This is a genomic window from Flavobacterium sp. (genome assembly GCF_046296355.1).
In the GTDB taxonomy this organism is placed as follows: domain Bacteria; phylum Bacteroidota; class Bacteroidia; order Flavobacteriales; family Flavobacteriaceae; genus Flavobacterium.
On the sequence record NZ_JBKBLM010000004.1, the window covers coordinates 57,672 to 114,607 of the forward strand.

The window sequence follows — 56,936 nt, forward strand, 5'->3', positions numbered from 1 at the left end:
TGTATTCATATCGATCCAAATGATCGGGACTGATGTTTGTTAGAATTGCGATGTCCGGTTTATAATTTATTATGCCGTCCAATTGAAAACTGCTTAATTCTAACACATAGCAATCGTAGTTTTCTTCCGCCACTTGCCAAGCAAAACTCTTTCCGATATTACCGCCTAATCCAACATTCAATCCGCCTTCTTTGAGCAAATGGTAAGTCAACATGGTTGTCGTTGTTTTACCGTTGCTTCCTGTGATTCCTATGGTTTTGGCGTCGGTAAACGGATAAGCAAATTCTATTTCGGAAATAACTGAAATTCCTTTTTCCAATAGTTTTTTAACCAATGGCGCTTTCTCAGGAATTCCGGGACTTTTCATGACTACATCGGCATTGAGGATTAATTCCTCTGTATGCTTTTCGTCTTCCCATTGAATTTCATATTTGTTAAGAACGTCTCTGTATTTTTCTTTTATTTTTCCCATATCGGATACGAAAACCTCGTATCCTTCTTTCTTTCCTAAAATGGCGGTTCCAACCCCACTTTCTCCTCCGCCAAGTACAACCAATCGCTTCATTATCTCAGTTTTAATGTCACAATGGAAACGATGGCTAACAATATCGCAACGATCCAAAAACGGGTTACGATTTTACTTTCGTGATAGCCTTTCTTTTGGTAATGATGGTGCAATGGCGACATGAGGAAAATTCGCTTTCCTTCGCCAAAGCGTTTTTTGGTGTATTTGAAGTAGGAAACCTGCATAATCACGGATAAGTTTTCGGCAAAGAAAATGGCGCACAATACCGGTAACAACATTTCTTTGCGAACCGAAATTGCCAAAACCGCTATAATTCCGCCAATAGTTAAACTTCCTGTATCACCCATAAATACCGATGCCGGGAAAGAATTGTACCAAAGAAATCCGATTAAAGCTCCGACGAATGCCGAAATGAAAACCGTCATTTCACCAGAATTCGGGATGTACATAATATTTAAATAGCCTGAAAGAATCACGTTACCCGAAACGAAAGTGAAAATTCCCAATGCGAGTACGGAAATAGCAGAAGTTCCTGCGGCTAATCCATCGATGCCATCGGTTAAATTGGCTCCATTGGAAACTGCAGTGATGATAAAAATTACGATTGGAATAAAGATTAACCAAGCCCAGTTTTCATAACCTTCTCCGGTCCACTCAATGAATTTGGCATAATCCAACTCATTATTTTTAGTGAATGGAATGGTTGTCGTTGTTGATTTGTGCTCAATAGGTGTTTGAGAAATTACGTTTTCTGTTTGGTTAACAGTAGTTACGGCTTTTTCTCTAACGGTTACGCCCGGATGAAAATACAAAACCGAACCTACGATTAATCCTAAACCTACTTGCCCGATTACTTTGAAAATCCCTTTTAACCCTTGTTTGTCTTTTTTGAAGATTTTGATGTAATCATCAATGAATCCGATAGTTCCCATCCATAGTGTGGTTACTATTAAAAGGATGATGTAGATATTATTCAACTTCGTCAAAAGAATCACCGGAATCAACGTCGCAATAATGATGATTAATCCACCCATTGTTGGTGTTCCCGCTTTTTCATTTTGTCCTTGCAAGCCAAGTTCTCTAACCGTTTCTCCTACTTGTTGATTCCTCAAAAAGTTGATGATTTTTTTACCGTAAATGGTCGAAATCATCAAGGAAAGGATCAATGCTAAAGCCGAACGAAAAGTAATGTATTGGAAAACTCCGGTTCCCGGAACATCCATGGTTTTGTCGAGGTATTCAAATAAATAATATAACATAGGTTTATTTGTTTAGCTGTTCTAATATTTCTTTTACAATTTTCATATCGTCAAAATCATGGCGAACGCCTTGAATTTCCTGATAGGTTTCGTGTCCTTTTCCGGCAATTAGGATGATATCATTTGGGCTTGCCAATTGACAAGCGGTTTTAATAGCTTGTTTTCTATCTACAATCGACAAGGTTTTTTTGTGATTTTGTGGCTCTACTCCTTTTTCCATATCGGCTATTATGTCAATAGGATCTTCGGTTCTTGGATTGTCAGACGTGATTATAACCTGGTTGCTCATTGTGGTTGCAATGTTGGCCATGATTGGTCTTTTGGCTTTATCTCTGTCACCGCCACAACCTACTACTGTGATTAATTTTTCGTTATTGGTGCGAATATCATTTATCGTACTCAACACATTTTCCAAAGCGTCCGGTGTGTGTGCATAATCAACGATAGCTGTGATTTTTTGGTTGGAAACAATAAATTGGAAACGACCCGAAACACTTTCTAATTCAGAAAGCAATCGCAACACTTCTAATTTATCCAAGCCTAATTCAACCGCCGTTCCGAAAATCGCCAATAAATTATAGGCATTGAAAGTTCCGATTAGTCTAACCCAAACTTCATTTTCATTGATTTTCAATAACAATCCTGACAATTGATTTTCTAAGATTTGTGCTTTGTAATCGGCATACGATTTTAGCGCATAAGTTAGTTTTCGGGCAACCGTATTTTGAAGCATTACCAAACCGTTTTTATCATCGATATTGGTCAAAGCAAAAGCGGTTTTTGGCAAATGGTCAAAAAACGATTTTTTTACATCTCTGTATTCGGCAAACGTTGGATGGTAATCTAAATGGTCGTGTGACAAATTGGTGAAAACGCCACCGGCAAAGTGTAAACCTTCGGTACGTTTTTGATGAATCCCGTGTGAGCTCACTTCCATGAAGCAATATTCCACACCAACCTCGTTCATTTGGGCCAAATAATGATTTATCGTTAAAGAATCCGGAGTTGTGTGAGTGGCTTTGTATTCGGTATCATCTACCATAATTTTTACGGTAGACAACAAACCAACTTTGTAACCAGCTTTTTTGAACAATTGGAACAAAAGTGAAGCGATGGTTGTTTTGCCATTCGTTCCTGTGATTCCGACTAACTTTAAATTTTGGGATGGATTGCCGTAATAATTCGAAGCCAAAAATGCTAACGCTGAATTGGTGTCTTTTACTTGAATATAAGTCACACCGGTTACAATAACTTCCGGCAAAGTATCGCAAACGATGACTGTTGCGCCGAGATTAATCGCTTTTTCGATAAAGTCATGTCCATTAGAAACACTTCCTCGAATGGCTACAAAAACATCATTCTCTTGTACTTTTCTGGAGTCGAATTCGATTTTGCCAATAGTCATTTCGGTCGAACCTTTTACGACTTCGATAGCGACTTTATACAATATGTCTTTTAAAATAATCACGATAATTCGAGTATGATGATTTGATTTTTACTTAAAGCTGAACCGGGTTGAATGGATTGTCTTTTTACCTTTCCAAACCCAATTACTTTTACTTTCACTTTCATATTTTCCAAAAGCGCTACAGCGTCCATACCGCTCATGCCTTTTACATTGGGAATTGTTTTTCCGTCAGCATTTGACCTGTCTAGGAATGCGTTATATGCTTTTTCTTGCTTGGCAATTTTTCGGTTCAAATTTTTGACTTCATTGGTTGACGGCGCATCGGTAAAAATCTTCTGAGCTACGCGTTTGAAAACCGGTCCGGCCACATCAGCACCGTAATAATTATTGCCTGAAGTATTGGGTTTATGTACCACAACGATACAAGAATATTTAGGGTTTTCTGCTGGGAAAAAACCAACGAAAGAAGAAATATAATGTTTGTCGTTTCCGCCGTTTTTGCCGTAATTGGCTTGTGCTGTTCCAGTTTTTCCTGCCATCGAGAAATCTTTGGAGTACAATTTAGAACCTGTACCACTTTTGACTACATTTTCTAAAACCGCTTTTAGTTTCTTAACGGTTTCATCGGAACAGATTTTCGGATTGATGACTTCCTTGTTGTATTTTTTGATGGTTTTGTTCCATTCTTTGATTTCGGAAACGAATTGTGGTTTTACCATTTCACCGTTATTCGCTACTGCATTATATAAGGTCAAAGTCTGTAGCGGCGTAACGGAAACTCCGTATCCAAAAGCCATCCATGGCAAAGAAATAGCACTCCAATGTTTGTCACCAGGTTGCGGAATATAAGGTTTGCCTTCACCTTGGAATGGCAATCCTAATGGTTTATTCAAACCCATTCTGTCGATTCTGTCTACGAATTCCTTTGGGTTGTTTTTATAATTTTCATAAACGGCTTGTACCAAAACAGTATTGGAAGACACTTCAAAACCTCTTCCTAAAGAAATTTTACCATAACCGCCTTCGTGAGAATCGCGTACTTTTTTACCACGATACTCTACTATTCCGCCACGACTGTCGTATACTTTACTCGTATCCACTTTTCCATCATCTAACAACGCAATCATATCAACTAGTTTGAACGTTGAACCCGGTTCGTGAGATTCAGCAATAGCATAATTCGTGGTTTCGAAATAAGTCGAATCCGATTCTTTTAGTTTTCCTAAATTGGAAATTGCTCTGATTTTACCGGTTTTGGTTTCCATTACAATTACACAACCGTGTTCGGCTTTGAACTCTTGTAATTGTTTCAATAAAGCATGATGGGCAATGTCTTGGATATAAACATCGATAGTAGAAATAACGTCATAACCATCTTGCGGATCAACTTCGTTTACATCACGGATTGGTTTCCATTGGCCTTTGGCGATTTTTTGTTTTAAAACTTTGCCGTCTTTTCCGTTTAAATATTTTCTGAATGACCATTCAATTCCTTTGCCGTCAGGTTTTCCTTCAGGTGTAATTCTTTCGTAACCAATGGTTCTTTCGGCAATTTTCCCGATGGGATGTTCGCGAACGGTTTCTTGTTCGGTAATCATTCCGCCTTTATTGGCGCCTAAATTGAACAATGGAAAACTCTTGATTTTAATATATTGCGTGTAGCTCAAATCGCGAGCGACTAATAAATACCTGTTTTTGTTGGCTCTCGCCATTCTCAATTGGGAATGATAAAACGAACTTGGTTTGCCCAACATCAAGGCCAATGAATCTGCCAATGGTCTGACATTTTTTTCAAAAGCTTCGCCTTTTGGCGCAACAGCATCGAATCGGATGTTGTAGTTGGGAATAGACGTCGCGAGTAAACTTCCGTCAGCCGAATAAATATTTCCTTTATTAGCAGGAATCACGAAGTTCTTTACGGTTCTTTCTTTGGCCAATTTTCGGTAATAATCACCTTCAACCCACTGAATTCTTGTGAGTTTGAAAGTAATAGCCAAAGCCATTAAAAAGAGACAGAAAGCTACTAGGTAGATTCGGTAAGAGATATGTTTATCTTCTACTGCCATAATTTTTGGAAAAAAGTTTTTTCGACTGGTTTTTTAATTTTTATTTTTTGTGGTGGAACCGACGAAGGAAAAATATTTCTCTCTTTCATTGTTTCGGAAACGGTCGATTCCATTTTTAATTTCATTAGTTCGGAGCGTTTGTCTACAAATTCAGAACGCAATTCTTTTACTTCATTGGTCAACTCGGCTATTTTGAAAATCTTTTGGTCGTAACGGTGTTCGTTGGCAATCATCAAAATGGCAAGCAAAATCAGAAACACGATGAACCGCCAGTTTTTAGTTGCGTCTTCGTTGACTAGAAATCGAGCTTTTAATATGCTGTAAACTCCTTTTTTCATCGTTTTTCTGCTATTCTTAATTTGGCACTTCGCGCTCTGTTGTTGATTTTAATTTCAGCATCATCAGGAACGATTAGTTTTCCAACCAACTTGAACGGCACTGAAAAGTTTCCGAAGAAATCGCGTTCCGGTTCGCCTTCAAATAATCCGTTTTTCATGAAACGTTTTACCAGTCTATCTTCTAAAGAGTGGTACGAAATCACGCTTAATCTGCCTTCCGGTTTCAATATTTCAAGTGATTGTTCCAAAAACTCTTTAAGCACTTCCATTTCTTGGTTTACCTCAATTCGAATCGCTTGATAGATTTGTGCCAAGATTTTATTTTTGAACTGATCGGGTAAAAATTTGGCCAAAACCATTTTCAATTCGTCAGTCGTATTGATTGTTTTGTATTCTCTGGCTTCGATGATGGTTCTTGCGATGGCCGGCGCGGCTTTTAATTCGCCATAATCCAAAAACACTCTTTTCAAATTGGCGTCATCGTACTCATTAATCACTTTGTGTGCGTCGAGTTCGTTTCTTTTGCTCATTCTCATATCCAAATCGGCATCAAAACGAGTAGAAAATCCTCTTTCCGGAACGTCAAATTGGTGAGATGAAACCCCTAAATCGGCTAAAATGCCATCGACACTTTTCACACCGTGAAATCTCAAAAAACGTTTGATATACCTGAAATTCTCATGAATTAAAGTGAATCTTTCATCGGGTAACGCATTGGCTAAAGCATCTTCATCTTGGTCAAATCCGAATAATTTTCCATTTGGCCCTAGCCGACTCAAAATCTCTTTCGAATGTCCGCCACCACCAAAAGTCACATCTACATAAATTCCATCAGGTTTGATATTCAAGCCATCGACAGTTTCCTTCAACAAAACCGGATTATGATATCCCATCTCCATCGTCATTAATATTTCCCATTACATCTTCCGCTAAATCGGCAAAGTTGATATCGTCGCCTGCAATTGATTTTTCGTATAAATCTTTGTCCCAAATTTCCACGATGTTCACCGCTGAGGAAAGCACGATATCTTTTGAAATGTGACCAAAAGCCACTAAATCTTTCGGTATTAACAAACGGCCCAAATCATCGACTTCAACCACTTTCACTCCGGCCGTAAAACGTCGGATGAAGTCATTGTTTTTCTTTACAAATCGGTTGAGTTTGTTGATTTTTTGCATCATCAAATTCCATTCGGTCATTGGATATAATTCCAAACACGGCTGAAACACAGAACGCTTCAAGACGAAGCCATCTTGAAGAGAATTAGCCAGTTGCTTCTTTAAAGCCGAAGGAATCATCAGTCTTCCTTTGGCGTCAACTTTGCATTCATATGTTCCTATTATGGAGTTCAATTGCAGTTTATTTTGGTTATCAGCAAAAATATAAAAAAAAGTACCACAATTTACCACAAAATACCACTTTGTTGATAAGTTTTACCACTTCATTCCATTTTTGAATAAAAACACAAGGAATTAGACTTTACTGAATTCTTGACAAATGTTTAATGAATTTAGATTTGAGAAGAAAAAAAGTTATAAAAAACTCATTTTAAGGCATTTTGTTGCATAAAATTGATTTTATTGACATGAAAATAATTGATTGTAATTTTGAAATTGACCAGTAGATTTTTTGAAAATTTGTTGATGAAAAACTACATTTTAGTAGTAAATATTCCTCCTATAACCGAATTTTTAGCTATAAAATCATATATTTGTTGCCGAGGTAAAAAGTTAAAAATTACATGGAAGGAAATTTTAAAAAAGAAGGCAGGTATTCCTATTTCGAAGCAGGAGAAGGCACACCAATCGTTGTTTTACACGGATTAATGGGAGGATTGAGTAATTTTAATGGTGTTGCCGATTATTTTTCCTCACAAGGTTATAAAGTTGTGATTCCCGAGTTGCCAATTTACACCCAAAATATCTTAAAAACCAATGTGAAAGCTTTTGCTAAGTATGTGAAAGACTTCATCACTTTTAAAGGTTTTGATCGCGTTATTCTTCTTGGAAATTCCCTTGGCGGACACATCGCTTTGTATCATTCTAAAATGTATCCTGAAAAAGTAGCCGGATTAGTAATTACCGGAAGTTCCGGGCTTTACGAAAGCGCTATGGGTGATAGTTACCCAAAACGAGGAGATTATGAGTATATCAAAAAGAAAGCGGAAGCCGTTTTTTACGACCCTAATGTAGCCTCTAAAGAAATTGTTGACGAAGTTTTTGCTGTTGTTAATGACAGAATAAAAGTGATTAAAACCTTGACGATTGCCAAAAGTGCTATTCGCCATAACATGGCCAAAGATTTGCCTAAAATGCACGTGAAAACCTGTATTATTTGGGGCAAAAATGACCAAGTTACCCCACCGGAAGTAGCAGAAGAATTCCATAAATTAATGCCTAATTCTGAATTGTATTGGATTGACAAATGTGGCCACGCCGCGATGATGGAACATCCTGACGAGTTCAACCGATTATTGCATGAATGGTTAAAAGAAGTTCATTTATAAACAAAAGTCCTTTTCGGACTTTTTTATTTTAACAATACCATGAAAATTACCAGTGCCGAATTTATCATCAGCAATTCCGATGTGAGCAAATGCCCGAAAGATCCTTTACCGGAGTATGCTTTTATTGGTCGTTCCAATGTGGGGAAATCATCTTTGATTAACATGTTGACCAACCATAAAAATTTGGCCAAAACCTCGGGAAAACCGGGGAAAACGCAGTTAATCAATCACTTTAAAATCAATTTGAATTGGTTTTTGGTCGATTTACCGGGTTATGGTTATGCTCGTGTTTCTAAGAAAACCAAAGAAGTTTTTCAGGAGTTTATCACCGATTATTTTGAAAAAAGGGAACAATTGGTTTGTGCGTTTGTTCTAATTGATATCCGACTAGAAGCTCAAAAAATTGATTTGGAATTTATTACTTATTTGGGCGAAATTGAAGTGCCGTTTTGTATCATTTTTACCAAAGCCGACAAAATTAGTAGAGGCAAAATTGATTCTCACATTGCAGCCTATCGAAAAGCCCTTTTGGCGAACAACTGGGAAGAAATGCCACAACATTTTGTAACCTCAGCCACTGAAACCACCGGCAGAGATGATGTTTTAGGTTTTATTGATGGTGTGAATGAGGAAATGTTTAAAAGCGGAAATCTGTAATTTCTTTATTTCTTCAATTCTAATTTCTCTGCAAAATAATCACAGAAATCTTTCATCGTATCCGCCATTTTCTCATCGGCTGTAGCGCGTTGGAAAGTATCCGACATAGCCACTAAAGTTTGGTGAAAAAATAATTTCATTTCATCTACCGGCATGTCTTTGGTCCACAAATCAATACGAAGTGTTTCTTGCGCTTTACTGTCCCAAATAGAAACCATCATGGCTTTGGCTTCTTCTTGTTCTACTCCGCCATCTTGAGCTGTCCAAGTTAATTTTTCCGGGATACGGTTTTCATCTAATTCAACATTGAATTTTATTTCGGATTTGATGGTATTACTCATTCTTTTTAGGTTTGTATTTTGATTTTTCAAATAATTCTTTGGCGTCCATTTTTAGCATATCTTGCAAACTTACTTCGTTATTTTCCATAAACGAACGCACAATTTGCCAACCAACCCATCGCCCTACACTTCCTGGAGATTCATTATCAACTTCGAGAAAAAATTTAGAAAACGGCGCCGGATTTATAAAGCGATTAGACAATCTTGAATCAGAACTAAAAAGCAAATCTTCTTCTATAAAATAGCGCCAAATGTAGCTTTCATTTTCCTGACACCAAGTTAATTTCTCGGGTAAGTACCCAATTTTTTCAGCATCGGTATGATTGGGAAGTACCAAATCTTTCAAATATAATTCTTTACCGTAATAAATCATTTCACCTAATAATGTTTTATCGGTTGGCGGAGGATTTTTCAACATCGCATAGCTGGTCACAATATCCGGCATCATTTGTCGTTCTTCAAAATTTTGCCTTAAATATTTTGGAAAAGTATAGAACTTGGCCTCTTTTCCGAGATACAATTCCAACGCAATAACTAATTTGTCATTGGCATAAATGGCTTTTTTATTATAGTCCATCTCACCAATAACGGTGTAAACTCTTGGCAAAATAGTTTCCGGGAAATAGTATTTTAGGTGTTTGAATAAATCTTGGATTTCGTTGGTTTGCTTGCCAAAATCAGGATACTTTTTTTGGACTTCGGCATACAAATCTCGCCAATCTTTGTTTTCCATTTTTTCAATCCAAACCTTGTCATCGAACCTTTCCGGAAAGAAAAAAGGATATTCTGCTTTCAAATTAGTCAACTCACTCGGCTTGGCTTCAAAAAAAGCTTGGTCAAATCGATCGACTTTTAAAGCTACCGGAATTTCTTCGACAGCTTTTTCTACCTTGGATTTCTTATTACAAGAAACCAGCAGGAAAACCAACATTATTATTACAAAATACTTTTTCATTATAGAGAATTTATATGACAAAAATGGGACTGAAAAGTTTGTGATTTTTTACATTTGCAAATATACATTTACGTTTCTAAAAACTTTCATAAAAAAATGGCTAAAAAAAGTAAAATCAAAGTAGGGGAAACCAATGCCCATATTGTTACATGGTTAAAGGAATACGCTACAAAAGCTAAAGTAAATGGTTTTGTGATTGGCATTTCAGGCGGTATTGATTCGGCTGTAACCTCAACCTTGTGTGCCCAAACAGGCTTAACGACTTTGTGCATTGAAATGCCGATTCATCAAGATCCAAGTCAAGTAAGTCGAGGAAGAGAACACATCGAGCAATTGAAAAAGCGTTTTCCAAACGTAAAAAATGCGGAAGCTGATTTGACTGCTGTTTTTGAAACATTTAAGAGTACTGTTCCGAGTTCTGACAATGAAACCAAATTTAATTTATCACTGGCCAATACAAGAGCGCGATTGCGCATGACCACATTATATTATTTTGCAGGAATTCATGGTTTGTTAGTTGCCGGAACCGGAAATAAAGTAGAGGACTTTGGGGTTGGTTTTTATACCAAATATGGAGATGGCGGTGTTGATTTGAGTCCGATTGCCGATTTGATGAAAAGCGATGTTTATGCTTTAGGCCAATATCTAGAAATTCCAAAGTCGATCCAAAATGCAGCACCAACCGATGGTTTATTTGGTGATTCAAGAACCGATGAAGATCAATTAGGTGCGAGTTATGACGAACTCGAATGGGCAATGTCTGAAGCAGAAAACAACAGAAAAAGTGATGATTTTACCGGCAGAGAGCGAGAAGTTTTTGAGATATACAAGAAGCTAAACACAATAAATCAGCATAAAATGACTCCAATTCCTGTATGTATAATCCCAAGTTTCTTTAAAATAATATGAATTTTATTAACATTTTTACAATATAATTTTTTAACTTTACAGTAAATTTCTATTAATTTTTTATCAAATACCACAATTATGATAAATGTATGTATTGCTGATAACTTTCCAGTTGTACACTTTGGAATGAAAGCATATTTTAAGGATCATCCTGAAATAAGCATCGTATCCAACGTAGGAAATTTTTTTATGGTTCCCGATGCCTTGAGAAACAAAGAAATTGACGTCTTAATCATCGATTTAGAGCTTGAAGGACTTAAAAGTATTTATGAGGTCAAGTCAATCATAAGAAATTTTCCAAAAACTAAAGTTATCGTCTTCAGTAGTTTGTCTGAACACATTTACGCGCCAAATGCGATTAAAGCAGGTTGTGCCGGTTATGTTCACAAAACATCAAAGCTTGAAAATTTAGGTATAACTATTGTCAAAGTAAATCAAGGGCAAATTATCCTAAATGAAGAAATCAAGAGAAACTTGGCATTAATTGCGAAACAAAACAAATCAGAGCGTTTGTATCGAAAACTTTCGAACAGAGAAATTGAGGTGTTGCGTTTCCTTAGTGACGGTAAGAAAAACAACGAAATTGCTAAAATTTTAGCACTTAACGAAAAAACCATCAGTACGTACAAACTTCGTTTACTGACGAAGCTTAACGTAACAAATTTGGTCGACCTTGTTAACAAAGCCAAAACTTTAGAAATCGTTTAAAACTAAAAACCCGCTAAACGCGGGTTTTTTTATAGGTATGTGGAACGTATTCTTCCAATTTTGTTGGTTAAACTGACTTTTAACTTATTGTAATCGTTGATAGTCGCCATAATTTCTACTGAATCATTTTCTTCCTCAGCTTTGAAATTATTCATCAAATCCAGAATCAATTTGTTGATCAAATATTCGCGAAGTGAAATAATTGTTTCGGAAACATATTGACTTACATTTTGGATTTTGGTTTTCACGTAAATATGTTTGGTTTCCCAATTGTGCAGCAACTCTTTTTCTTCAGACATTAAAATATCAGTAACCATTTGGGAATGTTCTGGCGACAGTTGCATTAAATAATGCTCAATATTGAACTCCTCGTTTTGGTTAAAATAATTGATTAAATCAGTATAAATTTCCTGAAATATCGGATTGGCCAATTCTACTTCGTCTTCTTGCAGACTGAGATAGATTCTCTGAAACACTTTAAAGGTATTGGTTTCCTTTTCTTCTGTCATTTCACCTTCTTCATTGGCTTTTAGAATATAATCGTCGAAATCGGCTTCTTGTGAGCCGTATAGCAATAACATTTCTAAAATCTTTCGCTCTAAGTCATAAACGATATTGACTTTCTCTTGAGCAACTTGCAGTTCATTCTTAACCACTTCAAAAGCCTTTTGCTCGGTTTTGAGTTTTTTGCCGGCTTCCGAAATGTCTTTTTGCACTAATTGCGCTAGGGTATTTAGCAAAACCTGTTCAGAAATGTCCATAATTCGGGCCGTTTCCTGAATGTAGATTTCTCTTTTGATTCGGTCCGGAATTTTGGAAATACTCACCACCATATCGCGAATTAAATCGGCTTTCTTGATAGGATCATTATTGGCTTCATTCATCAAAAGTGACGCTTTGAACTGAATAAAATCCTTGGCATTGTTTTCTAAATAGGAAACTAAATCTTCATACGAGTTCTTTCGCGCAAAACTATCCGGATCATCGCCATCAGGAAAAGTACAGACTTTTACGTTCATGCCTTCTTCCAAAATCAAATCGATTCCGCGAACAGAAGCACGCAATCCGGCGGCATCGCCATCAAAAAGTACGGTAATATTTTTGGTCAAACGATTGATTAATCGAATTTGGTCAGGAGTCAAAGCCGTTCCCGAAGATGCAACCACATTTTCAATGCCGGCTTGATGCAACTGAATCACATCGGTATAACCTTCGACTAAATAACAGTTGTTTTGCTTGGCAATGGCTTGTTTGGCATGGAAAATTCCATACAAAACTTTACTTTTATGGTAAATATCGCTTTCGGGCGAATTGAGGTATTTGGCCGCTTTTTTATCATTGGTCAAAATCCTACCACCAAAACCTAAGTTTCTTCCGGACAAACTTTGAATCGGAAACATGACTCTGCCTTTGAATCGGTCAAAATGTTTTCCGTCTTCTCTGGTGATGGTCAGTCCGACTTTTTCTAAGAATTCTAATTGGTAACCTTTGGCCAAAGCTTCTTTGGTAAAGGCATCCCAAGATTCGGGCGAATAACCTAAACCAAATTTGGCAATGGTTTCATTGGTAAAACCTCTTTCTTTGAAATAAGACAACCCAATGGCTTTACCTTCTTCGGTATTTAAAAGCGTATCGTGGAAATAACTTTTGGCAAATTCCGATACCAAATACATGCTTTCCTTCTCATTGGCTTCAATTTTATCTTCTTGAGAAACTTCGGTTTCTTCAATCTCGATATTGTATTTATTGGCCAAAAAACGAATCGCTTCCGGATATGTAAAGTGCTCGTGTTCCATCAAGAAAGTCACGACACTTCCGCCTTTTCCTGAACTAAAATCTTTCCAAATTTGCTTTACGGGTGACACCATAAACGAAGGTGAGCGCTCATCCGAAAACGGACTCAAGCCTTTGTAATTGCTTCCGGCGCGTTTAAGTTGGACGAAATCACCGATGACTTCTTCCACGCGTGCGGTTTCAAATACTTTATCTATGGTTTCGCGGGTAATCAAAATAGATTGTTAGATTGTTAGATTATTAGATTGTTAGAAATCTTGAAAAGAAATCAAAGAGGGTAAATTTACACATTCAGAATTTAAAATTTAAAATTTAAAATAAAAAAAAGATGCTCCATTGCTGAAACATCTTTTCGAAGTATAAACTAACCTAACAAATTTTCTAATTGAAGTCGAAACGAACCCCAAGTGATATATTATTTTGCTTGATAGCATTGTCTTTGAACAACGGATTCAAGTCGTATTTCAAATAAAGACTGGTTTCTTTGTACCCAATGTAAGTACTCACGCCGTAGATTAAATCATTAGCATTGAAATCCCCTTTTTCTTTAACAGAAACATCATTTCCGTCTAATTCGTAACACAATTTTTGTTTAGATTTTACTCTAACTCCGGCATAACCACCGATTCCGAAACGAACGCTTTCATGGGTTCTGAATATTTTCTTTCCGTCTTTATCTTTTGATTTTGTAAAATCAAATTCCAAGTGAAGTGGCACAGTTAAATATACATTTCTAAAACGTGAGTCTTTTAAATTCACCGAACTGGTTTCTAAATTGGTTTGGTTTCCATTCACCACAAACAAGCGATTATCAGTTGGGCGCAAGTTATTGTACATTAATGACATTCCGTATTTCAGGTGTAATAAATTGTCGTTTTTAAATAATCTGGTGTTTGAAGTAAAACCCCATTCGTAGAAATGGGAACCCCAATATCTGTAATCAGAATGAGCGACTGCTTTATCGGTTACTAAATTATTTACACCCGCTGCGAAGACGAATTGTGAAGTGGTTCTTCTTTCGCCTCTATTTTTTCGGATAGAATCTTGTTTGGTGTCAATTTTATAGCGAATACCATAAACGTAACCGTATTTGTCTTTTCCGTCTTTGATTTTTCCGGCTACCCTTTGGTTTACCAATTCTTTTAATTCTTCTTGGGCTTGACCAACTCTGGTTTCGATATTTTTAGAACGGATTTCAGCAAATTTCAGTTTCTTTTCGTCTGCTTGCTCTTTAGTGATTGTTCCGGCTTCTAATTCTTTGTTTACCGATTCGATTTCGGCTTTCAAAGCTTCTTTTTCTTGTTTGGTTATTGCTTCAATTTTATCGGCAATAAGCTTAACTCTATGTTCGAAAGTGGTTTCCTCTTTTGAGACTTTCACCGTTGTTTCCTGAGCAGCAACTTTAGTTACAACTAAACTCAGCAATAATGAGGCATAAATGATAAAATTCTTCATGATGTTTGTGATTTAAAATTTGATTAATGATTATTCTTGTGTATTTCTGTTGGCCAAAGCCACTTTAATTTCTTGGTAATTTTTGTTCACTTTATGGAACATTCTTTCTCTGAAGGTATGCTCTACTTCGCCATCAACTTGAGAAAGTAAGCTTTTGGCATCTACTTTAAGTGTTGACTTTTGATTGTTTGATCCGGTGGCTGATTTGTCTAAATTGGCTAACAAAATTTCATCTGACTTGGTATTGATTGGCTTTTTGATTACAATTTCCTTTTGTTCCATTATTTTTGGCATGTCTTTTTGTGCTACATCGGAAGAGTTTTGAAATACAATTTCTTTGTCTTTGATGATTTGATTTTGATTGGTTGCTGATTGATTATTGATTGAAACTCGTTGATTATTGGTTATCGGTTGTTGATTATCAGTTGTTGGTTGAACATCCGAAGTGGCGACAGCTTCATTTTGCTTTTGACTTTCCATTACTGGCATTTGAATACTTTCTGTTTTACTTTGAGTGGTATCGATTTTAGTTTCTGTTCCAACTACAGTATTCATGTTGTTAATTTCTGTCCCATTTTGATTGAACAAAAACAAACCAAGTGTTACGAAAACCAAAATGCTGGCAGCAATAAACAAAAAGCCAAAAGGTTTTTTTGTTTTTTTTTCTTCAGCTACTGAAAGCATGGCATCCAATCGATCCCAAGCTTGGGCTGACGGTTGAATTTCTCTGGCATTCAACTTTTCTCTGAACTGTTTTTCAATTTTATTCGGTTCCATTGTGGTAATTTTTTGATTTGGTAATTTGTTCCTGCAACATTTTTCGAGCGTGTGATAATTGTGATTTCGAAGTGCCTTCGCTGATGTTTAACATCGTTGCAATTTCGTGATGTTTAAATCCCTCAATCGCATATAAATTGAAAATCATCTTGTAACCATCGGGTAAACTGTCAATCAAAAACTGTATGTCTTCGACTGAAAATTGACTTTCGATATTGTTGTGTCTTTCTTCAAAATAATTCTCGTCTTCAATGAACTTTACTTTTTTCTGCACTCTGATAAACGAAATACATTCGTTAATCATCACTCTTCTAATCCAACCTTCAAAACTGCCTTTATGTTCAAAATTTTTCAGATTGGTAAACACTTTCATAAAAGCGGTAATCATAGTATCTTCTGCCTGATGTATGTCTTTAATATATTGACGGCATACACTCAACATTTTCGGAGCATATTTGGAATAAATCTGATGCTGTGCGTGGCGATTATTTTCGACAGCCAATTCGATTAATTCTTTTTCCTCTTTATGTAAGTTGATTACTTTCAAAACTATTGGTTAGTGTTTCTATTGGCATAGACGAGAGTCGTCGAAAAATGGTTGCATGAGGATACGAAAAAAATTCATTTTTAAAATAAGAAAATAAAAAAACTCAATAAAATCAATGCTTTACAGCGTAAAATATTTTTAAAAAAAAATTATTTTTTTCTTTCGATAACGTAATTTACCATAAGCGAAAGGGCATCTCTGTATTCCGATTGGGGGAAATTTTGAAGGATTTGGAGTGCTTCGTCTTGGAACTGCATCATTTTTTGTTCGGCATAGTGCAAGCCGTTTTTGTCTTTTACGAATTGGATGACTTCCTTAACACGCTTTCTGTCTTTGTTATGGTTCTTAATCGAATTGATACACCAACTTTTTTCTTTATCGGTACAATTGTTTAAAGCATGAATCAACGGCAAAGTCATTTTTTGTTCTTTGATATCGATACCGGTTGGTTTACCAATAGCGTCATCGGTATAATCGAATAAGTCGTCTTTAATTTGGAAAGCCATTCCGATGAGTTCTCCGAATTTACGCATCGCTTCTACCTGAATTTCATCTTCTAAAACCGATTTGGCACCAAGCGCACAACACGACGCAATTAAAGTAGCTGTCTTTTTGCGAATGATTTCGTAGTATACATCTTCTACTATATCTAATCTCCGGGCTTTTTCTATTTGGAGTAATTCGCCTTCACTCATTTCACGAACGGCAACAGAGATAATTCGAAGTAAATCGAAATCGCCATGGTCTATGGAAAGCAATAATCCTTTCGACAATAAATAATCACCTACCAAAACCGCTATTTTGTTTTTCCACAATGCATTGATGGAGAAAAATCCGCGGCGGCGATTGCTGTCATCAACTACGTCATCGTGAACCAAAGTTGCGGTATGAATTAATTCGATTACCGAAGCACCACGATACGTTCTTTCGTTGACTTCGCCTTTCTCGGAAAGCATTTTGGCTACCAGAAAAACAAACATAGGACGCATTTGTTTTCCTTTTCGGTTGACTATATAATAAGTAATTCTGTTTAAAAGCGCCACTTTTGAAGTCATTGATTCGTAGAACTTTTTTTCAAAAAGTTCCATTTCATCTTGTATAGGCTTTTTTATTTGCGAAGTAATATTCATTAAAATAACAACCGAGTTCCATCGGGCATTCAAAGATACAATAAAGGCATCGTTTGAAAAAAATATTTACCTTTGATTAAACCTTTTGTGAATTTTATATTCAAACTTTGGAACCAAAAAAATAACCCATATGAAAATTAAAAAATTAGTATTAGGATTGACATTATCTATGTTTGTCCTAAGTTGTAGCAAAGATGAAAGCAACAGCAGCTCATCTGAATTAAGTGATGCGAGAGTCAGTGCCAAAATTGATATGGCAACTGAAGATGTCGCCAAAATTGCCGAAGACCAATACGCGCTTCAAGCCAATCCCGGCGCCGGAAGAAACAGTGAACTTGAAACACAAGCACTTCCTCCATGTGCAACAGTTGATATTCAGGTAACTGCGACTACTTGGACCAGAACTGTAACTTTTGACAATTGTACTTTACCAAACGGCAATGTTATAGACGGAACTATTATTGTTAGCGGAAGCGTAAATTTTGACACACCTTCACATACTATCAGTTATAGTTTTGTTGATTTCCACCACAACGATATCTTGATTGAAGGCAACAGAACCATTGTCAGAAGCTTACAAAGCACAGCTACTTTGGCTGCTGTTCATCCGGTAGCTACAATGTCTATCGACATGACGGTGACTTTCCCTAACGGAAATGTTTACCACAGAGAAGGAAACAGAGTAAGAGAAATGATTGAAGGATTTGGTACCCCAATGATTTGGGCCGATAATGTGTTTTCAATTTCAGGAAGTTGGAGCACTACTTTCCCTGCCGGAACCAGAACTTCAACCATTACAACGCCATTGAGAGCAGAAGCCGGTTGCCCACACATTGTTAGTGGTGTTGTGACTACTGTTGGAACCAACAATACCGCAACTTTAGATTACGGAAACGGTGATTGTGATAACCAAGCTACACTAACGGTTAACGGTACAACCACAACCATCACTTTAGGAAATTAATTTTATTTGAACTTAGTTATAGAAAGAAGAAGCTCTCTCGTTAAAAAACGAGAGAGCTTCTTTTATGATTTATTAGCCAATTGACCACAAGCTGCATCAATATCTTTTCCGCGACTGCGGCGCACTTTGGCTACAATATCATATTTGCTCAAAGCTTTGATGTAATTGTCAATCGCTTCGTCTGAGGCTTGTTGGAATTCCCCATCATCAATTGGGTTGTATTCAATTAAATTGACTTTACACGGGACATATTTACAGAATTTTACCAAAGCATCTATCGAGGCTTTATCATCGTTGATGCCTTTCCAAACCACATATTCATAAGTGACTTTGCTTTTGGTTTTTTGGTACCAATATTGCAAAGCTTCTTTCAATTCGGGTAACTGAAAGTTTTTGGTGAATGGCATTATATGATTTCTGGTTTCTTCAATTGCGGAATGCAAAGAAACTGCCAGTTTAAATTTGACTTCATCATCCGCCATTTTTTTAATTATTTTTGAAACACCTGATGTAGAAACCGTAATGCGCTTTGGCGACATGCCCAATCCTTCTTCTGAAGTAATCATATCAATGGCTTTCATCACATTATTGTAATTCATCAACGGTTCGCCCATTCCCATAAAAACAATATTCGACAACGGACGATTGTAATACAAACGGCTTTCTCTGTCAATCGCCACCACTTGGTCATAAATTTCTCCGGGTTCCAAATTTCGCATTCTTTTTAAACGTGCAGTAGCGCAAAAATTACAATCCAAACTACAACCTACTTGACTGGAAACACAAGCTGTGGTTCTTGTATCTGTGGGAATCAAAACACTTTCAACGATTAAACCGTCATGCAAACGCACGGCATTTTTTACCGTTCCGTCTTCGCTGCGTTGCATGGTATCGACTTTGATATGGTTAATCACGAAGTTATTTTCGAGCATCGCGCGGGTTTCTTTTGACACATTGGTCATGTCTTCAAAATTGTGCGACGCTTTACTCCACAGCCATTCATAGACTTGGTTGCCACGAAACGCCTTATCACCATTGGCCACAAAAAAATCGCGCAATTGTGCTTTGGTCAAACTTCGGATGTCTTTTTTCTCGATTTCCATGGCGCAAATTTAGTAATTAGTAATTAGTGATTAGTAATTAGTAGCTATAATCTATAACAAACTATAGTTTTGATATGACTTTATAGGTTTTGACAGCGACATATAATTAGATAACTTTGCAAAAAACAAAACCATGCATTTTCTTTCTGACGAATTAGACCAATATGTAACGCAACATTCCCAAGACGAACCAGAATTGTTGGCACAATTGAATAAAGAAACCTATCAAAAAATACTGCAACCCCGAATGTTGAGCGGTCATTTTCAAGGTCGGGTTTTGAGCATGTTGTCGAAAATTATTCATCCGACAAACATACTGGAAATTGGGACTTACACCGGTTATGCCACTTTATGTTTGGCCGAAGGTTTGGCCGAAAACGGAGCGATTGATACCATAGACATTGAAGAGGAATTGGTTGATTTTCAACGAAAATATTTTGACAAGAGCCAATGGTCAAATCAAATTACGCAACATCTTGGCGATGCTTTGGAAATCATTCCGACTATAAATAAAAAATACGATTTGGTTTTTATTGATGCTGACAAAGAAAATTATATCAATTATTTTCACTTGATTGTACCGATGATGAACAAAGGAGGTATCATTCTTTCGGATAATGTTTTGTGGAGTGGCAAAGTTGTAGAAGAAGTAAAACCAAATGATATTACCACCCAAATCCTTTTGGAATACAACAAATTATTAAAAAATGATTCAAGAATAGAAACAGTTTTATTACCTATTCGTGATGGCTTGACCGTTTCTAGAGTGAAATAAAAGTACGAAGTTAGAACTACAAAGTACGAAGTATATACTTAGAATATAATTTGTAACAAATAAACCCTGCGATTGCTCCAAAAGTATAACCGGTTAAAACATCAGTTGGGAAGTGCAAACCGAGATAAATTCGGCTGTAAGCGAATATTAAAGGAAACAAGAATAACAAATAAGCGTGTTTGTAGTATTTTTTTAAAATCATATAACCAAAAACCGTAGAGGCCATAGAATTGGTAGCATGTCCTGAGAAAAAACTAAAAGATTTGCTGGTTTTTACCAATCTAATAATATCCTTAATTTCTTCGTCGTTGCAAGGACGCAATCGTTCAAAACCGTATTTGAAAAGATTCACAGTTTGGTCACAAATGAGAATCATTACTGCGGTAAAAAGCACATAATACCCAAAATTTTTCCAACCGATTTTTTTTTGCAACAGATAAAAAATAAATAAAAAAATTGGTGCCCAATTAAGTTGTTTGGTGATAATCAACCACAGCCAATCCCAACGTTCAGAACCTAAACCGTTCAGAAAGACCAGTAATTCCTTATCAAGGTCGATTATTTTTTCCAGCATTAGAATTGACGTTTTATCGGACCTGTCAAAGCATCTAAATCTTCTGCGGCTTTGTTAACATCGGGCAATATATTTTCAGAAACATTACTTTTTACCTTATCTACTTCTTCGGTAAAAGTGGAAGTTAATTCTTTTACGGAACTATTGATTTCTTGAACATCAGCACTTTTTTGGATTTCTGATTTGATGTCATTGGTAGCATTTTTCAATTGTGCCATTATTTTACCCATCGTTCTGGCAATTTCCGGAATCTTATCTGAACCGAAAAGCATTAACGCTATGAAAATGATGAAAATTAATTCGCCGCCACCTATTCCAAACATATTTTGAATTGCTTAATTATGAAGTCGCAAAGTTACAAAGTTCTGCTAATCAAATTTAGATTTTTCCGCTGTTTTTGGCCAAGAATTATTTGAAGTGTCAATATCGGCAGTTTCTTCCTTCGGATCGACAACAATTTTGGAAACCGCTTTTTTTGTAGCAAAAGTTCGGCTCACTTCTTTGTCATTCATTCTCCAAATTTGTGCCGGGAAATAATGATTCTCTGTAGTGCCGTCTTCAAAAGTAATTTCAACAATAATCGGCATGACCAATCCGCCCGGTTTGTCAAAGGTTACTTGGTAAAAATACTTTGGCTCGTTTAATTTGGCTTTTTCTTCCGCACTGAAATTCTTATTTACATAATCGTCTAAAGCTTGAAATTCTTCTACTTTAAAAGGCTTGTTCAGTTCCGACTTGTACGAGGCACTACCTTCTGCTATCATATAAACCATCGGACCATTGCGAGAATCCCTGCGTCGACGGGTTTTCATAAAATCGCTAACTTCTTTCGAAGCTTCATTACTCACAAAATATTTTTTCACTTCTTTAATTCCGATATCATTGTAATCTGTGGTGTAAAACCAACCACGCCAAAACCAATCTAAATCTACTGCCGAAGCATCTTCCATGGTTCTGAAAAAATCTTCGGGTGTTGGGTGTTTGAACTTCCAACGATTGGCATAAGTTTTAAATGCATAATCAAATAAGTCATGTCCCATAATGGTTTCACGTAAGATATTCAAAGCTGTAGCCGGTTTCCCGTAGGCATTATTCCCAAATTGACGCAAACTCTCCGAGTTCGTCATAATCGGTTCTAAACCGGTTTGGTCGCCACTCATATAAGGAATGATGTTTTTCGCCGGACCACGACGGGTTGGAAAATTAGGATCAAATGTTTTTTCTGCTAAATATTCCATAAAAGAGTTTAAACCTTCATCCATCCATGTCCATTGACGCTCATCAGAATTGATAATCATTGGAAAGAAATTGTGTCCGACTTCGTGACAAATTACTCCCAACATGCCGTATTTGGTTTGGTCGGAATATTTACCGTTTTCATCCGGACGTCCGTAATTCCAACAAATCATAGGGTATTCCATGCCTTGGTCTCGGGCATTGATGGAAACTGCTTTCGGATAAGGATAATCGAAAGTATAATTGGAATAGCTTTTTAGCGTGTGGGCAACAATTCGGGTGGAATAGTCTCCCCAAAGCGGATTGCCTTCTTTCGGATACAAAGAAATCGCCATTGAGGTTGTGCTTCCGGTTTTTACCGCCATGGCATCATAAATAAATTTTCTTGAGGTAGAAATTCCAAAATCACGTACATTTTCGGCTTTGAATTTCCAGGTTTTTTTCTTGTCTGAAAATCCTTTTTCCGCGGCTTCGGCTTCGGCTTGGGTTACCACTACGACCGGTTTGTCAAAAGACTTTTCGGCTTCGGCATATCTTTTTAATTGTTCCGCGGTAAATACTTCGCTTCTATTTTGTATAGTTCCGGTAGCTTCCATAATATGATCGGCAGGAACGGTAATATTGACTTCATAATTACCAAAAGTTAAGGCAAACTCTCCTGAACCCCAGAACTGCATATTTTGCCAACCTTCGACATCGCTGTAAACCGCCATTCTTGGGTAAAATTGAGCCAAAACGTAAAGATTGTTTCCGTCTTTTTCAAAATGCTCATAGCCAGAACGACCACCGTCTAAGATATAATTGTTGATGTTGTACCACCATTTGATAGAGAACGTGATTTTTTCTTTGTTTTTCAACAACTTAGGTAATTCGATACGCATCATGGTTTGGTTGATGGTATATTGCATAGGATTTCCTTGAGCGTCTTTTACATATTCTATTCGGAATCCACCATCAAAATCTTCCTCTAAATATTTTCTGGAAAAGGCTTGGGCCGAAATGGCCGGATCAGTTTTATTGCTTTCTACCAAAGGCGAATTGGAATTTCTGGCTTTTTCGTTTTGGTCTAATTGTACCCAAAGATAATCCAACGATTCCTTGGCATTATTAGTATAAGTAATGGTTTCGGTACCGTATAACTTTTGGTTTTTATCATCCAGTTCGACGTCGATTTTATAATCGGCTTGTTGCTGGTAATATTCCGGTCCGGGCGCACCTGAAGCCGTACGATACATATTGGGCGTAGCCAACAAGTCATACATTTGCTTGAATTTATCCGGATTTCTTTCGTCTGATTTGGTGGTTTTGGGCGCTTCTTGTGCTTGGGTCAAACCCATAACAAACAACCCTAAAATTGATAAAACCTTAGTTTTATGATTCATAGCCTAATTTTTTTTAGGTCATAAATGTAAAGAAATTTAAGTTATGGCGTAAAATCAAAATTTATTTTAACATTCCTTTAGTGATTGACGAAGTCAGTAAAAGATTCTGCTTTTTGCCATTATTGTTGAATTGGATAATGTTTTGCTGCTCGGAATGAACTTCGATTAGGATAGAATTGTCAACTTGAAGCGAGGTAACTTTTGCTATTTCTTTGATGCTTAAATAACAAATCACAACGTTGCTTTCTACCTCACGACTCAAATAAGTAAAGGTTTTGGGTTTCCCGTTGACTGTTAGTTTGAAATTTTCGCCCAAATATTTTTTTAGCAAATCAATATCTTCCGGGGTTTCTTTTACAGAACCTATATTAGTACTTTTTTTATAAGCTTTGGTTACGGCATCGTTTAAATCGTCCATAAAAATTCGCGTGGTAATTTCCAGTCTTTTTTTCTGTGGCACAAAATCAATTTGGTAAATCGCCACATAAAACCGGTGTGCCGCCATCGAAGTCAACCCAAGAAAAAGCAATAACAAGACGGCTGATTTTAATACTCTCTTCATCATTCAAAACTATTATTTGCCATTAGTTTTTAAAAGAGTTAAATACGCTGTTGCCAACTCACTCATTCTAAAATTTGCCATGCCTTTGTTCTTCTCGTTGATATAGGCAATCAATTTGGTGTCATCAACTATATAATACAAAAACCCTTTGACATATTCTTCAGGGATTTTAAGTTTTTTAATGAAATAGTCATTTGGGAACTGGTTCTCTATTTTCAACATATTCCGCTCTTTCTTTTCAATAGCCAATTCTTTTTGCAACATCGCAGTTCTACCGCTAATAGAATTCAATATACCGTCAACACTCATTCCACCAAGCGGAATTAATAACGGACTGTACCAGTGAAAAGTCTCCGCTGTTCTTAATCTTCTTTCGGCAGGTGTGTATTTTTTTGCCGGTTTTTCCAAAATGCGTAAAGAAACGGCATTGATATGACTGTAATCTTTGATTTCTACTTCAGACAAATTAATGGTTTTGGGCACTAAATTGGTTACCAAAAGAGGTTTAGCCAAATCCGTTTCGCGAATGACAACTTTTTGTGTTTCGATTTGTAAACTTTTGAATTCTAGCGTATCACCAACCTTAACAAACATAGTATAACTGCCGCTACTGTTGGAAGTACTAACTGTTTCAGAACGAAGATTCAGGATATTGACTTCGCCTAATTCTTTGATAGGACAAATTATTTTTCCTCTCAAAAATGTCAATTCAGCAGATTGACCAAAGCAAACACTTTGAATAAAGACAAATAGGAAGAAAATTTTAAACTTCATTCTACTGGGTTTTACTAAGCTTCAAAAGTACTAACTATTTATCTTCAGCCTTCAATAAATCTATATATTTTGTAGCCAATTCAGCCAAAACAAAAGTAGCCATTGTTTTATTTTTCACAGTCATGGCACTCACAAATTTGGAATCTTCCACCACAAAATACCAAAATCCTTTGACGTATTCTTCAGGGATTTTTAATTTTTTAACAAAATAATCTATGCTAAATTGGTTTTCTATTTTCTGAAGCAATGTTTCTTTTCGTTCTACTTCCAATTCTTTTTTGAGCATGGTTGATCGGCCCGACATCCAATTAAATAAAGGGTCTAGCCCAACTGAACCTCCCATACTTCCATCGGTATTTCCGGCTACATCAACTCCAGAAGCCGTTTTTAATTTTCTCTCCGCCGGAGTATAATGCTTAGTATTGGGTGAAATAATACCTAGGGAAACCGCATTTATATTTTTGTACTGCTTGACAATAATCTCATCCAATCGATTAATCATGGGTTCTAGTTTAACTAAAAACAAATCCTTGTCAAAATCCTCTTGCGAAACCACAATTTTCTTGCCTTTAATCTGTATGGCCGAAAACATCAAGGTGTCGCCAACACTGACTTTTAGACTAAAATAGCCTTCTTTTTCAGTGGCCGTTGCTATATCACTTTTGAGATTGATGATGTAAATTCCGTCTAAATCAACCGATTCCGAAGCTACTTTTCCTTTTATTGATTTCACTAAACTATTTTGTGCAATAGTTACATTAACAGTCAGAAGTAAAAGTGCTATTTTGAAAAAAAAATTCATATTGGCGATTAGATTTGGTAAAAATATCTTAGAGCATTCCTAAATAAATGCCAACGGCTTGGTAATTTTTTGTTAAATAAAAGCGGTAAAAACACTACTTTTGGTGGAGAATAATCTAAAAATGAAAAAACTAATTATTGCAAGTACATCAACGGTACACGGAGGAAGTTATTTAGACTATTTGTTGCCGGTATTAGAAAACCACTTCAAAGACTGCCAAGAAATACTTTTTATTCCATATGCTCGTCCCGGTGGCATTTCACATGACGATTATACCGAAAATGTTCGTTTGGCTTTCGCCAAAATAAACAAAAAAGTTAAGGGTTTGCATGAGTTTGACAATCCAACAACGGCTATCAAGAATGCTGAAGGCATCTTTACCGGCGGTGGCAATACTTTTTTGTTGGTTAGTCAATTGTACACCAATAATGTCATGGATATTTTAGCCCAAACGGTTGAAAAAGGAACACCTTATTTAGGCTCAAGCGCTGGAAGCAACATTACCGGTTTGACGATGCAAACAACCAATGACATGCCCATTATTTATCCGCCGAGTTTTAAAACCTTGGGATTGATTCCGTTTAATTTGAATCCGCATTATTTAGATCCGGACATGAGTAGCAAGCATATGGGCGAAACCCGAGAAACGAGAATCAAAGAATTCCATGCGTTCAACACCGCTCCTGTTTTAGGATTGCGTGAAGGAAGTTGGTTGGAAATTACCGGCGAAAAGATAATTTTGAAAGGAAGTCTGACCGCAAGATTATTTCAACAAAATAAGAGTCCGGAAGAATTGACGCCTGAGACAGATTTGGCTTATTTGGGTGAATAAAGTTTAACCGCAGATTCGCAGATTAAAAAAACTAATTAAAATAATCTGCGAATCTGCGGTCAATATTTTTATAAACTCCGTGAGACAGAGGCAATTTTAAACTCGCCACAACATAAAAGAAAAAAACCCCAAACATTCGTTTGAGGCTTTCAGAGCGGAAGACGAGGCTTCCCGATGAATCGGGATAAACTTCTCGCCTGATTGCATAAAAAAACCTCTAATTTAAATTAGAGGTTTCTATTTCAGAGCGGAAGACGAGGCTCGAACTCGCGACAACCAGCTTGGAAGGCTGGAGCTCTACCAACTGAGCTACTTCCGCATTTGTGAGTGCAAATATATAGAATAAGTTTGCTTTGATGCAAATTTTTTTAAGAAAAATTAGTGTGAAAAATTTCAGCGTTTATAACACAAACAAAACCATTTAGTTATAGAGAGAAATATGATAGAGATCAGAAATATTTCAGCACAAGAAACAATAACTGTGCGTCATCCGGTACTCCGAAAAGGAAAGCCTATAGAGAGTTGTTACTTTGACGGTGATGAATTGGTTAACACACAACATTTTGGTTTGTACCAAAATGATAAATTGGAAGGTGTGATTTCGCTATTTGAAAACAACAGCCTATTGTTCAAGGAAAAGCATCAATCGCAAATCAGAGGCATGGCCGTTTTGGAAAACAATCAGGGAAAAGGTTTTGGAAGGCAATTAGTTGAGCATGCCGAAAAGACCTTAAAACTTCAGAATATTGATTTGATTTGGTTTAACGCCCGTGAAAATGCCGTGGGATTTTACCAAAAAACGGGTTACGAAATCATCGGGAATTCGTTTGACATTCCCAGCGTTGGTATTCATTATGTGATGTGGAAAAAACTACGAAGCTAACTTCGATACGATATCTTGTTTGGCTGCAGGATGATAAATAAACAAACAAGATTTGTCCTTAATCACGTTGATGATTTTTTGGTTCATTTCAACCGGAACAGCAGGACAACCTTGACTTCTACCTAATCTTTTGTTTTGTTTGATAAAAGATTCAGAAACATAATCGGCACCGTGCATTACTACCGCTCTTTCTCTGGCTTTGTCATTTAATCCTTTTTGTAAACCGTCTAATTTTAGAGACATACCGTGTTTGCCGTTATAAATTTCGGCTGTGGCGTAAAACCCAACACTACTTTTATAAGATTCAGCTTGGTTGGAGAAAATTTTGGCGAATTCTTCTCCAGTATTTCTTCCGTGTGCTACTAAAGTTTGAAACAACACTATATTTTTATCTAAATCAATTACCCAAAGTCTTTTGGCAGTAGATGACAAACTGAAATCAACAATAGTTAGAATGTTTTTTTGAATCAATCCTTTTTCTTTAAGATGATTAAACCCGTCTAACGCCAAATTAAAGCTCTCAAAACTAGGCAAAGCAAAAGAATTTGCATCTATTTGACTGTAAACTGATACATTTTCTGAGGCCTTCTTCTCCGTAGATACAAAGGTCTTATTGTTCAGACTGGTTTTGTCGGGAAAGCTGCTGAAAGACATCAACAACACAAAAAACAATAAAGAGAAGGATTTATAATTCATTGACAGTTATAGGTTTAAAATTAGACATGGGTAGGGCAAATATATATTATATTTATCCAAAACCAAATAATCTGACTTTAATTAAGCCAATTTTAATTTTATCAATCCCATATAAATCATCAGCATTTATCGGCTAAAGGTTGTAAATATCAATTAAATAGTTATTTTTGTTTGTCAAACAAAATCATCAATGCCTAAAAATTCCTACTTTTTTCTTTGTTCTTTTTTGCTTTTTTCAGGATTGGTTTTTGGTCAAAAAAAAACGCTTCAAACAAAGTCTACCGATACTAAAATCACCATTGACGGTAAGTTTGATGAATCAGCTTGGAAAGATGTCGACGTAGCCACTGATTTTGTGATGATAGACCCTGATAACGGAAAACCGGCTCCCAACGAGAGACGAACAGAAATAAAAATAGTTTACGACAACACCGCCATTTATATTGCTGCAACCTTATATGATGACGAACCTCAAAAAATACTTAAAGAGCTTACCCTAAGAGATATTTTCTCAACTGCTGATCATTTTGGCGTACTCATTAACGGTTATAATGATGGACAACAAGAGTTTCGCTTTTTCGTCAGTGCGGCCGGTGTGCAACAAGATGGAGTTTACACCGAATCCGGAGATGAAGATTTTTCATGGGACGCCATTTGGGACAGTCATGTTGATGTAACCAATTTCGGATGGTGTGTTGAAATGAAAATACCTTATGCAGCGTTGAGATTTCCTTCGGAGAAAAAACAAACTTGGGGATTGAATTTTTACAGAGAAATTCGCCGTTTCAGACAACAGTACTCTTGGTCACTGCTCGATAGAAAAATTGCAAATGAAAGTGTACAAGCCGGTATTTTGGAAGGCATTGAAAACATCAAAACACCTACCCGTTTGTTCTTAATTCCCTATGCTTCGCAATATTTATATTCGAGCAAAAACCAAAAAACCATTGGGGAGTTCAAAGGTGGAATGGACATCAAATACGGAATAAATGACGCCTTTACTTTGGATGCCATTTTGATTCCTGATTTTGGCCAAACGAAATTTGACAATGTCGAGTTAAACCTAACCGCATTTGAACAACAATTCACAGAAAACAGACCATTTTTTACTGAAGGAACCGACTTGTTTAGTAAAGGTAATTTGCTTTACACCAGAAGAATAGGCGAAACTCCTGAGATTGAGGTGGCAGAAAACGAAAGCGTGATTGACCAACCCAGTTCAATTAAATTAATTAATGCCGTGAAAGTTTCCGGAAGAACTAAAGGAGGATTGGGCATTGGTGTCTTAAATGCAGTTACTGAAAATACCGGTGTCACTGTGAAAAATGATGATACGGGAGAAATTCGTTTTGAAAATATTGCGCCGGTTACCAACTACAATGTCTTTGTTTTAGACCAACGTTTCCGAAAAAATTCCTCAGTTTCATTGATAAATACCAATGTAACTCGCAATGGAGAATTCAGGGACGCCAATGTTTCTGCCTTCGTCTGGGATTTGAATACCAAGAAAAACACCTATAACTTGTCGGGCGCTTTTAAATACAGCTATGTTAACAACATGGCTGATACCGATGACCAAAAAGGGATAGCGGCCAATATTAATTTGGGAGAAACCAGCGGCAATTACCGATATAGTATTGGTAGTGTTTATGCCTCAAAAGACTTTGACAATAATGATTTGGGGATTAATAATCAAACGCATTATCATGGTTTTTATGCCAATTCTAATTACAGAACTTTAAATCCGACTAAAATATTCAATTCATTTCAAGCCTTTTTGAACTCCTACACAGAATTTGACAATAGAACAGGAAGAATTCAAGCCGGAAATTTGAACTTATATTTTAACGCGTACGACAAACAAAATGACTATTATGGGTTTGGAATTTACTCCAATCCCTTGAAAGTATATGATTTTTACGAACCGAGATCATTTGAAGAACAGCGATTTGTAGCCATTCCTAAAAACGTTAGAACTTACTTTTTATATTCTTCCAATTATAACCGAAAATTTGCCTTTGACATTAATCCATCCATAACCATTTTTGACGAAAAAGACAGAAAGAATTATGGAATTTTATTGAGTCCCAGATATCGTTTTAGCGATCGTTTTTCTTTGGTTTACAGCTTCACCTTTAACAGGCAAAACAACAACATCGGCTGGATAGACTTTGATGATGATGACAATACTATTTTTGCCAGAAGAAATAGAATTACTTACATTAACGGGATGCAAGGAAAATATTCCATCAATAACAAAATGAACTTTAATTTGAATTTACGTCACTATTGGTCATACGTAACCAATAACGAAATTTTGACTTTAATGAATGATGGAAGCTATGTAAATAACACAACATACACTACCAATAAAAATTCTAATCTGAATTTATGGAATCTAGACCTCACCTATTCTTGGTGGTTTGCACCGGGAAGCCAAGTGTCTGTTTTATACCGAAACAACGCTTCGCTGTTCAGCCGTGAATTTAATCGTGAATTTGGAAGCAATATCAATGATGCTTTAGACAGTGAAAACCTAAACCATGTTTTCTCCATTAGTATTCGCTATTTTATTGATTACAATACAGTGAAAAATTCCAAGTTTTACAAATCGTTTACCAAACCAAAGGAAAGAGTTCACTTCTAAAAATCGAATTTTAGCCTTATATTTGTTGTTCAAAATAATTCTCGATGAACAAGAAAGTAATCCTAATGATTTTAGACGGTTGGGGGAAATCGCCCGACCCAAAAGTATCCGCCATTGACAATGCCAATGTTCCGTTTATCAATAGTCTTTATGCTAAATATCCGAGTGCCCAACTAAGAACTGACGGTCTAAGCGTAGGCTTACCCGAAGGTCAAATGGGTAATTCCGAAGTAGGTCACATGAATCTTGGCGCAGGAAGAATTGTGTATCAGGATTTGGCCAAAATCAATTTGGCTGTGGCTCACAAAACCATGAGTCAGGAAAAACCTTTGATTGATGCTTTTCAATATGCTAAAAACAATAACAAAGCAGTTCACTTTTTGGGTTTGGTTTCTGATGGTGGCGTGCATTCGCATACCTCTCATTTACGCAGTTTGATTGATGCTTCACAGGATTTCGGGTTACAAAAAGTATTTGTTCACGCCTTTACCGATGGTCGCGATGTAGACCCAAAATCAGGCAAAACATACCTACAAGATTTAGAAAATTACATTCAAAATACTTCGGCTAAAATCGCTACTGTTATTGGTCGTTATTACGCCATGGACAGAGACAAACGCTGGGAACGTGTGAAACTCGCTTATGATTTACTCGTAAATGGTATCGGAAAACACAGCACCAATTTGGTTCAAGACATAGCCGAGAGTTATGCCGAAAATGTAACCGATGAGTTTATCCAACCATTAACGGCGGTGGATTCGAATGACCAACCTTTGGCTACCATTCAAAACGATGACGTTGTGGTTTTCTTCAACTTCAGAACTGATAGAGGACGAGAATTGACCGAGGCACTTTCGCAAAAAGATTTCCACGAATTCAACATGCACAAACTCAATTTGTACTATGTGACGATGACCAATTACGATGACACTTATGAAAACGTACACGTGATTTACGATAAAGACAACATCACCGAAACGTTGGGCGAAGTACTGGAAAAACATAATAAAACCCAAATTCGCATAGCCGAAACCGAGAAATATCCGCACGTGACGTTCTTCTTTTCGGGCGGAAGGGAAATTCCGTTTAGAGGTGAAACCCGCATTTTGAGAAATTCTCCTAAAGTTGCTACTTACGATTTACAACCCGAGATGAGTGCTTACGAACTCAAAGACGCTTTGATACCCGAATTGCAAAAAGGCGAAGTAGATTTCGTTTGTTTGAATTTTGCCAATGGCGACATGGTTGGTCACACTGGTATAATGGAAGCTGCGATTAAAGCCTGTGAAGCCGTTGACATTTGCGTAAAAGAAGTAGTTGAAACGGCTTTAGCCAATGACTATACAACAATAATAATAGCCGACCACGGTAATTGTGAAACCATGATAAATCCTGACGGTTCGCCAAACACCGCACACACAACAAATCCGGTGCCGATTATTATGGTCGATAAAGATCATATCCGAGTACACGATGGTGTTTTGGGCGATTTAGCACCGACGATTTTAGAGCTAATGGGTATTCCAAAACCGGAAGTCATGACCGGAAAATCACTTTTAGTACGATTATAAAAAAATCCCTCATGCGAGGGATTTTTTTATGGCATACCGTTCATTTTCATCAACAATTCATTCTGAATTTTGAGGACTTTGTTCTCCTCTTGTAGTTGTGCTATCAAGGCAATGTTTTCTTGTTCCTGTGCTTCTTTTTCTGCGTTGGGTCTTTCATTAGCTTTAAATTCAATAGGCAGAGTATTGGCAATATCCTGAAAAAAATTATAGCGCAAAGCATAGCACACCTCAAGCAAAGTAGCCGTTTGCATCGATTGTTTGGTGGTATGCATCCGCCCTACCATGCGCGTTTTTTGCAACAGCCTACTGAGTTCGATGGGCTTTATTTTATGAACGGTCAAAAACTGCTTAATGAGCGTACCTACGTGTATATTTTGGTTGTTTTTAGTCATATTGATGGTTTTTTCTTTCAAATATATAAAATATATCTTATTCCGTTTGCAATATATCTCATTTTGTTTGCAATTGATTACAAAATGTTGATGACAGATTACAGAAATTTAGCGGAAGATGTCATAATATTTGCGAAAGATGTCATAATATTTGCGGAAAATTATAGAATATTAGCAAAAGATGTCATAGTATTAGCGGATGATTATAGAATGTTAGCGGTAGATATCATAGTGTTTGCGACAGCATACAAAGTATTAGCGGATGATTACAAAATATTGGCGGACAATTAAAAAATTATTAAACGATTCCGAAAGTTAAAAGGCTTTTCTTTTAGCCCTGATTGCAGTGTAAATAAAAAATGCTTCCCTATTTGGAAGCATTTTTTATTGCAACGAAAAGCAGGAAAATGGACTGCAAAAACGCCCGAGCCTTTCGCTCCTATTTCAACAACTCATAATAACTTCTTTCAATACTTTCCTGATGGGTTGGATGCGCAATTCGCACCATTTCGTTGAGTCTTTGTTTTAAGGTTTTGCCATATAAGTCGGCGATGCCGTTTTCAGTGATGATATATTGCACGTGGGAACGGGTAGAAACTACGCCGGCGCCTTGTTTTAAATAAGGAACAATTCTGCTTTCGCCTCTTTTGGTGATTGACGGTAATGCAATAATCGCTTTTCCGCCTTCGCTTAAGGAAGCGCCACGGATGAAATCCATTTGACCACCGACGCCTGAATACATTTTGGCCCCAATAGAATCAGCACAAACTTGTCCGGTTACATCTACTTCTATCGCAGAATTAATGGCTACCATTTTGGGGTTTTTACGAATACGCGCCGTATCGTTTACCATTGAAGATTCTTTCATTTCTATAAACGGATTGTCGTTGACAAAGTCATACAAACGTTTGGAACCAATTAAAAAAGTGGCTAACACTCTGCCGCGCAAAGTGCCTTTATAATTACAATTGATGACATCGCTTTCAATCAAATCAATTACACCGTCTGAGAACATTTCGGTGTGTAAGCCTAAATCTTTGTGGTTTTTCAATTTACTTAAAGCCGCATTTGGGATTGAACCTATGCCCATTTGTAAAGTGCTTCGGTCTTCAATTAAGGAAGCTACGTACTCGCCTATTTTCTCTTCTTCTTTGGAAAAAGGCGTTGGCGCATGACCAAAAATGGGTTCGTTGACTTCTACCAAATAATCTATTTCGGAAACATGAAGAATTCCGTCACCAAAAGTTCTCGGCATTTGTGGGTTGACTTGCGCAATGACAATTTTAGCATTTTCAATAGCCGCTACAGTGGCTTCTACCGAAACGCCTAACGAACAATATCCATGCTTATCCGGTGGTGAAACGTGGATAAAAGCTACGTCAATCAATAATACTTTTTTGCGAAACAAATGAGGCAGTTCACTCAAAAAAACCGGGGTATACGAACCGTTTCCGGCAGTTAAAGTATGACGAACATTGGCACCAATAAAAAACGAATTGACGTGAAAACTATCTGCCAGCTCAGGATTGGCATACGGTGCCGGACCTTCAGTATGTAAATGACAAACCTCAACATTGCGGAGTTCTGAAGCTCTTTCAGCTAAGGCTTTGGTTAAGATGGTTGGTGTGGCTGCCGCCGCTTGAACGTATACCCTATCGTTTGATTTTACTACTTTGACTGCTTCTGCAGCCGTAACATATTTACTCATCCCAAAAATTTTATCCAAAATTATATCGTAATGCCTTATAAAAATATGACATTTCTCATGAGTGAGAATTTAAATTATTATAAATAAAAGTTAAAATTTCAATATTGATAGTATTACTATTATATTTGCAAAAAATATTATCATTATGAATTCGATATTATCTAATTTAAAAATTCAGGTAAATGAAAAAATTTACGTGAAAGACCCGGAAACCTCAGCCCTTGGAAAGAAAATTATCCAAGAAAGCATACTGTTGATTGACGAAATTGGATTTGAAGTCTTTACTTTTAAAAAACTAGGCGAAAGAATCGGATCTAATGAAAGTTCGATATACCGTTATTTTGAAAGCAAACACAAACTCTTGTTGTATTTGTCTTCCTGGTATTGGGGATGGATGGAATACCGATTGGTGTTTTCAACGTCTAACATCGTTGATCCTCTGGAAAAACTCAAAAGAGCCATAACCATAGTGACCGAAAAAATCGAAGATGACTCTACCACACTTCACATTAACGAATCGGTTTTAAATAAAATCATCATTGCTGAATTTACCAAAACATTATTGACCAAAGAAGTGGATGCCGAGAACAAAGAAGGTTTCTTTTTGGTCTATAAAAGAGTCATCAACCGAATCATTGATATCATTCAAGAAGTCAATCAGGAGTATGATTTTGCCAAAAGCTTGGCTTCTTCTATAGTGGAAGGTTCACTACACCAACACTTTTTAAAAGACCATTTGAAAACCATTACCAATTGCAATGAAAACAACTCGCCAACCCAATTTTATATTGATTTGGCCCAAAAAACTTTAAGCAAATAACTATGGCACTAACCTCGTCTCAAAGATTAATTAACCTGCTCAAACTCGACCGAAAAGACATTTCACAAATATTCTTTTACGCCATCTTTGCCGGATTAGTGAGTTTGTCATTACCCTTAGGCATTCAAGCGATTATCAACCTAATTCAATCGGGAAGAGTTAGTGTTTCTTGGATTGTTTTGGTTTTTATTGTCATTGCAGGAGTCGCATTAGTTGGGATTTTATCTTTAATGCAATTGCGTATTACAGAGAATTTACAACAAAAAATATTCATTCGTTCTTCGTTTGAATTTGGTTTTCGTTTGCCAAAAATCAAAACCGATGCACTGCACAACCAATATCCGCCGGAATTGGCCAATCGTTTTTTTGATACTTTGACCATCCAAAAAGGCGCTTCCAAGTTACTGATTGACTTTTCTTCGGCGCTTTTACAAATTGTATTCGGAATTATTTTGTTGTCACTTTACCATCCATTCTTTATTTTCTTTGGTGTTTTTTTAGTGATTTTACTCTATGTAATCTTCCGGTTTTCCTATAATTCCGGCTTGTCCAGTAGCTTAAAGGAATCGAAATACAAATATAAAGTCGTAAGTTGGTTACAAGAAATGGCGCGAAATAATTTCAGTTTTAAAAAATCTTCCAATTTTGATTTTGCTTTGACCAAAAACGACCGCTTGGTTTCAGAATACTTATCGTATCGCGAAAGACATTTCGGCATTATCAAAAGACAATTCACCCAATTGATTGTTTTTAAAATCATCATCACTGCAGGATTATTATTGATTGGCGGCTATTTGGTATTGAACCAAAAAATGAATATCGGTCAATTCGTAGCGGCAGAAATCATCATCTTATTGGTTATCAATTCGGTGGAAAAAATCGTAATCGGCCTAGAAACGCTTTATGATGTTTTAACCGCTGTGGAAAAAATTGGTCAAATCACCGACTTAGAAATAGAAGAAATGACTTCAAAACCAGCAGAGTATTGTTATACCAATATTCAATTGGCGGCTGAAAACCTGAGTTATAAATTTCCGGACTCGCCCAATTATGTCTTAGAGAAGATAAATCTAACCATCGAACAATCGGAGAAAATATATTTGGAAGGATTAAACGGTTCAGGGAAAACAACTTTGATTCGCATACTTTCCGGGTTGTTGCAACCCACTTCGGGTTCGTTTTACATCAATGATGACACTTATCGAAAAATTGATTTGGAACAATACCGCTCACAAATCAGCACGATTATTATTGGTGAAACGCCATTTGAAGGCACTATTTTGGAAAACATCACTTTCAACAACCCATTGATTTCTCAGGAAGATTTAAAATGGGCCATAGAAAGCGTGAATTTGGGTGATTTCATCAAGTCATTACCCAAAGGTTTGGACACCAAAATCTATCCCGAAGGCAAGCAATTGTCCTCTTCGAATGCACAGAAAATCCTTTTGGCGAGAAGCATTATCAACCGACCTAAAATTCTTTTCTACGAAGATGCTTTAGATAAAATGGATGAAGGCGCCGCAAAAGAAGTCATAGATTTTATCACTTCTAAGGAGAACAAATGGACGCTTATTGTTTCCTCTAAAAACGATTATTGGCAACAAAAATGCACTCGAAACATTACCATGAGCGAAGGAAAAATAATCAAAGACACTAAAAAACAATAACGATGCTTAACATTTCAAACAACAACCGAATTGGCGAAAGCATAGAAAAATACAGCACGTTTAAAACGCTGAGCAACCGACCGCACTACAAAATTTTGAACAAAATTATTGTTGGCGTTTCACTGTTGGGTTTACTTATCTTGTTTTTGCCATGGACACAAAATATCTCCGGAACGGGCGCGGTCACTACGTTAAAACCCGACCAAAGACCACAAACCATTCATTCGGCCATCGCGGGACGAATTGAAAAATGGTATGTCAAAGAAGGCGATTTTGTGCAAAAAGGCGATACCATACTTTTTATTTCGGAAACAAAAGAAGATTACCTCGACCCAAATTTGGTGAAAAACACCGAAAGCCAACTCAAAGCAAAAGAACTCGCCGGAAAATCCTATGGAGGCAAAGTGACTTCTCTTGAAGCACAAATAGCAGCGATTCAAAGTGAACGCCAATTAAAACTGCAACAAGCCCAAAATAAAATCAAGCAATCCAGGTTAAAAGTCAAAAGCGACAGCATGGATTTGGTTGCCGTGAGAACCCAAATTAAAATCGCGACCACACAATTTAATCGTTCTGTAGCTTTAAACAAAGAAGGCTTAAAACCTATGACCGATGTGGAAGAAAAACGCTTGAAATTACAAGAAACCGAAGCCAAAATTATCACCCAAGAAAATAAATTCTTGGCTAGTGAAAACGAGTTGATTAACGCCAAAGTAGAGATCAACCGCATCATCGCAGAGTACAACGAAAAAGAGCAAAAAGCCCGAAGTGATCAATATACGGCACTTAGCAGTCAGTACGACACAGAAGCACAAGTCAACAAACTCCAAAATCAATACGCCAATTACCAAATCCGAAACGGCATGTATTACATCAAAGCGCCACAAAGCGGCTATGTTAACCGAGCACTACAATCTGGGATTGGCGAAACAATTAAAGAAGGCACACAAATCGTGAGTATTATGCCGTCTAAATATGACATTGCTGTAGAAACTTTTGTAACACCAACAGACTTGCCACTATTGCACAAAGGGGAAAAAGTGAGAATTTGGTTTGACGGTTGGCCGACTATCGTTTTTTCTGGTTGGCCCAATATGTCTTACGGTACGTTTGGCGGAAAGATTGTTGCTATTGAAAATTTCATAAGCGATAATGGAAAATTCAGAGTTTTAATTGCGCCTGATGAAAATGATGTGCCTTGGCCAAAACAAATCAGTATCGGTTCGGGAGCGCAAACCCTGGCGTTGTTAGACAATGTTCCGGTTTGGTTTGAAATTTGGCGAACACTTAACGGTTTCCCACCGAATTATTACCAACCAAAAAATAATATTCAAAAAGACAAAAAGTAATGAAATCGATACTAATAGGTTTTTTATTTTTAGGAATGTCGGTTTGGAGCCAAAATGCTACCAAAGAACTCACTTATAATGAGTTTTTAGGGTATGTCAAAAAATACCATCCGTTGGTCAAAAGCGCCAACTTGGAACTCAATCAGGCACAAGCCAATTTAATGATGGCACGCGGTGGTTTTGATCCTAAAATTGAAGTCGATTTTGAACAGAAAAAATTCAAAGACAACGAATATTATTCGATACTTAACAGCAGTTTCAAAATACCGACTTGGTATGGTGTAGAAATCAAAGCCGGATTTGACAACAACGATGGTATTTATCTGAATCCGGAAAATACGGTTCCGAATCAAGGTCTGACTTCGCTTGGCATTTCGATTCCGCTCGGACAAGGCTTATTCATTAACCAACGCATGGCCGATTTGCGCAAAGCCAAAATTCAAGTCAAATTGAGTCAGGCCGAACGTAATTTGATGGCGGTTTCGGTTTTATATGACGCTTCGGTGGCTTATTTTAATTGGAAGCGAAATTTCAACGAAGTCACGTTATACCAAAATTATTTGACCAATGCCGAAGTGCGTTACAAAGGCATTACAAAATCAATCGAAGAAGGCGACAAACCGGCGATTGACAGTGTGGAAGCCGGAATTATAGTGAGAAACCGAAAGCTGAGTTTAGAAGAATCCCGATTAAAATTGGCGAAAGCCCAACTGGAATTGGCCAACTTCCTTTGGTTAGAAAATAATGTGCCGCTCGAATTGCAAGACGATATGATTCCGGAGGAAAATTTGGCCACGACCATCAAAGAAACGTTACGCACTAATGATTTGATGTTAGAAAATCCATCTTTAGAAAACCATCCGAAGATTAATGCACTCGAAAATAAAATCGAAATGCTTGAAGTGGAACGAAGATTAAAAGCCAATATGCTTTTGCCCAAAATTGACTTAGGTTACTCCTATTTATCCGAACCGAGTTACATTGACAATTACCGATTTCAAGATTACAAAGTGGGTGTGAATTTTTCCTTTCCGGTGTTTTTACGCAAAGAACGCGGAAGTTTACAATTGGCAAAATACAAATTGCAAGACGTAAAATTTGATTTGGATTTGGAAAGAGTACAATTGAAGAATAAAATCAAAGCGCAACAAACCGAAATAGCTTCTTTAGAAAGACAGCAACAGCTAATTGAAAGTCTGGTAAACGATTACAGTACGATGTTAGCCTCTGAAGAACGCCTTTTCTCCTTTGGCGAAAGCTCTGTGTTTTTAATCAATTCGCGCGAAAATAATTTGGTTACAGCCCAACTTTCAAAATTACAACTCGAAAACCGTTTTTTGGATTCGAATGCCGCGCTGTTTAAAATGATGGCGAATCCGGAATAAGTATTGCTAAAATAATTACTTTTGCAAACTCATTTCAAGTCACATACTGAAAGGAAAGACGTTAAATTACAGCAGATGATTATCCAAAAAACAAGAGAAGAGATTGAATTGATGCGCGAAAGTGCGTTGATTGTTTCGAAAACTTTAGGCATGATAGCCTCCGAAATCAAACCCGGAGTGACCACTTTATATCTAGACAAATTAGCCGAAGCCTTCATCAGAGACCACGGTGCTGAGCCAGGCTTTTTAGGCATGTATGGTTTTCCAAACTCGCTTTGTATGAGTCCGAATGCACAAGTCGTTCACGGTATTCCGAACAATGTTCCTTTGCAAGAAGGCGATGTGATTTCGGTAGATTGTGGTGCGTTGAAAAACGGATTTTACGGTGACCACGCCTACTCTTTTGAGATTGGTGAAGTCGCTCCCGAAGTGAAAAAACTATTACAGGTAACCAAAGAAAGTCTGTACGTTGGCATCCGTGAGTTCAAAATCGGGAATCGTGTGGAAGATGTGGGGAATGCGATTCAAAAATACACCGAAGCACATGGTTACGGCGTAGTTCGTGAGTTGGTCGGACATGGTTTAGGTCAAAAAATGCACGAAGAACCGGAAATGCCAAACTACGGCAAACGCGGTCGCGGAAAACTTTTCGTTGAAGGAATGGTTGTCGCTATTGAACCGATGATTAACATGGGAACCAAAAACATAAAACAATTGAAAGACGGTTGGACCATCTTAACGGCCGACGGCAAACCAAGTGCGCATTTCGAACACGACGTTGCTTTGGTTGACGGTAAACCCGAATTGCTTTCGACCTTTGCTTATATCTACAAAGCTTTGGGTATTGAGAGCAGTGAAGAAGATGAATTCCGCAAAAACCCTATTGTGTTGTAATGAGAAAAATCTTCAAATTTATCCTAAATACCATCCCAAGACCAATATTAATTCGTTTAAGTATTGTGGTTCGGCCAATCTTGGCTTTTTTGTTAAAAGGAAATCGATTTACTGACCCGATTGACGGGAAAAGTTTCCGCATGTTCTTGCCTTACGGTTACGGAAATCAGAGAAATAACGTATTGTCGCCAAGTACACTTTCGCTGGAAAGACACCGTTTGCTTTGGTTGTATTTACAAAACGAAACCGATTTTTTTACGGCAACCACCAAGAAAAAAGTATTACACTTTGCTCCTGAACAAGAGTTTTACAAACGTTTCAAAAAGCAAACCAATATCTATTATACTACCACCGATTTGCTTTCGCCTTTGGCGGATGTGAAAGCGGATATTTGCAACTTGCCTTTTGAAGACAATGCTTATGACTTAATTCTTTGCAACCACGTTTTGGAACACATTCCGGATGACACCAAGGCGATGCAGGAATTGTACCGAGTTTTAAAACCGGGCGGTATGGGCATTTTTCAAATTCCGCAAGACTTGTCGAGAGCTGTGACTTTTTCGGATGATACGATTGTTGACCAAAAAGAACGCGCCAAAATCTTCGGGCAATATGACCACGTAAGAGTTTATGGCAGAGATTATTTTGACAAACTAAGAAGCATTGGTTTCAAAGTAATCGAAGAAGATTATACAAATAAAATAGCGCCTGAATTAGTAGAGAAATATTGTTTGGCCAAAAGCGAAATCATTCCCGTCTGTTTTAAATAATTCTTTATTTGGCATAATTCTCGCTAGATAAAATTAGTATCTTTACCAATCTGATTCAAAATAATATGCCAAAATATTTCGCCTTTTTACTCGGATTTTTTTTTACCATTACAAATGCGGTCGGCCAACCCGAAAAAGAAATCGCGCCACCTTACAATATTAAAACCGTAAGTTTTGTTCAAAACGGACAAAATGCAGTTCCGATATTCCAATTGGGTGACAGTTTCCAAATCCATTTTGATGACTTATACGGTAATGAAGCTAACTATTTTTACACCATAACCCATTGTGATTACGACTGGAATCCATCCCAATTGGCCAAAGCCGAATACATCAATGGTTTTGACGACCAAAGAATTCAAGATTACACCAATTCCTTAACGACTTTACAATTGTATTCTCATTACAAATTGTCTTTTCCTAACAGATTTACCCAATTCAGAGTAAGTGGCAACTACGTTATCAAAATTTTAAACGATGATAAAGAAGTAGTCTTTACCAAAAAATTTATTCTTTATGAAGAGTTGGTTTCCGTTCCAATGCAAGTCAGAAGAGCTAGAAACTTGTCGGTTGCCAACCAAAAACACAACTTGGATTTTGCCATAAAATCGGCTACTATTAATTTCCAAAGTCCGTTGAAGAATGTCAAAGTCATGTTGTTGCAAAACGGCAAATTCGACAATGCCATCACCAATGTCAAGCCTCAATACACCATAGCCAATGATTTGATTTATAAATACGATACAGAAACCCAATTTTGGGCCGGTAACGAATATTTATTTTTTGAAAACAAAGACATCCGCGCCGCCAATAACAGCATCGCCCGTGTGGATTCTAAAGGCGGAGTGTATAATGCTTATTTGTATCAAGCGCAAGCCCGAGCCAATGTGCCTTACACTTATTATCCTGATATCAACGGGAATTTTATCGTAAAGAACATTGGAGCACAGAACAGTGATATTGAAGCCGATTATGCTTGGGTTTTCTTTACGCTTTCGGCACCGAGTTATTACGGTAAAAAACCGATTTACATCAACGGCATGTTCAACAACTACGCCATCAGTGAAGAAAACAAAATGGAGTATAATGCCGAAAAGGGAATTTATGAAAAAGCCATCATGATAAAACAAGGCTTTACCAATTTCCAATATGTAATTGCCGATAGCAATGGTAAAATTGATGAAGAGAATGCAATAGACGGGAATTTTCACCAAACCGAAAACAACTATTTTGCCTTAGTTTATTACCGAGAAAACAACCAACGCTACGATAGAATTATTGGCAAAGGAATAGCCAGTTCGGTCGATATTACCAATTAGAAAATTTAACATCTAATTCACGTATCAAAACGTATTTTTCGTAAATTTGACAACGTAATAGAATGAATACTACATGGTTTCACAAATAACACGAGGGATAAAGATTTCGGTCTTGACTAGTTTTGAAGGCACTTACTTCAAAAACTACAAGATTCACTTTGCCTTTAGTTATGAAATCACCATCGAAAACCACAGCAAAGATTCGGTTCAATTAAATACTCGCCATTGGGAAATCTTAGATTCTCTGAATGATAAAGAAATCGTTGACGGCGAAGGCGTGATTGGTAAAAAACCGGTTTTAAAACCTGGCGAAAAACACACTTATAATTCGGGTTGTTTGTTGTCTTCTCCATTCGGAGCCATGAGCGGTTACTTCAATATGATTAATTTTACGACGACCAAAACCTTTAAAGTAATCGTGCCAACCTTCAAATTGAGCGCGCCGTTTGCTCTGAATTAAAAGTCCTGTTAAAGAGACACTAATCTTTGTCTTCTCTTATTAAAAATTCAAAATTTCCTTTGTACTTTTGTGTCGCATTCAGGAATTCTTAAAAAAGAATCTCTTTAGTTATTCAAATGTCAAATTTTTAATCTTTTCATATCATGCCAAAAGGTTTTTTTCATGTCCCAAAAGCGGTTAATGAACCCGTAAAATCATACGCCCCAAATTCGCCCGAAAAAGCAGCAGTTTTAGCAGCTTACAAAAAAATGTGGAACGAGACTATTGAGGTTCCGAACTACATTGGCAGCGAAGAAATTCGCACCGGAAATACCCGAAACATGACGGCGCCGCACGATCACCAACACGTGGTTGGAAAATACCATTTGGCCGAAAAAGTGCATGTAGAAAAAGCTATTGCTTCCGCTTTGGAAGCCAGAAAAAAATGGGCCAATATGGCTTGGGAACAACGTGCCGCTATCTTCTTGAAAGCTGCCGAATTAATCGCCGGACCATACAGAGCTAAGATTAACGCAGCCACTATGATTGCGCAATCGAAAACTATTTTCCAAGCGGAAATTGACGCTTCTTGTGAGTTAATCGACTTCTTGAGATACAATGTAGAGTTTATGACTCAAATTTACAACGACCAACCCAAATCGATTTCGGATGTTTGGAACCGTGTGGAATACCGTCCGTTAGAAGGTTTTGTATACGCGATTACTCCGTTTAACTTTACCGCTATTGCTGCGAATCTTCCCACGAGTGCCGCTTTGATGGGCAATACTGTTATTTGGAAACCTAGTGATAGCCAAGTCTTTTCGGCCAAAATAATTATTGATATTTTCAAAGAAGCCGGCGTTCCTGATGGTGTGATTAACGTTGTTTTTGGCGATCCTGTAATGATTACCGATACAGTTTTAGCCAGCCCTGATTTTGCCGGAGTTCACTATACCGGTTCCACTTTTGTCTTCAAAGAAATCTGGAAAAAAATCGGAACCAATATCCATACTTATAAAACTTACCCAAGAATCGTCGGAGAAACCGGAGGAAAAGATTTCGTTTTAGCGCATCCTAGTGCGAATGTAAAACAAGTCGTAACCGGAATTACCCGTGGTGCTTTTGAATTCCAAGGCCAAAAATGTTCGGCCGCATCAAGAGGTTATATTCCGCAAAGTTTATGGCCGGCTGTGAAAGAACAACTAATCACCGACGTAAAATCGATGAAAATGGGTTCTCCGGAGGATTTTGGAAACTTCATTACAGCCGTAATTCACGAAGGTTCTTTTGACAAATTGGCGAGTTTTATCGACCAAGCTAAAAAAGACAGCGATGCCGAAATCATTGTAGGCGGTAACTATGACAAATCAAAAGGTTACTTTATTGAACCAACTGTAATTGTTACTACAAACCCAAAATACGCCACTATGGAAACCGAACTTTTTGGTCCGTTAATGACAATTTATGTCTATGAAGATGCGAAATGGGCGGAAACTTTACAATTGGTTGACAGTACTTCAGAATATGCTTTGACCGGAGCTATTTTTAGTCAGGACCGATATGCGATTCAAGAAGCTACTTTGGCTTTACAAAACAGCGCCGGGAATTTCTACATCAACGACAAACCAACCGGAGCCGTTGTAGGAATGCAACCATTTGGCGGTGCCAGAGCTTCGGGAACAAATGACAAAGCGGGTTCAATGCAAAATTTATTGCGTTGGGTTTCCCCAAGAACCATCAAAGAAACTTTTGTTACCCCGGAAGATTATCGTTACCCATTTTTAGGAGAATAATTTTATTCCATAATTCTATATTTAAGGCTCAAGTTTTTACTTGGGCTTTTTTTATTCCGTTGAAAATGAATTTTTTGTATCTTCGAACGTCAAAAACCAACAACCAAACATTATGAAAATAAAAATTACTCTTTTATTAATCGCAGTTTTTTCCATTTCCGCTTTTGCACAAGACAAAACTTATGATTTGTTGAAAGACAAAACGGAAACCGGAATTCTTTACGACCAAGTATTCGGAATTTCAAATGCTTCAGAACAAAGAAAAGCAGAAATAACCCCTAATTATTTCTTGCAAGTCTATCACGAAATGCAACGTGCCGATTTCCTGCAACGCATACCAAAACTAGAGAAACTGCGCGAAGCTGCTAATCTTGGCTTTGCTAAAAATCAAGTTCCTTTGAGTATTTTGATTTCAGATTTTGAAAAAATAAATCCGACTGCAACGGAGAACGGCGATTTGTTTTTGAATGCCAACAATCAGTTTCAATTGCAACCAAATGCCCAAAATGTATTCGAAAAACATTCCCTTAATTTGATTTCGCCTTTGCTTTCAAAATCCAAAAGCAATCAGGTGAGTTTTATTTTGAGTGACGAATTGATTTTCAACACTACCAACAGAACAATTCAAAACATCGCAATCCAAGCCAAAGGGGAAGAAACTTGGAAAAGCATTTCAAGAAACAGCCCTTTCAAAATTAGTTTTGCAAATGGAAAGCAAATCGTGAATTGCAAAATTCAATTTACCAATGGAGAAACCATCATCGAATCATTCGTGATAGATATTAATGCTCAAAATAACAGTGCCGCCAACAGAACAAACCAAAACAATTACCAACCCAATGTGGTAAATACTGTAACAGCGACAATTCCTTATCAAGGTTATGGTGAAACGGCGGCTTATTTAGGTCAAGGCGAATATGAAATTTTTCCGGATACAGTTGACGGAATTTTAGACAAACCTGTTTTCTTAGTTGACGGTTTTGATCCCGGTGACACCAATACTATTACCACTATGTATGCCGGCTTAAATTATGGCACCGGACAAAATTTGGCCGATTACTTAAGAACATTAGGATTCGACATTGTGTTGGTTAATTTTCCAACCTACACCAGACCCAATACAACAACCGTTGTTGATGGTGGCGTGGATTTTATTCAGCGGAATGCTTTTGTGTTAGTAGAAACCATTAATCAAATTAACGCCCAAAAAGTAGGCACTCAAAAAAATGTGATCATAGGCCCAAGTATGGGCGGATTGATTTCTCGTTATGCATTACGTCATATGGAAATAAACACGCTAAATCACGACACACGATTGTATATTTCTTTTGACTCACCACATCAAGGTGCCAATGTGCCTATTGGTTTCCAACATTTATTCAACTATATGGCTTATGGTCCGTTAGGAAATGCAGCCGTTCAACCACTTGTTGACGGATTGATTAAAAGTCCGGCCGCCAGACAAATGCTGATTGACCACATGGAAGGACATTTGCAAACCGGAAGCACTTTTGAATTTAATACCGACGCTGCAAGTTTATTGCCAACTGGTGCTCCCAATTACAGAACCGCATTCCAAAACGAATTAAACGCTATGGGCTTTCCAACGACAGTCCGCAACGTATCGATTTCAAATGGAGCGGGCAACGGAGCGATGAACTACTCGCCTAATTTTGAAGTAATGAACCATACGTTTAACATCACCGCTACACAAAGAGCCATTATCAACTTGCGTTTTACGCCTGCCGCGAATCAAACCAATCAAGTAAGTCGATTTAGAGGCCAACAATTTGTGATTGCCTTTTGGGTTACCGGATTTGAAAGTTTGGCCAATTCTAAAGCACCAACCTATACCGATGGCTTAGACACTGCGCCGGGCGGAAGATTTGACATGAGTGGTTTTGAAGCTGATTTGGGGACTGATCCTTTATTGACTGAATTTTTCACCAATTTGAATGCCGACTATTTTACCTTTATTCCAACATGGAGTTCGATGGCGATTTCGGGTACCAATAATTTATACTCTCCGGTAACCGGTGCTTCGGTTACGCCATTTGTGGCTTCTTCTATTCCGACTGTAAATGAAAATCATGTGACCTTAAACCAGGACAATGTGACTTTTGCTTTGAATGAAATTATAAACGGAGCCTTGGCTACGACCAATCCAGGATTTGAAACGCTTTGGATTAAAAATCCAGTTGAAAGTACTATTGAAATCAATTCTTCTTATACTATCGAAAATGCCAATATCTCCGTTACTGATATGTTAGGTAAAACGATTTATCAATCTAAAAACAATACCATCAGCGGAACATTTGAAATCCCTGTGACATTGACCAAAGGTGTTTACCTCATCACTATCAGCAATGAAAGTGGAAAAGTGACCAAGAAAATTGTAAAAGATTAAAAAAAAAGCCTCTCAAATGAGAGGCTTTTTTTATGCTTTAAACTTCAACGGTAAATGAACCACTTTCTTAGTTTCAAAAAATTCGTTGGAGAAGAATTCAGCTATATTGTATTCCGTGGCATTTGGGAAATCTTTGAGTTCTTCGGTCAAATCTCCACCTTTTAAATAGAGAATTCCGTTTTTCAACTCGTGTTTGTTTTGCTTCTTAATTTTGTCCTTTATCCATGACACAAAATCAGGCATATTAGTCACGGCACGACTGACGATAAAATCATAATCGCCTTTAACATTTTCGGCTCGCATTTGTTCGGCTTTGACATTTTTCAACCCTAACCCTTCGGCAACGGCTTGGACCACTTTTATTTTTTTGGCAATGACATCAATCAAATAGAATCGCGTTTCGGGAAACAATATTGCCAATGGAATTCCGGGGAAACCACCACCGGTTCCAACGTCTAGAATATAAGTTCCGGATTCAAACGGTTGAATTTTGGCAATCGCCAAAGAATGCAAAACATGTTTGGTGTATAATTCATCTATGTCTTTTCGAGAAATTACGTTGATTTTCGCATTCCAATCTTGGTATAACGCTTCTAATTTTTGAAACTGTAGGAGTTGATTTTCAGTAAGATTAGGAAATTGTATGATAATTTCTTCCATAAATTGAATTTTCAACAAAAATAGTGCTTTTGGTTGATAATTATGATTTGTTTATAATCTTTGAAAAATTATAATAATTATCTTTGAACAAAATTTGAAATATCACAATGAATACCACAACACCAATTTTCTCTAAAACCGATAGTTTGAAATTCTTCAGAACTTTAAACACTAGGGTTAACAACTACTTTAAAGAAAACAACCTCGACAGAACCGGCAACTGGAAATTACATTTGAAAACTATAGTCATGTTTTCTATTTTCCTAACTCCTTATTTTATTTTATTGGCAATGCATATGCCTATTTGGGCTTACCTTTTGCTTAACGTAGTAATCGGCATTGGAATGGCTGGCGTTGGAATGAACGTAATGCACGATGGTAACCACGGCGCTTATTCCTCTAAATCTTGGGTCAATAAAATCATGGGCGGAAGTATTTATATCTTGGCCGGAAATGTTTACAACTGGCAAGTACAACATAATGTTTTACACCATACTTATACCAACATTTTAGGACATGACGAAGACTTGGAAGCCGGAAGAATCATGCGTTTCACTAAAGAAGCTAAATGGTACAAATTCCATAAATTCCAACATTATTACTCTGTATTTTTATACGGGTTATTAACATTCAATTGGGCAATCACGACTGATTTCCTTCAAATGAAACGTTATTTAAAAAGAAACTTATCCTATGGTGAATTCAAAAAACCGGTGATTCGTTGGACCACTTTAATCATTACCAAAGTCATTTATTTCTCTATCTGGATAGTCATTCCAATAGTTTTAGGTGTTTCTTGGTGGAAAGTAGTTTTAGGATTTTTGGTAATGCATTATACTGCCGGAGTTATCTTGAGCGTTGTATTCCAATTGGCGCACGTAGTAGAAGAAACCGAAAATCCAATTCCGGATGCCAATGGTGAAATAGAAAACACTTGGGCCATTCACCAACTGTTTACAACCGCTAATTTCGCACCGAAAAATTGGTTGGTAAACTATTACACCGGTGGATTAAATCACCAAGTAGAGCATCATTTGTTTCCAAATATCAGCCACGTTCACTACGACAAAATTGCTGAAATCGTAAAACAAACAGCTAAAGAATGTGAACTGCCTTATTACGAATTCAAAACAACACGAGCGGCTATCGCTTCGCATTTCAAGCACTTAAGGGAATTGGGAAGACAACCGCAATTAGCATAACATAAAACGGGACGCCTTTATTGGCGTCTCTTTATTTAACCACATAACAACAACACAATGAGCATTTTATCGGACAGAATTAACAACTTATCTACTTCACAAACACTGGCTATGGCGGCTTTGGCCAGAGAATTAAAAGCCCAAGGAAAAGACATCATAAGCTTAAGTTTAGGCGAACCGGATTTCAATACACCCGATTTTATTAAAGAAGCTGCCAAAAAAGCTATCGATGAAAATTACAGCACTTACACACCGGTTGACGGTTACGGCGAACTAAAAGAAGCCATCTGCAGAAAATTCAAAAGAGATAATAATTTAGATTACAAACCGGCAAACATTGTAGTTTCTACCGGTGCCAAACAATCTTTATACAACGTGGCGCAAGTCATGTTAAACGACGGCGACGAAGTGATTTTGCCTGCGCCATATTGGGTTTCTTACTATGAAATCATCAAACTTTCAGGCGGTGTTCCTGTAGAAGTTCTGACTTCTGTAGAAAGCGATTTCAAAATGACCGCTGCAGAACTGGAAAAAGCCATCACGCCGAAAACCAAAATGATGTGGTTCAGTTCACCGTGTAACCCAAGCGGTTCCGTTTACAACCGCGACGAACTAGAAGCTATTGGTAAAGTTTTAGAAAAATATCCAAACATTTATATCGTTTCCGACGAAATCTACGAACACATCAATTTCTCTGGAACTTTCTGCAGCATCGGAACCATTCCGGGCTTTTTCGACAGAACGATTACTGTGAATGGTGTCGCCAAAGCCTTCGCGATGACAGGATGGAGAATCGGTTATATCGGCGCTCCGGAATTTGTAGCCAAAGCTTGTACCAAAATGCAAGGTCAAGTAACTTCTGGCGCCAACTCCATTGCACAAAGAGCTACGATTACCGCTGTTGATGCTGATCCAAGCGTTTTAAACGAAATGGTATCCGCATTCAAAAACCGCAGAAACTTGGTAGTAGAATTGGCCAAAGAAATTCCTGGATTCAAAATCAACGTACCTGAAGGTGCTTTCTATTTGTTCCCGGATGTTTCGGCTTATTTCGGCAAAACCTTACGCGGAAAATTAATAGCTAATGCTGATGATTTTTCGATGTATTTGTTATCAGAAGCGAATGTTGCGACCGTAACCGGAGACGCATTCGGAAATCCAAACTGCATTCGCTTGTCTTATGCTACCAGCGAAGAATTGCTAACTGAAGCTTTCAAAAGAATCAAAGAAGCACTAGCTTAATCTATATTATGCCTCAAGGAAACTTGGGGCTTTTTAATAAATAATAGGGCGTTCCCTTTCAGGTCGGGCTTTCCGTTGCAATCTTTAGTTTAAAAACTAAAGGATTTCCACTGCAATCCCTAACGCATAAAACCATTAGACAACACTATAAAATTAAATAGAATGTCAAAAATACTCTTACTCGGTTCCGGAGAATTAGGAAAAGAATTCGTTATCGCCGCACAAAGAATCGGACAAACCGTGATCGCAGTCGACAGTTATGAAAACGCTCCGGCAATGCAAGTGGCTCACGGATTCGAAGTCATCAACATGCTCGATGGTGCCGAATTAGACCGAATCGTAGCCAAACACCAACCTGATTTCATCGTTCCCGAAATCGAAGCCATTCGCACCGAACGTTTTTACGATTACGAAAAACAGGGCATCACGGTTGTGCCTTCTGCGAAAGCGGCCAATTTCACCATGAATAGAAAAGCGATTCGCGATTTAGCCGCCAAAGATTTAGGCTTAAGAACGGCCAATTATCGCTATGCCACTTCCGCTGAAGAATTGCAAAAAGCGGTAGCTGAAGTCGGAATGCCTTGCGTAGTAAAACCACTAATGAGTTCTTCCGGCAAAGGACAATCGACCATCAAAACCGAAGCCGATATTGAAAAAGCGTGGCGATACGCCGAAGAAGGTTCGCGCGGTGATATTGTGGAAGTGATTGTAGAAGCATTCGTAAATTTCAATTCCGAAATCACTTTGTTGACGGTGACTCAAAACAGTAATCCAACGTTATTCTGTGCGCCAATTGGTCACCGACAAGAACGCGGCGATTATCAAGAAAGTTGGCAACCGGCCATTGTTTCTGATAAAGACATAGCCGAAGCCCAAGAAATGGCCCGCAAAGTAACCGAAGCACTCGGCGGAGCAGGACTTTTTGGAGTAGAATTTTTCCTAACCAATGAAGGCGTATATTTCTCGGAATTATCGCCAAGACCACACGATACTGGAATGGTTACGCTCGCCGGGACCCAAAATTTCAACGAATTCGAATTGCATTTGCGTGCCATTTTAAGCCTACCCATTTTCGAAATTACTTTGGAAAAAGCCGGCGCGAGTGCGGTAATTTTGGCCGCCGGAGATTCTGCAAATCCAACCTACTCAGGAATTTCTGCAGTAGCCGCACTACCTAAAACAGATTTTCGTATCTTTGGAAAACCAACTTCAAGACCTTATCGCAGAATGGGTGTTGTTTTAACCCATGATTCATTGGGAACCAACATTGAAACTGTCACTGAAAAGGCGAAAGAAGTCGCAAAATTAATAACCATAAACCTGTAAAAAATGAAAAAAGTATTTTTAATTCTTGCTTTTGTGTTGGGTGTAACCAGCATGAATGCCCAAGAGAAAAAAGCTGCAACCCAAGAACCTGTAATTGTTGAAGTGGCTTGCGGACAATGTATGTTTGGAATGAAAGACAAAAAAGGATGTGATTTGGCCGCAATGGTTGATGGCAAACCTTATTTTGTTGAAGGTACAAAATTAGATGACCACGGTGATGCACATGCTGCTGATGGTTTTTGTTCAGCCGTAAGTAAAGCTGAAGTAGTAGGCGAATTGAAAGACAATAAATTTGTCGTAACTTCATTCAAATTACTTCCAAGAAAATAAAACTTCCTCTTGGCTCAAATCCTTGATAATATTTCAAAAATAGTAACTCTTTCTCCCGAGGAAGAGTTGCTTTTTTTATCTAAAATAGAAACCAAACACTACAAAGCCAAAACCATTATCCTGAGCGCAGGAGAAGTTTGCAAACATTCTTATTTCGTCAATTCAGGCTTGCTCAGAAGCTTTAACATCAACGACAATATTGTTGAACACGTTTTGAGTTTCGCCTGTGAAGGTTGGTGGATTGGTGACATGTACAGTTTGCTTTCGCAAAAACCAGGTAATCTTTTTATTGAAGTTTTAGAAGATGCAGAAGTGGTTTTACTCTCCAAAGAAAACCAAGAAGAATTGTACCATCAAATCCCGAAATTAGAGCGTTTTTTCAGAATCATTGTAGAAAACTCATTGGTTTCCTATCAAGAAAGGTTAATGGATAACCTAAGCCTAACCGCAGAAGAACGCTTTGAAAAATTCTGCAAAAAATACCCAACACTCATTCAAAAAGTACCTCAAAAACAAATTGCTTCTTTTATTGGCGTAACGCCTGAATTCTTTAGCAAAATGAAGAGTAGGTTATTGAGAAAGTAATCGCTCTTCAAGGTATTGACTTCTGAAAACTGCCAACTGAACACTGAACACTTCTTTCTTAATCTACATTAAGTGCTCCACGCACTCCATGATTGTAAATTTGTATCATAATAATTAGTAAATTTATACATCATGAAAAATACTGTTTTACACAAAGCACACACTCGCGGACATGCCGATCACGGTTGGTTAAACGCACACCATACTTTTAGTTTTGCCAGCTATTATAACCCTGAAAGAGTTCAATTCGGAGTCTTGAGAGTTTTAAACGATGACATCGTAGCATCCGGAATGGGATTCGGAACGCATCCGCATGATAATATGGAAATTATCACGATTCCTTTGGAAGGTGATTTGGCACACAAAGACAGTATGGGCAATACCGAAGTGATAAAATTCGGCGACGTACAAGTGATGAGCGCCGGAACCGGAATTCAGCACTCTGAGTTCAATCCGAATGCGGATAAAAGAACCAATTTGTTGCAAATTTGGGTGTTTCCAAAATACAGAAATGTAGAACCTCGTTACCAACAAATCACGTTAGACACGACCGACCGTCATAATAAATTACAACAAATACTTTCACCCAATGCTGACGATGCAGGCGTTTGGATTCACCAAGACGCTTGGTTTCACATGGGTAATTTAGACCAAGGAATTACTTTAGATTACAACCGTAAAAAAGAAGGCAACGGACTTTATGTTTTCGTAATCAAAGGAAGCGTAAAAGTAGACGGACAAGATTTAGGTGAACGCGATGGATTAGGCATCACCGATTTCGAAAAAGTAACATTCGAAGCTACAGCTGATGCTGAGATTTTATTAATGGAAGTTCCAATGATTCAGTAAATAAAAATAACCGCAAATTCACGAATTATTTAATTTGAGAATTTGCGGTAAACTTTAAAAAATATGAACAACGAAGTACAACTTAAAATCGATGGGAATAAAGGCTTTTTTTACATTGATGTCAATAGCAAACACGAAGCGATGATGACCTTTGTTTTTGCGGGTGAAAAACAAATCATTATCGACCACACCGAAGTAAAACCGGGAAATGAAGGCAAAGGTTTCGGCAAAAAAATGGTAGCCAAAGCCGTAGAATACGCGCGTGAAAAAGGCATCAAAATCATTCCGCTTTGTCCGTTTGCGAAAAGCGTTTTTGACAAAGTTCCCGAATTTAGAGATGTTTTATAATTATAACATCATGGCAAATCTTTTAGAAAATAACGTAGAAGGAACTATTGGCACGCAAAAATACTTGTGTACCATTTCTTGGCGCAACGGCACTTTATTGATGGATGAACCTGAAAATGTCGGTGGACAAAATATTGGGCCTGACCCGTTTTCAACATTCTTAGCCTCATTAGCGGGTTGTACTTTATCGACTTTGAGAATGTATATTGACCGCAAAGGTTGGGATATTCCTGAAATCAATATTTCGCTGAATTTAGCTCAGGAAAGCAAGGGCGAATTGGTTACAACCATTACTCGCGATATTTCTTTTTCTAATGAGGTTTCATCCGAAATAAAAGAGCGATTGTTACTCATTGCTGAAAAATGTCCGGTATCAAAAATTCTAAAAAATCAAATTCAAATTAACACCAAAATATAAAATCATGGATCCGAAAGACTTAACCAAAGAATACACCAATGGCGAAGTGACCATAGTGTGGCAATCGGGAAAATGCACGCATTCTGCCAATTGCGTAAAACACAATCCTGATGTATTTAAACCCAAAGAAAAACCGTGGATTACGCCTGAAGGTTCTACTACAGCAAAAATAATCGAGACGGTCAAAAAGTGTCCATCGGGTGCATTGACTTATTATTTAAACAACGAAAAATGAAGAAAATCATAGCCTTTGGTGGTTCGTCGAGCAAAAATTCCATCAATAAGCAATTGGCGGTTTATGCTTCGAATTTGTTTCAAAATGTTGACATTGAAGTTTTGGATTTAAACGATTATGACATGCCGGTGTTTTCCGTTGACCGCGAGAAAGAAAACGGCATTCATCCTTTGGCACAAGATTTTTATGCCAAAATAGGCAGCGCTGATTTTATCGTACTTTCTTTGGCAGAGCACAATGGCGCTTATTCTTCAGCATTCAAAAATACTTTAGATTGGGCTTCGCGAATCGATGCCAAAACCTTTCAACAAAAACCAATGTTACTCTTAGCCACTTCGCCCGGAGCACGTGGCGGCGGAAGTGTTTTGGATATTGCAGTCAAACGAATGCCTTTCCAAGGCGCAGAGGTAAAAGGCAGTTTTTCACTACCGAGTTTTCACGAGAATTTCAAAGACGGAAAAATTACCAATGAAACCCTCGGCGGCGATTTGAAAAAAATAATACGAGCAATTAGTTTATAAAAAAAGCCCTAACTCATCGTTAGGGCTTTTTGATTATTTGTATGCTTTATTGTCAAACCTTGTGACATCAACAACTTTTTCTTCATCGATATCAAATGAAATCTCAACACTGTCACCCACAACTGTTATAGGCAATTCTCCCGAAACCTGGGTTGAACCCACAAAAATACTCGGATAATCTTTGATGGTAAAATAATAAAAGCTGTTGCCGTTCTTCACATCATTTTGGATACGGGTGATAATAGATTTTACGCTTTTCTTAGCATTAGAAACACCCGGATTAATTTTATTCCCCGAAGAGTTGTAAGCGCTTTTGAAAGCAGTTAACGTTTCTCTCATCGAGTTGCCTACTCCAACAATCGTGTAATCGTTAATCGCTACCATGGCATACATTTTCACCAATCCGCCATCATCTTTGAGTGTCATCACGTAAGTTGGGATATTGTTGATATTATATGGAATTGGTAAGGAAGTCTTATATCCTTTTTCTTGTACTTTTCCTTCGGCCGACTGTTGGGCAGCATATTCAGTAGCACCGCTTTGCTTGTAAAACGTAGTTTCTTTAGTTCGGGTATCGACTAAAACAAAGCCAACAGCACTTTCATCACTTCCTACAGAAGTCAATCCCGTGTACCAATACGAGCGGTCATTTTTACCGTACACTAAAGTCAGTCCTTCCGTAATTTGCAACTTATCTCGGTTGGAAAAATTCCAATAACCATTTATCAATTCACCCCAATCGTTCAGTTGTTCTTCAATAATTACTGCCGGTTGAATTCGATCTATCCAGGCCGGAGTATCGGCTATAGCATATTCATTAATGGCTCCACTTTGCGCATCAACAACGATAACTCCTGTAGCATTTTTACCCGAAAAACCGATTTCTTTTTTATAAGTAGAAATCACCCAATACGGATTTCCGGCTTCGTCAATTTCGAATACAAAATCTTCTAAACCAACAGTGGCATATCCATTAAAATAAACATGTCGGTGAATATCGCTTTGGAAATAAGCCGAAGGTTGGTATTTGATTCGAACGGGTTTACCATTTACCGATTCAACCAATCGCACATCTCGTTCATTGGTGGCCGAAACCATTACATAACCCGGAGTTCCGTCTTGGTTATTGAACCATTTGAAAAAACCGGAATGCAATAAAGGTGCAATCCAAAACAATTCGTTATTGACTTTTTGAATAGAAAATTTGCCGAGTTCGATTTGACTTCCCAATGCCGGTTGTGAACCAATCACTTTTTCACCCAACAAATAAGCTAAATTCTGATCGACCACTCTAATTTTATCCATAGAAATGGGCGCAATGTGTTTGGCTATTTCGTTTCCTTTTTTGACTTCACCAATCATTTTTTGGTATCGAGAAGTGTATAAAAAGGTGGCTGAAGTAAATAAAGGGATAACCGTTACATAGACCAATACTACTGCCATTGTCCATAGGATCCACTTTTTAGGTTTATTATTGACAATGAATTTCTTATTGGCAGCATCGGTTGTAATTCCGAGTGAAAAGAAAAATAAGAAAAACAACAGCAACAAAAGTAAAATCCCAATACTGTAGAAGCCGTAATTGAGTACCGGCATGGTTAAATAAATCAGTAAAAAAAATAGAATCACAAAAAGTAAGTTCTTTTTCATGTTTTTTGGGTTAAAGGTTTCCTATTTGACGTAAGAATTGCATTAAAAGTTACAATTTTAAATCAGATGTTCTTTATTTAATAGTTATCCTTATTTTTGTCCTCTAATTTTATCCAAATGAAAGCATACGTATTCCCCGGTCAAGGCGCTCAATTCACCGGAATGGGCAAAGACTTATATGAAAATTCAGCAGTAGCCAAAGCGCTATTCGAAAAAGCCAATGAAATTTTAGGTTTCCGCATCACCGACATCATGTTTGAAGGCACAGCAGAAGCATTAAAAGAAACTAAAGTAACCCAACCGGCAGTATTTTTGCACTCGGTAATTTTGGCCAAAACTTTAGATAACTTTAAACCTGATATGGTTGCCGGACATTCGTTGGGTGAATTTTCAGCTTTGGTAGCCAATGGCACTTTGTCTTTTGAAGACGGTTTGAAATTGGTTTC

At 37.4% G+C, this 56,936-nt stretch carries 58 protein-coding genes and 1 tRNA gene (2 of these 59 cut by a window edge); 32 read left to right on the top strand and 27 right to left on the bottom strand.

From position 1 onward, the window contains the following. The 7 genes in view from murD to mraZ are tightly spaced (at most 4 nt apart) and all read right to left on the bottom strand, a layout consistent with a single transcriptional unit that may run on beyond the window. On the bottom strand, window positions 1-565 hold the start of the coding sequence (gene murD, locus ACK4HO_RS03670) for a UDP-N-acetylmuramoyl-L-alanine--D-glutamate ligase (protein WP_409662719.1). The gene continues 770 nt to the left of window position 1, outside the view; only the first 565 of its 1,335 coding nucleotides appear in the window; the start codon lies at window positions 563-565; its stop codon lies off the left edge, out of view. Continuing rightward, window positions 565-1,785 (bottom strand): phospho-N-acetylmuramoyl-pentapeptide-transferase, encoded by a 1,221-nt coding sequence (mraY, locus tag ACK4HO_RS03675; protein WP_187659720.1) that lies wholly within the window; start codon window positions 1,783-1,785, stop codon window positions 565-567. The genes murD and mraY overlap by 1 nt, the downstream gene beginning before the upstream one ends. A gap of 4 nt (window positions 1,786-1,789) precedes the next feature. Further along, window positions 1,790-3,253, bottom strand: a complete 1,464-nt coding sequence (locus ACK4HO_RS03680; RefSeq protein ID WP_409662722.1) for a UDP-N-acetylmuramoyl-L-alanyl-D-glutamate--2,6-diaminopimelate ligase — start codon at window positions 3,251-3,253, stop codon at window positions 1,790-1,792. Then, window positions 3,250-5,259 (bottom strand): penicillin-binding protein, encoded by a 2,010-nt coding sequence (locus ACK4HO_RS03685; RefSeq protein ID WP_409662724.1) that lies wholly within the window; start codon window positions 5,257-5,259, stop codon window positions 3,250-3,252. Before ACK4HO_RS03685 ends, ACK4HO_RS03680 begins: the two co-directional genes overlap by 4 nt. Then, window positions 5,250-5,597 carry an FtsL-like putative cell division protein gene (locus tag ACK4HO_RS03690; protein WP_409662726.1) on the bottom strand — a complete coding sequence of 116 codons (348 nt, stop codon included), beginning with the start codon at window positions 5,595-5,597 and terminating at the stop codon, window positions 5,250-5,252. Before ACK4HO_RS03690 ends, ACK4HO_RS03685 begins: the two co-directional genes overlap by 10 nt. Continuing rightward, the gene (rsmH, locus tag ACK4HO_RS03695; RefSeq protein ID WP_409662729.1) at window positions 5,594-6,502 is read right to left on the bottom strand and encodes a 16S rRNA (cytosine(1402)-N(4))-methyltransferase RsmH; all 909 of its coding nucleotides are present in this window, start codon (window positions 6,500-6,502) and stop codon (window positions 5,594-5,596) included. The genes ACK4HO_RS03690 and rsmH overlap by 4 nt, the downstream gene beginning before the upstream one ends. Further along, window positions 6,477-6,950 (bottom strand): division/cell wall cluster transcriptional repressor MraZ, encoded by a 474-nt coding sequence (mraZ, locus tag ACK4HO_RS03700; protein ID WP_409662732.1) that lies wholly within the window; start codon window positions 6,948-6,950, stop codon window positions 6,477-6,479. The genes rsmH and mraZ overlap by 26 nt, the downstream gene beginning before the upstream one ends. A 389-nt stretch (window positions 6,951-7,339) precedes the next feature. Between mraZ and ACK4HO_RS03705 the strand changes: the two genes are divergently transcribed. Next, the gene (locus ACK4HO_RS03705; protein WP_409662735.1) at window positions 7,340-8,104 is read left to right on the top strand and encodes an alpha/beta fold hydrolase; all 765 of its coding nucleotides are present in this window, start codon (window positions 7,340-7,342) and stop codon (window positions 8,102-8,104) included. Window positions 8,105-8,143: 39 nt separating this feature from the next. Beyond that, window positions 8,144-8,761 carry a ribosome biogenesis GTP-binding protein YihA/YsxC gene (gene yihA / locus ACK4HO_RS03710; protein ID WP_409662737.1) on the top strand — a complete coding sequence of 206 codons (618 nt, stop codon included), beginning with the start codon at window positions 8,144-8,146 and terminating at the stop codon, window positions 8,759-8,761. Window positions 8,762-8,766: 5 nt separating this feature from the next. On the opposite strand, the gene gldC is transcribed toward yihA, so the two are convergent. Next, window positions 8,767-9,102, bottom strand: a complete 336-nt coding sequence (gene gldC, locus ACK4HO_RS03715) for a gliding motility protein GldC (RefSeq protein ID WP_409662740.1) — start codon at window positions 9,100-9,102, stop codon at window positions 8,767-8,769. Then, on the bottom strand, window positions 9,095-10,057 hold the full coding sequence (gene gldB / locus ACK4HO_RS03720; protein WP_409662742.1) for a gliding motility lipoprotein GldB: 963 nt from the start codon (window positions 10,055-10,057) through the stop codon (window positions 9,095-9,097). Before gldB ends, gldC begins: the two co-directional genes overlap by 8 nt. A gap of 96 nt (window positions 10,058-10,153) precedes the next feature. On the opposite strand from gldB, the gene nadE reads away from it, so the two are divergent. Together nadE and ACK4HO_RS03730 are read left to right on the top strand one after the other, a co-directional pair. After that, window positions 10,154-10,966, top strand: coding sequence for an NAD(+) synthase (nadE, locus tag ACK4HO_RS03725; protein ID WP_409662745.1), 813 nt, complete (start codon window positions 10,154-10,156; stop codon window positions 10,964-10,966). Between the two features lie 78 nt (window positions 10,967-11,044). Next, a complete protein-coding gene (locus ACK4HO_RS03730; protein ID WP_284651515.1) occupies window positions 11,045-11,674 on the top strand; it encodes a response regulator transcription factor in 630 nt (209 codons plus the stop codon). 29 nt (window positions 11,675-11,703) lie between these two features. Here ACK4HO_RS03730 and dnaG read toward each other — a convergent pair whose 3' ends face one another. From dnaG to ACK4HO_RS03755, 5 genes are all read right to left on the bottom strand, one after another. Continuing rightward, window positions 11,704-13,683, bottom strand: a complete 1,980-nt coding sequence (dnaG, locus tag ACK4HO_RS03735) for a DNA primase (protein WP_409662748.1) — start codon at window positions 13,681-13,683, stop codon at window positions 11,704-11,706. A 166-nt stretch (window positions 13,684-13,849) separates the two neighbouring features. Next, a complete protein-coding gene (locus ACK4HO_RS03740) occupies window positions 13,850-14,923 on the bottom strand; it encodes a hypothetical protein (RefSeq protein WP_409662753.1) in 1,074 nt (357 codons plus the stop codon). 30 nt (window positions 14,924-14,953) lie between these two features. Next, window positions 14,954-15,700 (bottom strand): hypothetical protein, encoded by a 747-nt coding sequence (locus ACK4HO_RS03745; protein WP_409662757.1) that lies wholly within the window; start codon window positions 15,698-15,700, stop codon window positions 14,954-14,956. Next, window positions 15,687-16,247: an RNA polymerase sigma factor gene (locus ACK4HO_RS03750; protein ID WP_409662760.1), complete on the bottom strand. Its 561-nt coding sequence runs from the start codon at window positions 16,245-16,247 to the stop codon at window positions 15,687-15,689. Before ACK4HO_RS03750 ends, ACK4HO_RS03745 begins: the two co-directional genes overlap by 14 nt. A 149-nt stretch (window positions 16,248-16,396) precedes the next feature. Beyond that, window positions 16,397-17,377: a polyprenyl synthetase family protein gene (locus ACK4HO_RS03755; protein ID WP_409662764.1), complete on the bottom strand. Its 981-nt coding sequence runs from the start codon at window positions 17,375-17,377 to the stop codon at window positions 16,397-16,399. A gap of 130 nt (window positions 17,378-17,507) precedes the next feature. On the opposite strand from ACK4HO_RS03755, the gene ACK4HO_RS03760 reads away from it, so the two are divergent. Continuing rightward, window positions 17,508-18,341, top strand: coding sequence for a hypothetical protein (locus ACK4HO_RS03760; protein WP_409662767.1), 834 nt, complete (start codon window positions 17,508-17,510; stop codon window positions 18,339-18,341). Window positions 18,342-18,403: 62 nt separating this feature from the next. Here the strand turns inward: ACK4HO_RS03760 and rlmN are convergent, their stop codons facing one another. After that, on the bottom strand, window positions 18,404-19,444 hold the full coding sequence (rlmN, locus tag ACK4HO_RS03765; protein ID WP_409662770.1) for a 23S rRNA (adenine(2503)-C(2))-methyltransferase RlmN: 1,041 nt from the start codon (window positions 19,442-19,444) through the stop codon (window positions 18,404-18,406). 133 nt (window positions 19,445-19,577) lie between these two features. Here rlmN and ACK4HO_RS03770 point away from each other — a divergent pair, with 133 nt between their 5' ends. Then, a complete protein-coding gene (locus tag ACK4HO_RS03770; RefSeq protein ID WP_409662773.1) occupies window positions 19,578-20,219 on the top strand; it encodes an O-methyltransferase in 642 nt (213 codons plus the stop codon). Between the two features lie 16 nt (window positions 20,220-20,235). Here the strand turns inward: ACK4HO_RS03770 and ACK4HO_RS03775 are convergent, their stop codons facing one another. From ACK4HO_RS03775 to ACK4HO_RS03800, 6 genes are all read right to left on the bottom strand, one after another. Then, the gene (locus tag ACK4HO_RS03775; RefSeq protein WP_409662775.1) at window positions 20,236-20,793 is read right to left on the bottom strand and encodes a phosphatase PAP2 family protein; all 558 of its coding nucleotides are present in this window, start codon (window positions 20,791-20,793) and stop codon (window positions 20,236-20,238) included. Next, on the bottom strand, window positions 20,793-21,116 hold the full coding sequence (locus tag ACK4HO_RS03780) for a twin-arginine translocase TatA/TatE family subunit (RefSeq protein ID WP_409662778.1): 324 nt from the start codon (window positions 21,114-21,116) through the stop codon (window positions 20,793-20,795). The genes ACK4HO_RS03775 and ACK4HO_RS03780 overlap by 1 nt, the downstream gene beginning before the upstream one ends. A gap of 45 nt (window positions 21,117-21,161) precedes the next feature. Continuing rightward, window positions 21,162-23,411 (bottom strand): M1 family metallopeptidase, encoded by a 2,250-nt coding sequence (locus tag ACK4HO_RS03785; RefSeq protein WP_409662780.1) that lies wholly within the window; start codon window positions 23,409-23,411, stop codon window positions 21,162-21,164. 61 nt (window positions 23,412-23,472) lie between these two features. Continuing rightward, the gene (locus ACK4HO_RS03790) at window positions 23,473-23,976 is read right to left on the bottom strand and encodes a DUF6702 family protein (protein ID WP_409662782.1); all 504 of its coding nucleotides are present in this window, start codon (window positions 23,974-23,976) and stop codon (window positions 23,473-23,475) included. Window positions 23,977-23,985: 9 nt separating this feature from the next. Beyond that, complete coding sequence (locus tag ACK4HO_RS03795) at window positions 23,986-24,747, bottom strand: hypothetical protein (RefSeq protein WP_409662784.1); 762 nt, start codon at window positions 24,745-24,747, stop codon at window positions 23,986-23,988. 34 nt (window positions 24,748-24,781) lie between these two features. Beyond that, window positions 24,782-25,549, bottom strand: a complete 768-nt coding sequence (locus ACK4HO_RS03800; RefSeq protein WP_409662787.1) for a hypothetical protein — start codon at window positions 25,547-25,549, stop codon at window positions 24,782-24,784. A gap of 121 nt (window positions 25,550-25,670) precedes the next feature. Between ACK4HO_RS03800 and pepE the strand changes: the two genes are divergently transcribed. Beyond that, window positions 25,671-26,381, top strand: coding sequence for a dipeptidase PepE (pepE, locus tag ACK4HO_RS03805; RefSeq protein ID WP_409662790.1), 711 nt, complete (start codon window positions 25,671-25,673; stop codon window positions 26,379-26,381). Between the two features lie 246 nt (window positions 26,382-26,627). On the opposite strand, the gene ACK4HO_RS03810 is transcribed toward pepE, so the two are convergent. Then, window positions 26,628-26,700, bottom strand: a tRNA-Gly gene (locus ACK4HO_RS03810). Window positions 26,701-26,820: 120 nt separating this feature from the next. On the opposite strand from ACK4HO_RS03810, the gene ACK4HO_RS03815 reads away from it, so the two are divergent. Beyond that, the gene (locus tag ACK4HO_RS03815) at window positions 26,821-27,264 is read left to right on the top strand and encodes a GNAT family N-acetyltransferase (protein ID WP_409662793.1); all 444 of its coding nucleotides are present in this window, start codon (window positions 26,821-26,823) and stop codon (window positions 27,262-27,264) included. Here ACK4HO_RS03815 and ACK4HO_RS03820 read toward each other — a convergent pair. Then, a complete protein-coding gene (locus tag ACK4HO_RS03820) occupies window positions 27,253-27,960 on the bottom strand; it encodes a murein L,D-transpeptidase catalytic domain family protein (RefSeq protein ID WP_409662796.1) in 708 nt (235 codons plus the stop codon). The genes ACK4HO_RS03815 and ACK4HO_RS03820 overlap by 12 nt on opposite strands. Before the next feature lie 190 nt (window positions 27,961-28,150). On the opposite strand from ACK4HO_RS03820, the gene ACK4HO_RS03825 reads away from it, so the two are divergent. Continuing rightward, complete coding sequence (locus ACK4HO_RS03825; RefSeq protein WP_409662798.1) at window positions 28,151-30,607, top strand: DUF5916 domain-containing protein; 2,457 nt, start codon at window positions 28,151-28,153, stop codon at window positions 30,605-30,607. A 44-nt stretch (window positions 30,608-30,651) separates the two neighbouring features. Continuing rightward, complete coding sequence (gene gpmI / locus ACK4HO_RS03830) at window positions 30,652-32,178, top strand: 2,3-bisphosphoglycerate-independent phosphoglycerate mutase (protein ID WP_409662801.1); 1,527 nt, start codon at window positions 30,652-30,654, stop codon at window positions 32,176-32,178. A gap of 26 nt (window positions 32,179-32,204) precedes the next feature. Here the strand turns inward: gpmI and ACK4HO_RS03835 are convergent, their stop codons facing one another. Then, a complete protein-coding gene (locus ACK4HO_RS03835; protein ID WP_409662803.1) occupies window positions 32,205-32,450 on the bottom strand; it encodes a hypothetical protein in 246 nt (81 codons plus the stop codon). Here ACK4HO_RS03835 and ACK4HO_RS03840 point away from each other — a divergent pair. After that, the gene (locus tag ACK4HO_RS03840) at window positions 32,445-32,861 is read left to right on the top strand and encodes a hypothetical protein (protein ID WP_409662807.1); all 417 of its coding nucleotides are present in this window, start codon (window positions 32,445-32,447) and stop codon (window positions 32,859-32,861) included. The genes ACK4HO_RS03835 and ACK4HO_RS03840 overlap by 6 nt on opposite strands. A gap of 148 nt (window positions 32,862-33,009) precedes the next feature. Here the strand turns inward: ACK4HO_RS03840 and ACK4HO_RS03845 are convergent, their stop codons facing one another. Next, on the bottom strand, window positions 33,010-34,278 hold the full coding sequence (locus ACK4HO_RS03845) for an acetyl-CoA hydrolase/transferase family protein (RefSeq protein WP_409662810.1): 1,269 nt from the start codon (window positions 34,276-34,278) through the stop codon (window positions 33,010-33,012). 145 nt (window positions 34,279-34,423) lie between these two features. Here ACK4HO_RS03845 and ACK4HO_RS03850 point away from each other — a divergent pair, with 145 nt between their 5' ends. The 10 genes from ACK4HO_RS03850 to ACK4HO_RS03895 all read left to right on the top strand — a co-directional run bounded on the left by ACK4HO_RS03850 (window position 34,424) and on the right by ACK4HO_RS03895 (window position 47,124). Further along, window positions 34,424-35,098: a TetR/AcrR family transcriptional regulator gene (locus ACK4HO_RS03850; protein ID WP_409662813.1), complete on the top strand. Its 675-nt coding sequence runs from the start codon at window positions 34,424-34,426 to the stop codon at window positions 35,096-35,098. Window positions 35,099-35,100: 2 nt separating this feature from the next. Beyond that, on the top strand, window positions 35,101-36,768 hold the full coding sequence (locus tag ACK4HO_RS03855) for a peptidase domain-containing ABC transporter (RefSeq protein ID WP_409662816.1): 1,668 nt from the start codon (window positions 35,101-35,103) through the stop codon (window positions 36,766-36,768). Window positions 36,769-36,770: 2 nt separating this feature from the next. Continuing rightward, window positions 36,771-38,117: an HlyD family secretion protein gene (locus ACK4HO_RS03860; protein ID WP_409662820.1), complete on the top strand. Its 1,347-nt coding sequence runs from the start codon at window positions 36,771-36,773 to the stop codon at window positions 38,115-38,117. After that, complete coding sequence (locus ACK4HO_RS03865; RefSeq protein ID WP_409662823.1) at window positions 38,117-39,502, top strand: TolC family protein; 1,386 nt, start codon at window positions 38,117-38,119, stop codon at window positions 39,500-39,502. The genes ACK4HO_RS03860 and ACK4HO_RS03865 overlap by 1 nt, the downstream gene beginning before the upstream one ends. Before the next feature lie 75 nt (window positions 39,503-39,577). After that, entirely contained in the window at window positions 39,578-40,396 is an 819-nt protein-coding gene (gene map / locus ACK4HO_RS03870) for a type I methionyl aminopeptidase (RefSeq protein WP_409662826.1), read from the top strand. Then, window positions 40,396-41,166 carry a class I SAM-dependent methyltransferase gene (locus tag ACK4HO_RS03875; RefSeq protein ID WP_409662829.1) on the top strand — a complete coding sequence of 257 codons (771 nt, stop codon included), beginning with the start codon at window positions 40,396-40,398 and terminating at the stop codon, window positions 41,164-41,166. The genes map and ACK4HO_RS03875 overlap by 1 nt, the downstream gene beginning before the upstream one ends. Window positions 41,167-41,231: 65 nt before the next feature. Continuing rightward, window positions 41,232-42,485 carry a DUF5103 domain-containing protein gene (locus ACK4HO_RS03880; protein ID WP_409662832.1) on the top strand — a complete coding sequence of 418 codons (1,254 nt, stop codon included), beginning with the start codon at window positions 41,232-41,234 and terminating at the stop codon, window positions 42,483-42,485. Between the two features lie 73 nt (window positions 42,486-42,558). After that, window positions 42,559-42,945: a Co2+/Mg2+ efflux protein ApaG gene (gene apaG, locus ACK4HO_RS03885; protein ID WP_176305912.1), complete on the top strand. Its 387-nt coding sequence runs from the start codon at window positions 42,559-42,561 to the stop codon at window positions 42,943-42,945. A gap of 143 nt (window positions 42,946-43,088) precedes the next feature. Beyond that, entirely contained in the window at window positions 43,089-44,717 is a 1,629-nt protein-coding gene (gene pruA / locus ACK4HO_RS03890) for an L-glutamate gamma-semialdehyde dehydrogenase (protein WP_409662836.1), read from the top strand. A gap of 112 nt (window positions 44,718-44,829) precedes the next feature. After that, the gene (locus ACK4HO_RS03895) at window positions 44,830-47,124 is read left to right on the top strand and encodes a T9SS type A sorting domain-containing protein (RefSeq protein WP_409662839.1); all 2,295 of its coding nucleotides are present in this window, start codon (window positions 44,830-44,832) and stop codon (window positions 47,122-47,124) included. Between the two features lie 30 nt (window positions 47,125-47,154). Here ACK4HO_RS03895 and rsmG read toward each other — a convergent pair whose 3' ends face one another. Beyond that, entirely contained in the window at window positions 47,155-47,784 is a 630-nt protein-coding gene (gene rsmG / locus ACK4HO_RS03900) for a 16S rRNA (guanine(527)-N(7))-methyltransferase RsmG (RefSeq protein ID WP_409662841.1), read from the bottom strand. Between the two features lie 107 nt (window positions 47,785-47,891). Here rsmG and ACK4HO_RS03905 point away from each other — a divergent pair, with 107 nt between their 5' ends. From ACK4HO_RS03905 to ACK4HO_RS03950, 10 genes are all read left to right on the top strand, one after another. Further along, on the top strand, window positions 47,892-48,986 hold the full coding sequence (locus tag ACK4HO_RS03905; protein ID WP_409662844.1) for a fatty acid desaturase family protein: 1,095 nt from the start codon (window positions 47,892-47,894) through the stop codon (window positions 48,984-48,986). Between the two features lie 57 nt (window positions 48,987-49,043). After that, window positions 49,044-50,228 carry a pyridoxal phosphate-dependent aminotransferase gene (locus ACK4HO_RS03910; RefSeq protein WP_409662847.1) on the top strand — a complete coding sequence of 395 codons (1,185 nt, stop codon included), beginning with the start codon at window positions 49,044-49,046 and terminating at the stop codon, window positions 50,226-50,228. A 162-nt stretch (window positions 50,229-50,390) separates the two neighbouring features. Beyond that, window positions 50,391-51,554 (top strand): formate-dependent phosphoribosylglycinamide formyltransferase, encoded by a 1,164-nt coding sequence (gene purT, locus ACK4HO_RS03915; RefSeq protein WP_409662849.1) that lies wholly within the window; start codon window positions 50,391-50,393, stop codon window positions 51,552-51,554. Window positions 51,555-51,557: 3 nt separating this feature from the next. Next, window positions 51,558-51,884, top strand: coding sequence for a DUF6370 family protein (locus ACK4HO_RS03920; protein ID WP_409662852.1), 327 nt, complete (start codon window positions 51,558-51,560; stop codon window positions 51,882-51,884). Window positions 51,885-51,893: 9 nt separating this feature from the next. Next, on the top strand, window positions 51,894-52,469 hold the full coding sequence (locus ACK4HO_RS03925) for a Crp/Fnr family transcriptional regulator (protein ID WP_409662855.1): 576 nt from the start codon (window positions 51,894-51,896) through the stop codon (window positions 52,467-52,469). A gap of 132 nt (window positions 52,470-52,601) precedes the next feature. Beyond that, window positions 52,602-53,318 carry a pirin family protein gene (locus tag ACK4HO_RS03930; RefSeq protein WP_409662857.1) on the top strand — a complete coding sequence of 239 codons (717 nt, stop codon included), beginning with the start codon at window positions 52,602-52,604 and terminating at the stop codon, window positions 53,316-53,318. A 63-nt stretch (window positions 53,319-53,381) separates the two neighbouring features. Continuing rightward, window positions 53,382-53,666: a GNAT family N-acetyltransferase gene (locus ACK4HO_RS03935; protein WP_409662859.1), complete on the top strand. Its 285-nt coding sequence runs from the start codon at window positions 53,382-53,384 to the stop codon at window positions 53,664-53,666. 10 nt (window positions 53,667-53,676) lie between these two features. Further along, window positions 53,677-54,084, top strand: a complete 408-nt coding sequence (locus ACK4HO_RS03940; RefSeq protein WP_409662862.1) for an OsmC family protein — start codon at window positions 53,677-53,679, stop codon at window positions 54,082-54,084. A 4-nt stretch (window positions 54,085-54,088) separates the two neighbouring features. Next, window positions 54,089-54,319 (top strand): (4Fe-4S)-binding protein, encoded by a 231-nt coding sequence (locus ACK4HO_RS03945; RefSeq protein WP_409662865.1) that lies wholly within the window; start codon window positions 54,089-54,091, stop codon window positions 54,317-54,319. Beyond that, window positions 54,316-54,840 (top strand): NADPH-dependent FMN reductase, encoded by a 525-nt coding sequence (locus tag ACK4HO_RS03950; RefSeq protein WP_409662868.1) that lies wholly within the window; start codon window positions 54,316-54,318, stop codon window positions 54,838-54,840. The genes ACK4HO_RS03945 and ACK4HO_RS03950 overlap by 4 nt, the downstream gene beginning before the upstream one ends. A 33-nt stretch (window positions 54,841-54,873) precedes the next feature. Here the strand turns inward: ACK4HO_RS03950 and ACK4HO_RS03955 are convergent, their stop codons facing one another. Further along, on the bottom strand, window positions 54,874-56,490 hold the full coding sequence (locus ACK4HO_RS03955; RefSeq protein WP_409662870.1) for a hypothetical protein: 1,617 nt from the start codon (window positions 56,488-56,490) through the stop codon (window positions 54,874-54,876). 117 nt (window positions 56,491-56,607) lie between these two features. Between ACK4HO_RS03955 and fabD the strand changes: the two genes are divergently transcribed. Next, window positions 56,608-56,936, top strand: partial view of an ACP S-malonyltransferase gene (gene fabD / locus ACK4HO_RS03960; protein WP_409662873.1) — the 5' portion only. 544 nt of this gene lie beyond the right edge of the window; the window shows 329 of its 873 coding nt (coding positions 1-329); its start codon is at window positions 56,608-56,610; the stop codon falls past the right edge of the window.

Excerpts from the sequence above, each read along its gene's own strand:
- mraY (WP_187659720.1), bottom strand. The coding sequence starts at position 1,785 with ATGTTATATTATTTATTTGAATACCTCGACAAAACCATGGATGTTCCG.
- ACK4HO_RS03685 (WP_409662724.1), bottom strand. The coding sequence starts at position 5,259 with ATGGCAGTAGAAGATAAACATATCTCTTACCGAATCTACCTAGTAGCT.
- ACK4HO_RS03690 (WP_409662726.1), bottom strand. The coding sequence starts at position 5,597 with ATGAAAAAAGGAGTTTACAGCATATTAAAAGCTCGATTTCTAGTCAAC.
- rsmH (WP_409662729.1), bottom strand. The coding sequence starts at position 6,502 with ATGACGATGGAGATGGGATATCATAATCCGGTTTTGTTGAAGGAAACT.
- ACK4HO_RS03705 (WP_409662735.1), top strand. The coding sequence starts at position 7,340 with ATGGAAGGAAATTTTAAAAAAGAAGGCAGGTATTCCTATTTCGAAGCA.
- yihA (WP_409662737.1), top strand. The coding sequence starts at position 8,144 with ATGAAAATTACCAGTGCCGAATTTATCATCAGCAATTCCGATGTGAGC.
- gldC (WP_409662740.1), bottom strand. The coding sequence starts at position 9,102 with ATGAGTAATACCATCAAATCCGAAATAAAATTCAATGTTGAATTAGAT.
- gldB (WP_409662742.1), bottom strand. The coding sequence starts at position 10,057 with ATGAAAAAGTATTTTGTAATAATAATGTTGGTTTTCCTGCTGGTTTCT.
- nadE (WP_409662745.1), top strand. The coding sequence starts at position 10,154 with ATGGCTAAAAAAAGTAAAATCAAAGTAGGGGAAACCAATGCCCATATT.
- ACK4HO_RS03730 (WP_284651515.1), top strand. The coding sequence starts at position 11,045 with ATGATAAATGTATGTATTGCTGATAACTTTCCAGTTGTACACTTTGGA.
- ACK4HO_RS03740 (WP_409662753.1), bottom strand. The coding sequence starts at position 14,923 with ATGAAGAATTTTATCATTTATGCCTCATTATTGCTGAGTTTAGTTGTA.
- ACK4HO_RS03745 (WP_409662757.1), bottom strand. The coding sequence starts at position 15,700 with ATGGAACCGAATAAAATTGAAAAACAGTTCAGAGAAAAGTTGAATGCC.
- ACK4HO_RS03755 (WP_409662764.1), bottom strand. The coding sequence starts at position 17,377 with ATGAATATTACTTCGCAAATAAAAAAGCCTATACAAGATGAAATGGAA.
- ACK4HO_RS03760 (WP_409662767.1), top strand. The coding sequence starts at position 17,508 with ATGAAAATTAAAAAATTAGTATTAGGATTGACATTATCTATGTTTGTC.
- rlmN (WP_409662770.1), bottom strand. The coding sequence starts at position 19,444 with ATGGAAATCGAGAAAAAAGACATCCGAAGTTTGACCAAAGCACAATTG.
- ACK4HO_RS03770 (WP_409662773.1), top strand. The coding sequence starts at position 19,578 with ATGCATTTTCTTTCTGACGAATTAGACCAATATGTAACGCAACATTCC.
- ACK4HO_RS03775 (WP_409662775.1), bottom strand. The coding sequence starts at position 20,793 with ATGCTGGAAAAAATAATCGACCTTGATAAGGAATTACTGGTCTTTCTG.
- ACK4HO_RS03780 (WP_409662778.1), bottom strand. The coding sequence starts at position 21,116 with ATGTTTGGAATAGGTGGCGGCGAATTAATTTTCATCATTTTCATAGCG.
- ACK4HO_RS03785 (WP_409662780.1), bottom strand. The coding sequence starts at position 23,411 with ATGAATCATAAAACTAAGGTTTTATCAATTTTAGGGTTGTTTGTTATG.
- ACK4HO_RS03790 (WP_409662782.1), bottom strand. The coding sequence starts at position 23,976 with ATGATGAAGAGAGTATTAAAATCAGCCGTCTTGTTATTGCTTTTTCTT.
- ACK4HO_RS03795 (WP_409662784.1), bottom strand. The coding sequence starts at position 24,747 with ATGAAGTTTAAAATTTTCTTCCTATTTGTCTTTATTCAAAGTGTTTGC.
- ACK4HO_RS03800 (WP_409662787.1), bottom strand. The coding sequence starts at position 25,549 with ATGAATTTTTTTTTCAAAATAGCACTTTTACTTCTGACTGTTAATGTA.
- pepE (WP_409662790.1), top strand. The coding sequence starts at position 25,671 with ATGAAAAAACTAATTATTGCAAGTACATCAACGGTACACGGAGGAAGT.
- ACK4HO_RS03815 (WP_409662793.1), top strand. The coding sequence starts at position 26,821 with ATGATAGAGATCAGAAATATTTCAGCACAAGAAACAATAACTGTGCGT.
- ACK4HO_RS03820 (WP_409662796.1), bottom strand. The coding sequence starts at position 27,960 with ATGAATTATAAATCCTTCTCTTTATTGTTTTTTGTGTTGTTGATGTCT.
- ACK4HO_RS03825 (WP_409662798.1), top strand. The coding sequence starts at position 28,151 with ATGCCTAAAAATTCCTACTTTTTTCTTTGTTCTTTTTTGCTTTTTTCA.
- gpmI (WP_409662801.1), top strand. The coding sequence starts at position 30,652 with ATGAACAAGAAAGTAATCCTAATGATTTTAGACGGTTGGGGGAAATCG.
- ACK4HO_RS03840 (WP_409662807.1), top strand. The coding sequence starts at position 32,445 with ATGCATCCGCCCTACCATGCGCGTTTTTTGCAACAGCCTACTGAGTTC.
- ACK4HO_RS03835 (WP_409662803.1), bottom strand. The coding sequence starts at position 32,450 with ATGCATACCACCAAACAATCGATGCAAACGGCTACTTTGCTTGAGGTG.
- ACK4HO_RS03845 (WP_409662810.1), bottom strand. The coding sequence starts at position 34,278 with ATGAGTAAATATGTTACGGCTGCAGAAGCAGTCAAAGTAGTAAAATCA.
- ACK4HO_RS03850 (WP_409662813.1), top strand. The coding sequence starts at position 34,424 with ATGAATTCGATATTATCTAATTTAAAAATTCAGGTAAATGAAAAAATT.
- ACK4HO_RS03855 (WP_409662816.1), top strand. The coding sequence starts at position 35,101 with ATGGCACTAACCTCGTCTCAAAGATTAATTAACCTGCTCAAACTCGAC.
- ACK4HO_RS03860 (WP_409662820.1), top strand. The coding sequence starts at position 36,771 with ATGCTTAACATTTCAAACAACAACCGAATTGGCGAAAGCATAGAAAAA.
- ACK4HO_RS03865 (WP_409662823.1), top strand. The coding sequence starts at position 38,117 with ATGAAATCGATACTAATAGGTTTTTTATTTTTAGGAATGTCGGTTTGG.
- map (WP_409662826.1), top strand. The coding sequence starts at position 39,578 with ATGATTATCCAAAAAACAAGAGAAGAGATTGAATTGATGCGCGAAAGT.
- ACK4HO_RS03875 (WP_409662829.1), top strand. The coding sequence starts at position 40,396 with ATGAGAAAAATCTTCAAATTTATCCTAAATACCATCCCAAGACCAATA.
- ACK4HO_RS03880 (WP_409662832.1), top strand. The coding sequence starts at position 41,232 with ATGCCAAAATATTTCGCCTTTTTACTCGGATTTTTTTTTACCATTACA.
- apaG (WP_176305912.1), top strand. The coding sequence starts at position 42,559 with ATGGTTTCACAAATAACACGAGGGATAAAGATTTCGGTCTTGACTAGT.
- pruA (WP_409662836.1), top strand. The coding sequence starts at position 43,089 with ATGCCAAAAGGTTTTTTTCATGTCCCAAAAGCGGTTAATGAACCCGTA.
- ACK4HO_RS03895 (WP_409662839.1), top strand. The coding sequence starts at position 44,830 with ATGAAAATAAAAATTACTCTTTTATTAATCGCAGTTTTTTCCATTTCC.
- rsmG (WP_409662841.1), bottom strand. The coding sequence starts at position 47,784 with ATGGAAGAAATTATCATACAATTTCCTAATCTTACTGAAAATCAACTC.
- ACK4HO_RS03905 (WP_409662844.1), top strand. The coding sequence starts at position 47,892 with ATGAATACCACAACACCAATTTTCTCTAAAACCGATAGTTTGAAATTC.
- ACK4HO_RS03910 (WP_409662847.1), top strand. The coding sequence starts at position 49,044 with ATGAGCATTTTATCGGACAGAATTAACAACTTATCTACTTCACAAACA.
- purT (WP_409662849.1), top strand. The coding sequence starts at position 50,391 with ATGTCAAAAATACTCTTACTCGGTTCCGGAGAATTAGGAAAAGAATTC.
- ACK4HO_RS03920 (WP_409662852.1), top strand. The coding sequence starts at position 51,558 with ATGAAAAAAGTATTTTTAATTCTTGCTTTTGTGTTGGGTGTAACCAGC.
- ACK4HO_RS03930 (WP_409662857.1), top strand. The coding sequence starts at position 52,602 with ATGAAAAATACTGTTTTACACAAAGCACACACTCGCGGACATGCCGAT.
- ACK4HO_RS03935 (WP_409662859.1), top strand. The coding sequence starts at position 53,382 with ATGAACAACGAAGTACAACTTAAAATCGATGGGAATAAAGGCTTTTTT.
- ACK4HO_RS03940 (WP_409662862.1), top strand. The coding sequence starts at position 53,677 with ATGGCAAATCTTTTAGAAAATAACGTAGAAGGAACTATTGGCACGCAA.
- ACK4HO_RS03945 (WP_409662865.1), top strand. The coding sequence starts at position 54,089 with ATGGATCCGAAAGACTTAACCAAAGAATACACCAATGGCGAAGTGACC.
- ACK4HO_RS03950 (WP_409662868.1), top strand. The coding sequence starts at position 54,316 with ATGAAGAAAATCATAGCCTTTGGTGGTTCGTCGAGCAAAAATTCCATC.
- ACK4HO_RS03955 (WP_409662870.1), bottom strand. The coding sequence starts at position 56,490 with ATGAAAAAGAACTTACTTTTTGTGATTCTATTTTTTTTACTGATTTAT.